Annotated in this window: 59 protein-coding genes, 1 pseudogene and 1 riboswitch (2 of these 61 cut by a window edge); of the genes and pseudogenes, 46 read left to right on the top strand and 14 right to left on the bottom strand. The window is 37.9% G+C overall.

The window, feature by feature from the left end:
* From ACIQX2_RS16935 to scpC, 3 genes are all read left to right on the top strand, one after another.
* Positions 1-702: the 3' portion of a TRM11 family SAM-dependent methyltransferase gene (locus tag ACIQX2_RS16935; RefSeq protein ID WP_402853299.1), read on the top strand. It extends 249 nt beyond the left edge of the window; 702 of the gene's 951 nt are visible here — the last part of the coding sequence; the start codon falls outside the window, past its left edge; its stop codon occupies positions 700-702.
* A 25-nt stretch (positions 703-727) separates the two neighbouring features.
* Positions 728-1,372 carry a LytTR family DNA-binding domain-containing protein gene (locus ACIQX2_RS16930; protein ID WP_402853034.1) on the top strand — a complete coding sequence of 215 codons (645 nt, stop codon included), beginning with the start codon at positions 728-730 and terminating at the stop codon, positions 1,370-1,372.
* A 210-nt stretch (positions 1,373-1,582) separates the two neighbouring features.
* Positions 1,583-3,097, top strand: a complete 1,515-nt coding sequence (scpC, locus tag ACIQX2_RS16925) for a succinyl-CoA:acetate CoA-transferase ScpC (protein WP_402853031.1) — start codon at positions 1,583-1,585, stop codon at positions 3,095-3,097.
* A gap of 284 nt (positions 3,098-3,381) precedes the next feature.
* On the opposite strand, the gene ACIQX2_RS16920 is transcribed toward scpC, so the two are convergent.
* Complete coding sequence (locus tag ACIQX2_RS16920; protein WP_483880203.1) at positions 3,382-4,194, bottom strand: YitT family protein; 813 nt, start codon at positions 4,192-4,194, stop codon at positions 3,382-3,384.
* Positions 4,195-4,434: 240 nt separating this feature from the next.
* Between ACIQX2_RS16920 and ACIQX2_RS16915 the strand changes: the two genes are divergently transcribed.
* From ACIQX2_RS16915 to ACIQX2_RS16885, 7 genes are all read left to right on the top strand, one after another.
* Entirely contained in the window at positions 4,435-4,863 is a 429-nt protein-coding gene (locus tag ACIQX2_RS16915) for an Rrf2 family transcriptional regulator (protein ID WP_402853028.1), read from the top strand.
* A gap of 73 nt (positions 4,864-4,936) precedes the next feature.
* On the top strand, positions 4,937-5,578 hold the full coding sequence (locus ACIQX2_RS16910; protein WP_402853025.1) for an NAD(P)-dependent oxidoreductase: 642 nt from the start codon (positions 4,937-4,939) through the stop codon (positions 5,576-5,578).
* A 1-nt stretch (position 5,579) separates the two neighbouring features.
* Positions 5,580-6,617 (top strand): LLM class flavin-dependent oxidoreductase, encoded by a 1,038-nt coding sequence (locus tag ACIQX2_RS16905; RefSeq protein ID WP_402853022.1) that lies wholly within the window; start codon positions 5,580-5,582, stop codon positions 6,615-6,617.
* Positions 6,618-6,833: 216 nt separating this feature from the next.
* Positions 6,834-8,354, top strand: a complete 1,521-nt coding sequence (gene adh, locus ACIQX2_RS16900) for an aldehyde dehydrogenase (protein ID WP_402853020.1) — start codon at positions 6,834-6,836, stop codon at positions 8,352-8,354.
* Positions 8,355-8,382: 28 nt separating this feature from the next.
* Positions 8,383-8,739: a DUF779 domain-containing protein gene (locus ACIQX2_RS16895; RefSeq protein WP_402853018.1), complete on the top strand. Its 357-nt coding sequence runs from the start codon at positions 8,383-8,385 to the stop codon at positions 8,737-8,739.
* A gap of 87 nt (positions 8,740-8,826) precedes the next feature.
* Complete coding sequence (locus ACIQX2_RS16890; protein ID WP_402853014.1) at positions 8,827-9,558, top strand: NADPH-dependent oxidoreductase; 732 nt, start codon at positions 8,827-8,829, stop codon at positions 9,556-9,558.
* Positions 9,555-10,229 carry a DNA alkylation repair protein gene (locus ACIQX2_RS16885; protein WP_402853011.1) on the top strand — a complete coding sequence of 225 codons (675 nt, stop codon included), beginning with the start codon at positions 9,555-9,557 and terminating at the stop codon, positions 10,227-10,229. Before ACIQX2_RS16890 ends, ACIQX2_RS16885 begins: the two co-directional genes overlap by 4 nt.
* Positions 10,230-10,286: 57 nt before the next feature.
* Here the strand turns inward: ACIQX2_RS16885 and ACIQX2_RS16880 are convergent, their stop codons facing one another.
* From ACIQX2_RS16880 to ACIQX2_RS16845, 8 genes are all read right to left on the bottom strand, one after another.
* The gene (locus tag ACIQX2_RS16880) at positions 10,287-11,369 is read right to left on the bottom strand and encodes a CAP domain-containing protein (protein WP_402853009.1); all 1,083 of its coding nucleotides are present in this window, start codon (positions 11,367-11,369) and stop codon (positions 10,287-10,289) included.
* Positions 11,370-11,383: 14 nt separating this feature from the next.
* A complete protein-coding gene (locus ACIQX2_RS16875; protein ID WP_402853006.1) occupies positions 11,384-11,920 on the bottom strand; it encodes a superoxide dismutase family protein in 537 nt (178 codons plus the stop codon).
* Positions 11,921-12,349: 429 nt separating this feature from the next.
* Positions 12,350-13,522, bottom strand: coding sequence for an MFS transporter (locus tag ACIQX2_RS16870; RefSeq protein ID WP_402853004.1), 1,173 nt, complete (start codon positions 13,520-13,522; stop codon positions 12,350-12,352).
* A gap of 17 nt (positions 13,523-13,539) precedes the next feature.
* Positions 13,540-13,935, bottom strand: coding sequence for a MarR family winged helix-turn-helix transcriptional regulator (locus ACIQX2_RS16865; RefSeq protein ID WP_402853002.1), 396 nt, complete (start codon positions 13,933-13,935; stop codon positions 13,540-13,542).
* 151 nt (positions 13,936-14,086) lie between these two features.
* Complete coding sequence (locus tag ACIQX2_RS16860) at positions 14,087-14,581, bottom strand: hypothetical protein (RefSeq protein ID WP_402853000.1); 495 nt, start codon at positions 14,579-14,581, stop codon at positions 14,087-14,089.
* Between the two features lie 67 nt (positions 14,582-14,648).
* Positions 14,649-15,821, bottom strand: coding sequence for an alanyl-tRNA editing protein (locus ACIQX2_RS16855; RefSeq protein ID WP_402852998.1), 1,173 nt, complete (start codon positions 15,819-15,821; stop codon positions 14,649-14,651).
* Positions 15,799-17,550 (bottom strand): SulP family inorganic anion transporter, encoded by a 1,752-nt coding sequence (locus ACIQX2_RS16850; RefSeq protein ID WP_402852996.1) that lies wholly within the window; start codon positions 17,548-17,550, stop codon positions 15,799-15,801. Before ACIQX2_RS16850 ends, ACIQX2_RS16855 begins: the two co-directional genes overlap by 23 nt.
* Positions 17,551-17,569: 19 nt before the next feature.
* Positions 17,570-17,899: an ArsR/SmtB family transcription factor gene (locus ACIQX2_RS16845; protein ID WP_402852994.1), complete on the bottom strand. Its 330-nt coding sequence runs from the start codon at positions 17,897-17,899 to the stop codon at positions 17,570-17,572.
* A gap of 150 nt (positions 17,900-18,049) precedes the next feature.
* Here ACIQX2_RS16845 and ACIQX2_RS16840 point away from each other — a divergent pair, with 150 nt between their 5' ends.
* Together ACIQX2_RS16840 and ACIQX2_RS16835 are read left to right on the top strand one after the other, a co-directional pair.
* A complete protein-coding gene (locus ACIQX2_RS16840; RefSeq protein ID WP_402852992.1) occupies positions 18,050-18,493 on the top strand; it encodes an ASCH domain-containing protein in 444 nt (147 codons plus the stop codon).
* 13 nt (positions 18,494-18,506) lie between these two features.
* On the top strand, positions 18,507-19,160 hold the full coding sequence (locus ACIQX2_RS16835) for a glyoxalase (protein ID WP_402852990.1): 654 nt from the start codon (positions 18,507-18,509) through the stop codon (positions 19,158-19,160).
* A gap of 128 nt (positions 19,161-19,288) precedes the next feature.
* Here ACIQX2_RS16835 and ACIQX2_RS16830 read toward each other — a convergent pair whose 3' ends face one another.
* The gene (locus ACIQX2_RS16830) at positions 19,289-20,113 is read right to left on the bottom strand and encodes an STAS domain-containing protein (protein WP_402852988.1); all 825 of its coding nucleotides are present in this window, start codon (positions 20,111-20,113) and stop codon (positions 19,289-19,291) included.
* 129 nt (positions 20,114-20,242) lie between these two features.
* On the opposite strand from ACIQX2_RS16830, the pseudogene ACIQX2_RS16825 reads away from it, so the two are divergent.
* The 5 genes and pseudogenes from ACIQX2_RS16825 (at position 20,243) to ACIQX2_RS16805 (ending at position 24,381) form a co-directional block, all read left to right on the top strand.
* Positions 20,243-20,589, top strand: a pseudogene (locus ACIQX2_RS16825) (cation-transporting P-type ATPase).
* Positions 20,590-21,108, top strand: coding sequence for a DUF4825 domain-containing protein (locus ACIQX2_RS16820; RefSeq protein WP_402852986.1), 519 nt, complete (start codon positions 20,590-20,592; stop codon positions 21,106-21,108).
* A gap of 2 nt (positions 21,109-21,110) precedes the next feature.
* Complete coding sequence (locus ACIQX2_RS16815; protein ID WP_402852984.1) at positions 21,111-22,124, top strand: serine hydrolase domain-containing protein; 1,014 nt, start codon at positions 21,111-21,113, stop codon at positions 22,122-22,124.
* Between the two features lie 304 nt (positions 22,125-22,428).
* Entirely contained in the window at positions 22,429-22,731 is a 303-nt protein-coding gene (locus tag ACIQX2_RS16810; RefSeq protein ID WP_402852982.1) for a DUF6509 family protein, read from the top strand.
* Positions 22,732-22,839: 108 nt separating this feature from the next.
* Entirely contained in the window at positions 22,840-24,381 is a 1,542-nt protein-coding gene (locus ACIQX2_RS16805; RefSeq protein ID WP_402852980.1) for a Mur ligase family protein, read from the top strand.
* A 282-nt stretch (positions 24,382-24,663) separates the two neighbouring features.
* On the opposite strand, the gene ACIQX2_RS16800 is transcribed toward ACIQX2_RS16805, so the two are convergent.
* Both ACIQX2_RS16800 and rluF read right to left on the bottom strand, forming a co-directional pair.
* Positions 24,664-25,383 (bottom strand): DUF6904 family protein, encoded by a 720-nt coding sequence (locus ACIQX2_RS16800; protein WP_402852978.1) that lies wholly within the window; start codon positions 25,381-25,383, stop codon positions 24,664-24,666.
* A 22-nt stretch (positions 25,384-25,405) separates the two neighbouring features.
* Positions 25,406-26,110, bottom strand: coding sequence for a 23S rRNA pseudouridine(2604) synthase RluF (gene rluF, locus ACIQX2_RS16795; protein ID WP_402852976.1), 705 nt, complete (start codon positions 26,108-26,110; stop codon positions 25,406-25,408).
* A 91-nt stretch (positions 26,111-26,201) separates the two neighbouring features.
* On the opposite strand from rluF, the gene ACIQX2_RS16790 reads away from it, so the two are divergent.
* The 4 genes from ACIQX2_RS16790 to ACIQX2_RS16775 all read left to right on the top strand — a co-directional run bounded on the left by ACIQX2_RS16790 (position 26,202) and on the right by ACIQX2_RS16775 (position 28,779).
* On the top strand, positions 26,202-27,170 hold the full coding sequence (locus ACIQX2_RS16790; protein ID WP_402852974.1) for a DUF4003 family protein: 969 nt from the start codon (positions 26,202-26,204) through the stop codon (positions 27,168-27,170).
* A gap of 50 nt (positions 27,171-27,220) precedes the next feature.
* The gene (locus tag ACIQX2_RS16785) at positions 27,221-27,694 is read left to right on the top strand and encodes an acyl-CoA thioesterase (RefSeq protein WP_093062425.1); all 474 of its coding nucleotides are present in this window, start codon (positions 27,221-27,223) and stop codon (positions 27,692-27,694) included.
* Positions 27,695-27,713: 19 nt separating this feature from the next.
* Entirely contained in the window at positions 27,714-28,091 is a 378-nt protein-coding gene (locus ACIQX2_RS16780; RefSeq protein ID WP_402852971.1) for a hypothetical protein, read from the top strand.
* A 286-nt stretch (positions 28,092-28,377) separates the two neighbouring features.
* Positions 28,378-28,779: a hypothetical protein gene (locus ACIQX2_RS16775; protein WP_402852969.1), complete on the top strand. Its 402-nt coding sequence runs from the start codon at positions 28,378-28,380 to the stop codon at positions 28,777-28,779.
* Positions 28,780-28,817: 38 nt separating this feature from the next.
* Here the strand turns inward: ACIQX2_RS16775 and corA are convergent, their stop codons facing one another.
* Positions 28,818-29,780, bottom strand: a complete 963-nt coding sequence (corA, locus tag ACIQX2_RS16770; protein ID WP_402852967.1) for a magnesium/cobalt transporter CorA — start codon at positions 29,778-29,780, stop codon at positions 28,818-28,820.
* A 175-nt stretch (positions 29,781-29,955) separates the two neighbouring features.
* A riboswitch (SAM riboswitch) is annotated at positions 29,956-30,056 on the top strand.
* A gap of 265 nt (positions 30,057-30,321) precedes the next feature.
* On the bottom strand, positions 30,322-31,815 hold the full coding sequence (locus ACIQX2_RS16765; protein ID WP_402852965.1) for a BCCT family transporter: 1,494 nt from the start codon (positions 31,813-31,815) through the stop codon (positions 30,322-30,324).
* 396 nt (positions 31,816-32,211) lie between these two features.
* Here ACIQX2_RS16765 and ACIQX2_RS16760 point away from each other — a divergent pair, with 396 nt between their 5' ends.
* The 25 genes from ACIQX2_RS16760 to ACIQX2_RS16640 form a co-directional block, all read left to right on the top strand.
* Positions 32,212-32,874 carry a GntR family transcriptional regulator gene (locus ACIQX2_RS16760; protein WP_402852963.1) on the top strand — a complete coding sequence of 221 codons (663 nt, stop codon included), beginning with the start codon at positions 32,212-32,214 and terminating at the stop codon, positions 32,872-32,874.
* Between the two features lie 2 nt (positions 32,875-32,876).
* The gene (locus ACIQX2_RS16755) at positions 32,877-33,782 is read left to right on the top strand and encodes an acetaldehyde dehydrogenase (acetylating) (RefSeq protein ID WP_402852960.1); all 906 of its coding nucleotides are present in this window, start codon (positions 32,877-32,879) and stop codon (positions 33,780-33,782) included.
* Positions 33,775-34,803, top strand: a complete 1,029-nt coding sequence (gene dmpG, locus ACIQX2_RS16750; RefSeq protein WP_402852957.1) for a 4-hydroxy-2-oxovalerate aldolase — start codon at positions 33,775-33,777, stop codon at positions 34,801-34,803. The genes ACIQX2_RS16755 and dmpG overlap by 8 nt, the downstream gene beginning before the upstream one ends.
* Complete coding sequence (locus tag ACIQX2_RS16745; protein ID WP_402852955.1) at positions 34,800-35,828, top strand: DctP family TRAP transporter solute-binding subunit; 1,029 nt, start codon at positions 34,800-34,802, stop codon at positions 35,826-35,828. Before dmpG ends, ACIQX2_RS16745 begins: the two co-directional genes overlap by 4 nt.
* A gap of 62 nt (positions 35,829-35,890) precedes the next feature.
* Complete coding sequence (locus tag ACIQX2_RS16740; RefSeq protein ID WP_402852953.1) at positions 35,891-36,394, top strand: TRAP transporter small permease; 504 nt, start codon at positions 35,891-35,893, stop codon at positions 36,392-36,394.
* Entirely contained in the window at positions 36,391-37,662 is a 1,272-nt protein-coding gene (locus tag ACIQX2_RS16735) for a TRAP transporter large permease (RefSeq protein WP_402852950.1), read from the top strand. Before ACIQX2_RS16740 ends, ACIQX2_RS16735 begins: the two co-directional genes overlap by 4 nt.
* 15 nt (positions 37,663-37,677) lie before the next feature.
* Positions 37,678-38,628, top strand: a complete 951-nt coding sequence (locus ACIQX2_RS16730) for a C-terminal binding protein (protein ID WP_402852947.1) — start codon at positions 37,678-37,680, stop codon at positions 38,626-38,628.
* 331 nt (positions 38,629-38,959) lie between these two features.
* The gene (locus tag ACIQX2_RS16725; protein ID WP_402852944.1) at positions 38,960-39,316 is read left to right on the top strand and encodes a hypothetical protein; all 357 of its coding nucleotides are present in this window, start codon (positions 38,960-38,962) and stop codon (positions 39,314-39,316) included.
* A 210-nt stretch (positions 39,317-39,526) separates the two neighbouring features.
* Positions 39,527-40,351, top strand: coding sequence for a M55 family metallopeptidase (locus ACIQX2_RS16720; protein ID WP_402852941.1), 825 nt, complete (start codon positions 39,527-39,529; stop codon positions 40,349-40,351).
* Positions 40,352-40,363: 12 nt separating this feature from the next.
* Positions 40,364-41,299: an ABC transporter permease gene (locus tag ACIQX2_RS16715; RefSeq protein WP_402852938.1), complete on the top strand. Its 936-nt coding sequence runs from the start codon at positions 40,364-40,366 to the stop codon at positions 41,297-41,299.
* Positions 41,299-42,246 carry an ABC transporter permease gene (locus ACIQX2_RS16710; RefSeq protein ID WP_402852935.1) on the top strand — a complete coding sequence of 316 codons (948 nt, stop codon included), beginning with the start codon at positions 41,299-41,301 and terminating at the stop codon, positions 42,244-42,246. Before ACIQX2_RS16715 ends, ACIQX2_RS16710 begins: the two co-directional genes overlap by 1 nt.
* 5 nt (positions 42,247-42,251) lie before the next feature.
* The gene (locus tag ACIQX2_RS16705) at positions 42,252-43,280 is read left to right on the top strand and encodes an ABC transporter ATP-binding protein (RefSeq protein WP_402852932.1); all 1,029 of its coding nucleotides are present in this window, start codon (positions 42,252-42,254) and stop codon (positions 43,278-43,280) included.
* A gap of 55 nt (positions 43,281-43,335) precedes the next feature.
* Positions 43,336-44,988 (top strand): peptide ABC transporter substrate-binding protein, encoded by a 1,653-nt coding sequence (locus ACIQX2_RS16700; protein WP_402852927.1) that lies wholly within the window; start codon positions 43,336-43,338, stop codon positions 44,986-44,988.
* A 95-nt stretch (positions 44,989-45,083) separates the two neighbouring features.
* Entirely contained in the window at positions 45,084-46,007 is a 924-nt protein-coding gene (locus tag ACIQX2_RS16695; RefSeq protein ID WP_402852925.1) for a S66 peptidase family protein, read from the top strand.
* Positions 46,008-46,019: 12 nt separating this feature from the next.
* Positions 46,020-47,102 carry a dipeptide epimerase gene (locus tag ACIQX2_RS16690; protein ID WP_402852923.1) on the top strand — a complete coding sequence of 361 codons (1,083 nt, stop codon included), beginning with the start codon at positions 46,020-46,022 and terminating at the stop codon, positions 47,100-47,102.
* Between the two features lie 11 nt (positions 47,103-47,113).
* Positions 47,114-48,040, top strand: coding sequence for a C40 family peptidase (locus ACIQX2_RS16685; RefSeq protein ID WP_402852920.1), 927 nt, complete (start codon positions 47,114-47,116; stop codon positions 48,038-48,040).
* A gap of 13 nt (positions 48,041-48,053) precedes the next feature.
* Entirely contained in the window at positions 48,054-49,013 is a 960-nt protein-coding gene (locus tag ACIQX2_RS16680; protein WP_402852918.1) for an ABC transporter ATP-binding protein, read from the top strand.
* Between the two features lie 310 nt (positions 49,014-49,323).
* Entirely contained in the window at positions 49,324-50,331 is a 1,008-nt protein-coding gene (gene rsgA, locus ACIQX2_RS16675; protein ID WP_402853293.1) for a ribosome small subunit-dependent GTPase A, read from the top strand.
* A 20-nt stretch (positions 50,332-50,351) separates the two neighbouring features.
* Positions 50,352-50,816, top strand: a complete 465-nt coding sequence (locus ACIQX2_RS16670; RefSeq protein ID WP_402852916.1) for a GNAT family N-acetyltransferase — start codon at positions 50,352-50,354, stop codon at positions 50,814-50,816.
* Between the two features lie 157 nt (positions 50,817-50,973).
* Positions 50,974-51,447 (top strand): CtsR family transcriptional regulator, encoded by a 474-nt coding sequence (locus tag ACIQX2_RS16665; RefSeq protein ID WP_090567701.1) that lies wholly within the window; start codon positions 50,974-50,976, stop codon positions 51,445-51,447.
* Positions 51,448-51,464: 17 nt separating this feature from the next.
* Entirely contained in the window at positions 51,465-52,010 is a 546-nt protein-coding gene (locus ACIQX2_RS16660; protein ID WP_402852912.1) for a UvrB/UvrC motif-containing protein, read from the top strand.
* Positions 52,000-53,094, top strand: a complete 1,095-nt coding sequence (gene mcsB / locus ACIQX2_RS16655; RefSeq protein ID WP_402852909.1) for a protein-arginine kinase McsB — start codon at positions 52,000-52,002, stop codon at positions 53,092-53,094. The genes ACIQX2_RS16660 and mcsB overlap by 11 nt, the downstream gene beginning before the upstream one ends.
* Positions 53,091-55,538 (top strand): ATP-dependent Clp protease ATP-binding subunit, encoded by a 2,448-nt coding sequence (locus ACIQX2_RS16650; protein WP_402852906.1) that lies wholly within the window; start codon positions 53,091-53,093, stop codon positions 55,536-55,538. The genes mcsB and ACIQX2_RS16650 overlap by 4 nt, the downstream gene beginning before the upstream one ends.
* 58 nt (positions 55,539-55,596) lie before the next feature.
* Complete coding sequence (radA, locus tag ACIQX2_RS16645) at positions 55,597-56,967, top strand: DNA repair protein RadA (RefSeq protein ID WP_402852904.1); 1,371 nt, start codon at positions 55,597-55,599, stop codon at positions 56,965-56,967.
* 253 nt (positions 56,968-57,220) lie between these two features.
* A protein-coding gene (locus ACIQX2_RS16640) for a PIN/TRAM domain-containing protein (protein WP_402852901.1) crosses the window boundary here: on the top strand, positions 57,221-57,671 show its start. It continues 638 nt past the right edge of the window; only the first 451 of its 1,089 coding nucleotides appear in the window; the start codon lies at positions 57,221-57,223; its stop codon lies beyond the right edge, outside the window.

The following is a 57,671-nucleotide window of genomic DNA, read 5'->3' as shown; positions in this document are numbered from 1 at the left end:
AACAAAGTAATATTCTTAAAAATAAATGACCGACAAGGGACCGATAAAATCGAAAATGCAGAAAGACTTCAAATAGAAAGGGCTATTGGAAGTGACATGCAAGGGGATTTCGATTTACATCATCCGGATCAGTTATTTGCAGTAGTTCCTTTTGGAGGGCGTTGGTATTTCGGATTATATACTAAAAGCGAACCTATTTGGTTTAAGCATATAAAGAAACCACGGGAGTATTCTACAGCCCTTAGTACAAGAGTAGCCAGAGCAGTAGCTAATATTGCTGTTCCGCACCCAAAAGGTGTTCGAGCTATAGATCCTTGCTGCGGAATCGGCACTGTACTTGTAGAAGCATTATCCATGGGCATAGATATTGTGGGTAGGGATATAAACCCTCTAGTATGTCAGGGATCCAGAGAAAATATTGCCTACTTTGGCTTAACTGGAGATGTTCGAAAGAGTGCCATTGAAGATATCGATGAGATGTATGATGTAGCGATAATAGACTTACCTTATAATCTGTATACACATGCATCCTGGGATGAACAATTTACTATTCTGAAGCATGCTCGTAGAATAGCGAAAAAAGTAGTGATTGTTACGATAGAATCCATGGATGACCGACTAGAAACGGTAGGTCTCCATATTAAAGACCGGTGCATAACGAAAAAACAGCAATTTACACGCGAAATACTAGTTTGTGAGTAGGGTAACGGGAAAAGGAGATGGAAGGATGAAGGATTTATCCATAGTGGCATTATTAGATGTTGTTGGAGAACTATTTTCTGATGAAGTGTCTATCGCTGTCTCCGATACGGAAAAGTATATATATTATCGACCAAGTAAGCGAATTGACTTAAAAATTACTCCTGGAGATCTACTGAAAGAGGAGACTTTAGCTTATAAAGCACTGCAAAGTAGACAAAAGGTATCTGAATTTATCAATCGAGAGGTTTTTGGCGTCCCATATCATGGGATGGCGGTGCCTTTTATGCATCATGGTGAAATAGAAGGCTGTGTGCTAGCAATCTATCCAGCATTTACAGACGGCAAATCTGTCATAACGATAAAGACACAGGACGGTTGGATTCCAATTCCTTTTTCTGACGTGATTTATCTGGAGGCAAAAGATCGCAAAACCCATATTGTTACTAAGTCTTTTGCTGGAACTCACACTAGCTCTCTTCAAGATTTTGAGTATAGACTACCTCGGGAAATGTTCATACGATGTCATCGTTCTTTTATCGTCAATGTGCATCATATTAAAGAGATTTTCCCCGACACACATTCAACTTTTTTATTAGCCATGGTGAATGGAGAGAGAATATCTGTCAGTCAGTCCTATGCTAGTTATTTTCGTAAATTATTAGGATTCTAATACAAAACGCTTGAATAAGGGGAATTTACTCCGAAATTCAAGCGTTTTTTATTAAAAATAAAGATATAAATAGTAGTTAAATAATTATTTTCTGTTCTATCACGAAAAATTTCTGTTTCAGTCAAATATAAGGTGTCTTCGACAAGTTTCAACAAAATTGTGACAAAAGGGGGTAAAATAATTTAAATGCACTTTGAGGGGGATACTAATATGTTAAATAATTTAGATCGTATTAAGGATACTAGTTTACATAGTTTAGTAGTTGGAGCAGAAGAAGCTGCTTCATGGATTCAACACGGTATGACACTTGGATTAAGTGGGTTTACACGTTCGGGTGACGCGAAAGCGGTTCCATTAGCATTGGTTGAAAGAGCAGCAACTGAATCTTTTAAAGTAAATATATTTACAGGCGCTTCCGTAGGTTCTGATATAGATAAGTTACTATCTGAAGCAGGAATTGTGCACAAACGTTTACCATTCCAAGCGGATGCAACGATGCGCAAACATATTAATGCCGGAGATCATTTGTTTGTTGATCAGCATTTGTCCCATACATCAGAGTTAATCCGTTCCGGGGTATTACCAACTATTGATTTCGCAGTAGTGGAAGCGGTTTCAATTACTGCAGATGGAATGATTATTCCTACAACATCTGTCGGTAATTCCACAACCTTCGTCTCGCAAGCAAAAAATATAATTATAGAAATTAACGTAGAGCAATCTGAAATGTTAGAAGGACTTCATGATATATATGAACCAGCTGCTCAAGGAAGTAGACAACCGATTCCTTTAATGAGTGCAGAAGATCGAATTGGCCAAATTGGAATTCCTTTTGATGCATCCAAAGTAAAAGGAATCGTATTTACTAATTACACAGATTCACCATCACCAATTGTTCCACCAGATGAGGAAACAGAAGAAATGGCACAGCACTTGATCTCTTTTCTTCGTCAAGAAGTAAGCGCTGGTAGATTAACTAATAAGCTAGCACCAATTCAAGCGGGTATAGGGTCAGTTGCCAATGCAGTGCTAGGTGGCATGATTAACTCAGAATTTGAAGATTTACAAGTATACTCCGAAGTTCTTCAAGACTCTGTATTTGAACTAATAGATGCCGGCAAAGTAAATTTTGCTTCTGCATGCTCTATAACACTCTCACAAGAAATGATGGATAAAGTATATGGTAACTTGGAAAAGTACCGAGATAAATTAGTGCTAAGACCACAAGAAATTACAAATCATCCTGAAATTATTCGCCGTTTAGGTCTTATCTCTATTAATACAGCATTAGAATTTGATATTTATGGAAACGTTAACTCGACCCATGTATCAGGTACTAAAATGATGAACGGAATTGGCGGTTCAGGAGATTTTGCTCGCAATAGTAGAATAGCTATTTTTGTAACAAAATCTATTGCCAAAGGCGGGAACATCTCTAGTATCGTACCTTTCGTAGCTCACGTGGATCACACTGAGCACGATGTAGATGTAGTGGTAACCGAACAGGGCTATGCAGATTTGCGTGGTTTAGCACCTAGAGAGCGTGCAGAGCTAATCATTGAAAACTGTGTACATCCAATGTACAAAAAGCAATTACGTGATTACTATGAAGAAGCATTAACGAGAGGTGGACAAACTCCACATGTCCTAGAAAAAGCATTTTCATTCCATGCGAACCTAGCAAAAAATGGAACAATGTTCGATAAAGAAACGGCATTAGTATAATAAAAGAACCGATTCCATATATTTGGAGTCGGTTTTTTCGCAAGAAAGAAATCCTTCCAGCTGTTGCTCCTGCGCAAAGCTCGTCGCAGTAAACATGTGCTCCTGCGCAAAGCTCGTCACAAAAGAACGTTGTTGAGGTTACATAGGCGCTTGCGAGCACACGGGAGAGACTATATGCTCTGCCGTGCCCACGGAAAGCGTTCTACCTTCGCTACAATCATACAATCAACGGAATACCTAGGTTTTTATTCTTAAAGTACCGGGCGTTTTTTGCTCGGTTTTTCTTAGTGGATATCTTTCTTTTTAAAGCGACCTCCACGCACCTCTGCAATATTGCCTACTGCTAAAAAGGCGTGGTCGTCTATTTCTTCAACAATCGATTTTAGTTTTGCTTCTTCTAGTCGAGTGATCACCGTGAAAATGACCTTTTTATTATCTCCTGTATATGCGCCTTCACCGTGTAAATAAGTCACGCCACGTCCCAACCGGTCCATAATTGCGTCACCGATATCTTCTATATTTTCACTAATGATATAGACCGATTTTGACTCATCTAATCCTTGAATCACAATATCAATCGTTTTAAAGGCGATAAAATATGCTAAAAATGAATACATGGCTTGTTCCCAAGTGAATACAAAGCCAGCAACTGCGAAGATGACCAGATTAATAAGCATAATGATTTCTCCTACAGAAAACGGAGTAGCCTTGTTAAACAAAATGGCAAGTATTTCTGAACCGTCTAGCGATCCGCCATACCGAATAACTATGCCCACACCAGTACCTAGAACGATACCGCCAAATACAGTCGCAAGTAAGAGATCAGGAGTAATAGCATCTATATTGTGTAGATAAGAAGTACAAATGGACAGGATAGTAATGCCGAATAATGTGGATAATGCAAAGGTTTTTCCTATTTGCTTATAGCCGAGGAAAAAGAATGGGATGTTCAGGATAAATATAAAGATCCCTAAACGCACTCCTGTTAAGTGGGATATGATGATGGATACGCCTACAACACCGCCATCTAATATTTGATTAGGAACTAAAAATAGTTCTAATCCAATAGCCATTAATATAGCTCCTATGGCAATCATGAGTAAACGGACAAACACGACTTTCTTGGGGGTGCTTCGGTGGGGAGTTTTGACAGGTTTTAATTCACTCGCTAAGTCACTCAAGGTTAATCGCCTCTTTCTTCAAAGTAATCATACATTTAGTTTATAGAAAAATTCATCTTATAGGAAGAAGGAATTACATTCATTTTTCAAAAAGATTGTTTCGTTGACAGAGTGAAATGGTTGTAATTATAATAGTTACATCGGAGGTAGGATAATATGAAAATAAGTAGTCGATTTACTGTAGCCATACATGTACTATCACTAATTTCATTAAACCAAAATATTGTTTCTACATCCGAATGGATTGCAGAGAGCGTAAATACCAATCCAGTTGTTATCCGTAGAGTTATGGGGAAATTGAAAAAAGCTGGTCTAATAGATATCCGTCGTGGTCTTGGAGGAGCAACTCTTCAAAAAAATCTAGAGGATATTACCTTATTAGACGTATATAATGCCCTCGAGGTTGTGGAGGATGGAGAACTCTTTCAAATCCATGAAAACCCTAATCCTAATTGTCCGGTTGGAGCTAATATACAAGATGTACTAGAGTTAATATTAGTAAAAGCTCAGGATGCAATGGAAACGATATTAAAAGAAATAACTATGGAAGAACTGGTCAAAGTATTAACTAAAAAAATAGGATGAAGTTAAATCCTTTTTTTTGAAATAGTTGTAACTACTACAGTTACGACAATATGAATCTATTGGAGGAATGAAGATGAAAATCGGTATAATTGGAGCAACAGGAAAAGCAGGTAGTTTAATTTATAAAGAGGCTGCTGACAGAGGTCACGAAGTAACGGCTATCGTAAGAAACGCCACTAAGTTAGAAAATGCAAATGGAGCAGTACTAGAGAAGGATGTTTTCGATTTGACTGGATCAGATTTACAAGCATTTGATGTAGTGGTAAATGCTATAAGTGCACCTCCGGGTCAAGAACATCTTCATGTGGAAGCAGGAAAGTCCTTAATAGAAGCAGCTAAAAAAGCAGCTAACACGAAGCTAGTAGTTGTTGGTGGAGCGGGAAGCTTATTTGTAGATGAAGCAAAAACAATCAAAGTAATGGATACACCAGATTTTCCAAAAGAATATTTGCCAACAGCATCTAATCAAGGCAGAAATCTAGAAGATTTACAACAAAGTGAAGGATTCGAATGGACATTTGTAAGTCCTGCCGCATTCTTTAACCCAGAAGGTAAACGAACTGGTTCTTATCAAACAGGAAAAGATAATTTTATTGTGAATGCAAAAGGTGAAAGCTATGTGAGTTATGCAGACTATGCTATTGCGATTGTAGATGAATTGGAAAATCCCGTGCATGTAAACGAACGCTTCACGGTAGTAGCAGAGGCAGAATAAGATGGAAATAGGTGTTTATACTTTTGGAGACCTTGGTCCAAATCCACATACAGGAGAAACAATAAGTGCTTCTCAACGTTTAAAAGAGGTAATAGAACTGGCGAAGATAGCAGACGAGGCAGGTTTAGATATTTTCGGAGTCGGTGAACATCATCGATTAGATTATACTATTTCCTCACCGGCAGTAGTCCTTTCTGCAATTGCTCAGGCAACTAAACGTATTAAATTAACTAGTGCTACTTCTGTATTGAGCACATTAGATCCGGTTAGATTATTTGAAGACTTTGCTACATTGGACCAAATCTCAGATGGAAGAGCAGAGATTATTGCTGGTAGAGGAGCTTTCGTTGAATCCTTTCCTCTTTTTGGATATGAGTTGAATGACTATGATGCTTTGTTTGAAGAAAAAGTTAATTTACTTCAACAACTAAATCGGGAAGAGATTGTCACATGGCAAGGTCAATTTCGATCGGCTCTTTCCAGTGCAATGATAGCACCTAGACCAGTTCAAGAGGAGATACCTATTTGGATAGGTGTGGGAGGTACTCCAGAGAGTGCAGTTAGAGCAGGAAGACTGGGAACTGGTATGGCTCTTGCAATTTTGGGGGGAGATCCGATAAGATTTAAACCCCTAGTGGATCTGTATCGTCAAGCTGGAGCAGATGCAGGGCATTCTCCTGAGAAGTTGTCTGTTGGAGTTACTGGTCATACTTACATTGCAAACGATAGTCAGCGGGCAAAGGATGAATTTTATCCATATTACTCGAATTACTGGTCTTATGTAAATAGACAAAGAGGAATGGGTACTAGAATGTCTCGCTCTGATTTTGAACATATGGCAAGTCCTGAAACTTCCCTGTTTGTAGGAAGTCCGCAACAAGTCATTGAAAAAATACTAAAACAATACGAACTATATGGTCACCAACGATTCGTTGCTCAATTAGATATCGGGGGTCAACCGTTTAGCACTGTTGTTAAAGGGTTGGAACTTTTCGCGACAGAAGTGGCGCCCGTTATAAGAAGAGAGACAAGTAAATAACTTATATGAAAAAGGCTTGAGTACATAAAATATGTATTCAGGTCATTTTTTATTATTCTTCATTATCCAAGCGTTGTTATTGAAATATTGTGTATAGTCTGTCAATATAGAGTTAAGACTATTTTTTATTTTAATAGTTTTGAAAGCGCATACATAATTCGAATCTAGCATACAATATGGAATGTGCTATAAAGATATGAAGGGGAGGAAATAAAGATGGTTTATGCATTTCCGAATACAGAAGGCTCGAAGGTTTCATTTAAGGACAAGTATGAAAACTATATTAATGGCGAGTGGACACCCCCGGTTAAAGGACAATATTTTGAAAACGTTACACCTGTTACAGGTAAAGTATTTACACAAGTTGCACGTTCGACTTCAGAGGATATTGAGTTAGCATTAGATGCAGCTCATGCAGCAAAAGATGCTTGGGGCTCCACTTCTGTTGCAGAACGAGCAAATATATTAAATAAGATTGCAAATAGAATAGAAGGAAACTTAGAACTATTAGCAGTAGCAGAAACATGGGATAACGGAAAAGCTGTGCGAGAAACATTAAATGCCGATATTCCTTTAGCGATTGACCATTTCCGCTATTTTGCAGGTGCCATTCGTGCACAAGAAGGCGGCTTAAGTCAAATTGACAACGATACAGTTGCTTATCATTTCCATGAACCACTAGGCGTTGTGGGACAAATCATTCCTTGGAATTTCCCTATTTTAATGGCAGTTTGGAAGCTAGCACCAGCACTTGCCGCAGGGAACTGTGTGGTCTTGAAACCTGCAGAACAAACACCCGCATCAATCATGGTACTGATTGAACTAATTGGGGATTTATTGCCTCCAGGGGTTGTGAATATTGTCAATGGTTTTGGGTTAGAGGCTGGAAAACCTTTAGCATCTAGTCCTCGAATTAGTAAAATCGCATTTACTGGTGAAACAACAACTGGTCGTTTAATCATGCAATATGCTTCTCAAAATCTAATACCTGTAACATTAGAGCTTGGAGGAAAATCACCTAATATTTTCTTTGAAGATATTATGGACGAAGATGATGCATTTTTAGATAAAGCAGTAGAAGGTTTCGTTATGTTCGCCTTGAACCAAGGAGAGGTATGTACTTGTCCTTCCCGTGTTCTAATTCAGGAATCTATCTACGATAAATTCATTGAGCGTGTACTAGCGCGTGTAGAAGCGATTAATATAGGGAATCCACTAGACCCATCTGTCATGATGGGAGCACAGGCTTCAACTGAACAAATGGAAAAAATTCTTTCTTACTTAGATATCGGAAAGCAAGAAGGAGCAGAGTGTTTAATCGGTGGAGAACAAAACAAATTAGACGGAGACTTAGCGGAAGGTTACTACATTAAACCAACTGTCTTCAAAGGAAATAACCAAATGCGTATTTTCCAAGAAGAAATTTTTGGACCAGTCGTTTCGGTAACGACATTTAAAACAAAAGAAGAAGCATTGGAAATTGCCAATGATACTTTATACGGTTTAGGGTCCGGTATTTGGACTCGTGACATGAATACTGCATATCGTTTCGGACGTAAAATTCAAGCTGGTCGTGTATGGACAAATTGTTATCACCAATATCCAGCACACGCTGCCTTTGGTGGATACAAAATGTCTGGTATTGGTCGTGAAAATCATCTAATGATGCTTAATCACTACCAACAAACGAAAAACCTTCTTGTCAGCTACAGTGAAAACAAACAAGGCTTCTTCTGATTCTGAAAAATTGAAAGGGTGAGTGTAGATGGTTGAACGCGTAATTGCCACAGACGCTGCACTAGAACTCATTGAATTATTAAAAAGTAAACACGGAACCCTAATGTTTCATCAGTCGGGAGGCTGCTGTGATGGTTCTTCTCCTATGTGTTATCCAGATGGCGATTTAATCATTGGAGACCAAGATGTACTTCTTGGGAGAATAGGCGATGTTCCATTTTATATGCACAAAAGTCAGTTTGACTATTGGAAGCATACGCAGCTCATCATAGATGTAGTGGCTGGTCGTGGTGGAATGTTTTCTTTAGAGGGTGTGGAGGGAAAACGGTTTTTAACGAGATCTCGAGCATTTACATCAGAAGAAAACAACCAATTACAAGCATAAATGAAGCGAAGTAAAGAGTTCAAAGCTCTTTACTTCGTTTTTTTCGGGTATACTAGTTGTAATATTATATGAAAGAGGGTTCTTAAATTGGTTCAAGATTTACTAAGAAAGCATTCGTCTGTCAGAAAATATAAAGATTATACATTAACAAAAGAGGAAGTTTCCGGGCTTGTGGAAACTGCACAACACGCTGCTAGCTCTCATTTTGTTCAAGCATATAGTGTTATATGGGTAAACGATGAACAGAAAAAAGAAGAATTAGGGAGATTATCTAAAAATCCAAAGCAATTTGAAACAGCTGGAGCTGCATTATTATTATGTGCTGATTTTCATCGTTTACAGGTGGCAGGTAAAATTCAGGACACGGAGATTGACATAGATTCAACTGAAAACGTGTTGGTAGGAGCAGTGGATGTAGCTCTTTTTGCACAAAATTTAGTCATTGCAGCAGAAGCTAAAGGTTTTGGTATTTGTTATATAGGTGGAGTTCGTAACGAACCGGCTGCAATTAGCGATTTGTTTGATTTGCCAACAGGAGTATTCCCTCTATTTGCAATTACTCTTGGTATCCCAGATCAGCAAAATGAAGTGAAACCTCGTTTACCGGTAGCTGCTATACTACATGAAAATAGCTATAATAGCGCCAAGTATGAAGTATTATTACCCGAGTACGATCAAACAATGGAAGCCTACTATACAAATCGTGGATCCAATCAAAAAACGGCAAATTGGACCAAAACAATGGCTGATTATCTGGAGAAACCGAGAAGAACTCATATGGCTGACTTTTTAGCGAGTAAAGGATTTCATCTCAAATGAAATCAGAATGGACAGTAGAGCAAGTTAAAAGCTATATGGAGCCTCATCGAAACGAAGAAAATGCAATTCCAATGGTTAAATATATGAAAAATCATTTTCCTTTTCTAGGGATTAAAACTCCTGAACGTCGATTACTTTTTAAAAAGATGATGACTGAAATGGAACTTCCAGCATATGAAGATATGCAAAAAGAAGTCTGGGCTTTATTCCAGTTAGAGGAAAGAGAATATCATTACATAGCAATAGAGTTGTTGGGCAAATATAAAAAGCAGTTAACGGTAGAGGATTTATCCTTTTGCCGCCGCCTGATAGAAACAAAGTCCTGGTGGGATAGTGTGGATTCTATTGCTCCTAAGATAGTAGGAGATATTGTTTTAGCTAACAGACTAGAAGGGGAGGCCGCGATGGTCGAATGGGCAAGGTCCTCTAATATGTGGAGGAATAGAGCCTCTATTTTACATCAATTAAAATATAAGGAAAAAACAAATGAAGAACTATTATTTGCGACTATTGAACGTCATGCAGGCTCAAAAGAATTCTTTCTTCAAAAGTCAATTGGCTGGGTGCTGAGAGAATACGCTAAAACACGTCCTCAAGTAGTACAAGCATATGTTGGTAGTCACACTCTCGCTCCTTTAAGTAAGAGAGAGGCTTTAAAACATTTTAAATGATAACTAAAAAAGAGGCTGCCACAGAAATCAGTAAGCACTGATTCTTGGACATGCCTCTTATTTTGTGAAGAAATTTTCTGTGTAGTAGGGAGTTGATTTATCATCGAAAGCTGTACCGACACCAAGATTTTCATAGTGAACACTTAAAATATTTTTTCGATGACCCAACGAATTCATCAGTCCCTCATGTGCAAAGATGCTACTTGTCTGCCCATATGCTAAATTTTCTCCAGCATAGGAAAAGCGCAAGCCGTCTTCCTCCAAACGATTAAAAGGAGATTTACCTTCTAGGTTTTCATGACTAAAATAGTTGTGAATAGCCATATCCTCACTATGCTTTCTTGCGGTGTTGCTGACACTCTCATCATAGGAGAGAACAGAAAGACCATGCGCAACTCGGGCGGCATTTGTTAGATCGAAGAGTTGAAATTCAAATCCCTTTTTTAGTTCTTCGGATGGTTGTCCAAAAGTCGATTCATGATTTTTCTCAACCGATTTTTCAACTACTTGAATAGCCGTGATTGTATTATTTTCATGCAAATCATAGAAAAAGGTTACATAGTTATTATCGATTAAAAACAAATCATATTCACCACCATCAGGGAGGAGATAGATAATATTACCCTTTTTCAGTTTCGTAATCGGCTCATCAAACTTAGCAAGAACTTCTTCTCTCGTGCTATCCATTTGTAAACCTAGAAAGGAAGATTCAGAGGGCTGATTAGTGAACATGGCGTTTACTCGATTATTACTATCATAGGATATCATCATGAAATTTTGATAGTTTTCATGGTATGTATGCCACACCAAATTATATTCATTTAGACTAACTCGTTTAGCATTGCCATGAATATGCTCAATCTCACTCTTTTTCATACCTATTTTAATTTGTTCTAACTCAATGCCTGTCCCTGGTGGTATTTCTTGATCAGATGCAATATGAGAGGCTGGTTCATCTTTTATCTGCATCCAGTACGCTTTTGCTTCATCCAAATATTGTTCTATTTCCAGTGAATCAATCCATTCATCCACTGGCTCTAAAAAAGAAAGATCCACGTACTCCACGGTATACTCTTCCCATAACGGTCTAGTAAAGAAAAGTGCTAAAACTAAAAGAAGTAACCAGCCTATTTTTCTCATATCATCCCTCCAACCTACTTGCTAATTGCCCCACAAACAATTCTTGCTCCAGAATTTCCTGAAGGATCCGTTTTATAGTCATCCGCTTTTTCATGAATGATAATTGCACTTCCATCAGCATCTAATAAGGAGTTACTTTTTCCGCCAGCTAAAACTACAGCTGGAGACACTGTTTCTAACTCTACTTTACCATCTTCTCCAACCTCAATGTTTGGTAAATCACCTAAATGATAGCCTTTTGGATTTTCAAAGCCATGCTCTTTGTGAGTTGGGTTAAAATGAGCACCGGCCGATTCAAAGGTAGGTTTTTCACAGCTTGCCTTTTCGTGAAAGTGTATCGCTTTAACTCCAGGTGTTAGACCCTCCGCCTTTAAAAATATATGCACTCCTTTTGAATGCTCTGACAAAGTTGCCTGTCCTACTTCTTTACCTTCTGTGTTTAATAATGAAACCTGCACTGAATCCTTTAAGTTGGCATCTGCAGAAGGGAAGTTACAGCCCCCGAGTGCCGTGGCAGCTATTAATAATGGAATAATAATTTGCTTTTTCATTTAATTGTCCTCCTTAATCTACTTTAATATTTCAAGTATTACCAAATTAAGGACATATATATACGTGATAAATGAAAAAGTATTAGTTATGGAATAACAGGCAAAAAAACACCTAATCCTTTAAGTATAAAAATCTAGTTATGCAGTTGATTGTAACGAAGGTCGGACGTTTTCCGTGGGCACGGCTCGAGCCTGTAGTCTCTCCCTCGTGCTTTCCTACTGAGTCCTACCTGAGCTACAACCAATAAGACCCTCTTTATATAAGGAAAGTTCCATACAATATCTCATTAAATTTAAGTCTGCCTTCTACATCTATCATTGGACTACAATCCAAGTCTTTGTACCCCACCTGTAACGAAATCAGTTTTAATATTTATTCTAAAAAGTAACTTGAACCTATTGTTCACGGGAAATTTTAAAAACAACACCTCAACTATAGGAGACGTTGTTTTTTTTTACTCGTAATATAAACAAAACAAGCGCAATGACAAGGAAAATAATAGAGAATAAATATAAGTTTTGATAGCCGAGCTGAGTAGCAACAATACCAAGGATATAAGAACCTATTGCTAACCCCGTATCGAATAATGTAAAGAATGTAGCAGTAGCATAGCCACTACGTTCATGTTTGGTTGATTGGATTGCAAGAGTCTGGAAACTAGGAACGACTGCCCCATATCCCAGTCCGATAAACGCACCGGATAGAAGGAAAAGGAACGGTGAATTCATAAACGCTAACAACAAAAGACCAATCATAAAAGAGGCAAGACCGGGAATTACGATATATTTAGGACCTTTTTCATCGAAAATACGACCAGTAAATGGACGTGTAGCGAGCATCACGATAGCAAACACGGCGAAAAAGCTACTCGTTAAGTGAAGTACACCCTTTTCTTGGGAGTAAATGGATAAGTATGACAGTACACTCGCATAAGAAAAAGCAACTAAACTAGCGATTAATGCAACAGGCAATGCTTTTTTCTCAAATAAATCGTTCCATGTTAATTTCGATCTTGATACAGTTGTTTCAGCTTTTCTATCTGAAGGTATCATCAGCGCGGAAGCTGCACCTACGATAAGTAAAACAGTTAAGGAAATAAACATGACATCGTAAGAGAAGCTTTGCAATAACGTTAATGCGACTAATGGACCGACAACTACAGCTAAATTTGTAGACATTGTAAAATAACCAAGTCCTGCACCACGTCTAGACAGTGGAATATTATCCGCTGCCATGGAGCCACTTGCAGTGGTTGCAATGCTAAAGAATATACCTTGTACAAATCGCAGTACTAATAACGCTTCAAAAGGTTCGATAAAATAATATAGTCCTGTACATACTAAGTACAAAAACAAAGTAAGCCATAATACCTTTCGTTTTCCAAATAAATCTAGAATTTTACCGGAAAAAGGTCGCGTCACAATTGCAGAAACTAAAAAGATAGTCATTAATAAACCCGCATCTTCATCTGAACGCGACAATATATCTGTGGCGTAAAGGGGAAGTGCGGATACGAGGCCGTAAAAAATAATAAAAATAGAAAAGTTTGTAGTGAACAAACTTATAAAAGCTTTTGTCCATATAGGCTCCTTGTTTTTCAAACTAATAATCCTCCTGTTTATCTAATTTTTTGTAAAAGTTCAAGCAGTTGAGTTTCCTCTTCATCGGTTAAGCCAACGACCATTCGATCTTCAAATTCCATCATCGCAGCTTTGATAACTGGAAACTGTTGTAAAGCCTGTTCGGAAAGCTTCACAATTTTCTCTCGTCTATCTTTTCCAGAACATATTTCAATCCAGCCAAGTTCAGCTAATCTATTTACAGTTCTTGTAATAGTGGGAGCCTCCACATTTAGGTATTTCCAAATTTGTGTCAATGTCATTTCTTTATGTCGCTGTATACAGTAGAGAACGGACCACTGTGAAGCGAATAAATTATGTTTCTTTAATGTATTATTAGCTTCCTGAGATAAAAAACGGGATTTTTGGAATAGCTCATGAATAGTTGGATTCATAAATGAAACACCTCTTTAAAGTAGCAATTTTATTATTTACCTAGTTAATTATATATATTACTTTTCAACATAGCTTTTGTAAAGAATATAGTTTTGCCACAGGCAGACAACAACAAAAAAACCGAGCAAGTTGCTCGGTAGATTCAATTTATTAAAAACATTGAAAAGAAGAAATTCGCTCTAAATCAGTTCCGTAATAAGTCCAACGGAATCCGTTCCATCTAAAACCAGAAACGGACCTTCTTCCGACATGAGTCGGGTAAAGCCAAAAAGCATTACCATTATTCAACCATACATACGTAAAGCGGAATAGGCATCCACGAATAGAGCCAGGATCTACAGCAAATACTCCGACATTCTGTCTTTGTGGAACGAAGGATGGTGGGGGAGTAGTTGGAGCTCCTCCTTGTTGTTGTCCACCGGACGGAAAACTTGGAGGGGATGATGGACCCTGTTGACCGAATGGAGGAAACCCTGGGAATTGTGAATTTCCAAATGGAGGGAACATATTACCAGGAAACTGTTGTTGACCAAATGGGGGCATCATACCTCCCGGAAACTGTTGTCCTCCAAATTGTTGACCTTCAATAGAGGGAAATCCTTGAGGCCCCTCTGGATTTTGTGGAAAAGGAAATTGATTGTTCATTATCAAATCCTCCTTTCATAAAGTAATCAACTTAGTATATGTCAGGAGGTTATTTGTGGAACGGTGCTTATGAGATATAGGATATTGCCTTTTCGATTAATTGCTCACTAGATAAAATTTTATCTCCACTACCTTGAGCCATTTGGTCATTGCCGCCGCCTTTTCCATTGATATGCGGCAGGACATGAGCTATTAGTTCTTTCATACTTTGTTCAACATTATTAGCTTTTGCAGCGACGACTTGTAGCCTATCATCATTAATGGAGACTAAAATACAGATGGATTTTGGGTTTTCGTGAATTACTAATTTAGCAAGTTTTTGCAGCTCCTGCATGGATCTGTTTTCAAGTGTGCAAGTAATCGTAGTTCCTACAGCGTTTTCTTTTAACTCTTTTGCTTCGTATGCTAAAAGCGAATTTGTTAAAAATGCTATTTGTTTTTCTAATGCAGAATTTTGCACTAAAATACTTTTCGTTGCCTCTATTATTTTGTTTTCAGGAGTACTTAATGTGCTGATTAAACTTCTTAGTACTTGGTGCTTTCTATCTAAATGTGTAATGATTCTTTCCCCACAAATGAACTCCACTCGCACATTCTTCTTTTGTTTTTCTGTTTGAAGAATTTTAATGGCTCTTACCTGTCCAGTAGATGCAGGATGAGTTCCGCCGCATGCATTGTAGTCGAAGTCGGGAATTATGACGAGTCTAATATTCTCTTTTAAAGATGTAGCTTTACGGAGGTCATAATCCGATAGTTCCTGCTCCTTTACCCATTTTGTTTCAATTGGCCGATTGTCCAAAATTATTTCGTTTGCAAGTTGCTCGACTTCAGCTAATTGTGTTTCAGAAACGTCGGAAATATTTAAGTCGATCGTTACTGTATCTTTTCCTAGATGAAAGCTAATCGTTTGGAACCCAAATAATTGTTCAAAGGCTGCGGATAGAATATGCTGACCTGCATGCTGCTGCATATGATCGAATCTTCTATCCCAGTCGATCTGACCATCTACTTCCGTCGTATTTTCAGGAAGAGGATTAGCAAGGAAGTGTCTTATTTGTCCATCGATTACCTCTACATTTGTCACTTCTATATCGTTTATTAGTCCAAGATCATGCGGCTGACCACCTCCAGAAGGGTAGAAGGCAGTCTCAGAAAGTACAACATAATCTGGTTGCTGTTCTATTACTTTTGCTTGAAAGGTTTGGATGGTCGGCTGTTCATAATAGAGTTTGTTCGTCATAGGATTGGTCTCCTTTAGGATTTGATAGTTTCGAGCATTCTTTAAAGGAAAGATGGTTACAATCGATACAGGAATCATGATTAATTAGCTGCAGTGCGAAGTCGATTGCTTCACGGGTTCTTGGAAAAAAGTGATGCTCACCGATGCAATTATAAATATCAGTCTTTTGGAGAGAATTTAGTAAAATAGGCGAAGCCTCAGATACTAAAATAATTCCATTCTTGCTTTGGAAGTGTTTCATCACATGATGTAAATTTTCCTCCGCGGTTGTATCGATGAAAGGAACATCTCCCATTCTAAGTATTAGTACAGACGCTTCGGAATGGATGGTTTCCATGATGCGAGTTTCAAACAACTCGGCAGTCCCAAAAAATAGTGGACCATTAATCGTAAACATATCAATTTGTGGGCAATTTTGTCCCGAGTAAACTCCGCCTTGGTGGACAGTATGTCCTGGACTAGAATGGTCAGGTAAAACCTTCGACACAATTTCTGTATTAACCATTCTTTGTAAGAATAAAATAATGGATAGTGCTAGACCAACTACAACAGCTATAGTGATACTTGTAAATACAGTAAACACAAAGGTTAACAATAAAACAAGAGATTCGCCGTTTTTGCGCTTCAAAATTTTATAAAAAGGTTTTCGTTCACTCATATTAACCGCAACCATCATCAGTACTGGTGCCATACTTGCAAGTGGAATTTGAGAAGCAGACGGCGCAAACAGAAGAAGCGTAAGCAAGACAAAAAGACCGTGAATAACTCCTGACATTCTAGAAGTCGCACCGGATCGAATATTTGTTGCAGTACGAGCAATTGCTCCTGTAGCCGGTATCCCTCCAAACATAGGTGTTATGATGTTAGCAAGCCCCTGCCCAACCAATTCCTTATTACTATTATGTTTAGTGCCTGTCATTGAATCTGCAACAACAGCGGATAGTAAAGATTCAATTCCCCCTAAAACGGCAATGGCAAATGCGGGAGCGATGAGCCGTTCTACACGTTCCCAAGTTATTTCTGGAAATTGTAGTATGGGAAGGGAACTAGTAATTCCGCCATACGCAGAGCCTATAGTTGCTACTTCTCCGTTAAAAAGCAAGCTTGCAGCGATAGTGGAAGTAACTAGACCGATAATCGGTCCTGGAACTTTTGGCAATACTTTAGGTGTCGCAATTATAAAGAACAAACAAATAATGCCGACAATTAAGCTATATATATTGAATGTATCTAAGTGAATGCCAATCTCCGACATATTATCTATAAACCTCTCGTGTTTTTCAATATTTGCTAGACCGAGTAAATTGGCAATTTGACCAGTAAAAATGATAACAGCTATCCCAGAAGTAAAACCAATTGTAACCGGTCGCGGGATAAACTTTATGAACGTTCCAATTTTGAATATACCCATTATTACTAGCATGATTCCTGCAAGCAAGCCTGCTAATAGTAAATCCTCATAGCCATAGGTAATCACAATTCCCAGTAAAATAGGCACAAAAGCTCCTGTAGGACCGCCTATTTGAAACTTAGATCCTCCAAAAATCGATATAATGATTCCCGCGATAATGGTCGTATAAATACCATATTCGGGTTTAACTCCCGAAGCAATTGCAAAAGCCATTGCTAAAGGAATAGCAATGACTCCAACGATTAACCCAGAAAGTAAGTCCTTTTGAAAATGCTGCATAGAATAATTTAATTTATTCCATAGAAATGGAATTTTCACTAAAATCCCTTCTTCTTCCTTATTTTTGTTCTTCTAATTCCTCGTACATCGAAATTGTATCGATAAGATGATTATTGAAAAGATCACGGGCTGCTTTTAATAACTCGACAATAGCTGGATCTCTAAGAGAATATAAAACTTTTTTTCCATCCTTACGACCAACTACAATATTTTTAGCTCTAAGTACACTTAATTGTTGAGAAACTGTAGACCCTTCACTGCTAAGGATCTGTTGGATATCATTAACACTTTTCTCTCCCTCTGTGAGTACTTCAAGTATTCGAATACGTAGTGGGTGTGCTAATGCTTTAAAAAAGTCTGCTTTGAATTGCTGTAAATCACTCCACATTACTATCACTCCATTTATATACATATTCAAATATTTGAATATGTTAGTATATGTATTGTAGGAGCATATCCACCAAATTGCAATAGTAATTAAAGAAATTGTTTAATATACTGAATTTAACGAAAAAATAAAATGAATGAGGTTTTACCGATGAATGAATTAGCACAAAAGTATTGGGATACTTACTGGGAAGGAAAAGAAAAACCACTATCAGTTACCTCATGGCAGTTTGGTGGAAATCCTGACGAACTGGCTCAGTTAGTTGCAGAGGGAGTAAAATCTGCTACATGTTCGTTACATCTATTATATGAACTAGAGAAAGAGCCACTTCCAAAGGTGGATGATTATAGTATTGTACTTAATAGTAAAGATGATCCGGTTTGTATGATTCGTACCTCGGATGTGAAAATAATGCCTATGAACGAAGTGTCTGCCGAATTTGCTTATGCAGAAGGTGAGGGAGATCGCTCCTATGATCATTGGCGCAAGGTACATATCGAATTTTTCACAAACGAGTTAAAGGGAGTGGGGAGGGAGTTTTCAGAAGAAATGCTACTTGTTTGTGAGCACTTTGAACTGATAGACGTTAAGTAATGGAGGAGAGAATATGTTTAACCGAGTAACTCTATATACGAATAAATTAAAACAGTTGCGAGGCTTCTATGGAAATGTCTTAGAAATTCCCATTGAGGAATCAACAGATGAATATTTTCAAATATCTATTGGAACTTCGACGCTTATTTTTCGACTTTCCGAATTACAGACTTCCTATCACTTTGCCATTAATATACCAGGCAATCAATTTACACTTGCTAAGCATTGGGCAAAAGAAAGAGTATTACTTAATAGAGAAGCTTCTGTAGATGAAATCTATTATGCTCGATTTGATGCAGATGCATTTTACTTTGAAGATCCAGCGGGTAATGTGATTGAACTAATTGCGAGGAGAAATGTAGATAAATGGAGTGACTTCAGCATCGAGTCATTTTTAAATCTAAGTGAAGTAAGTATTACAACCCCATTTGTAGAAGAAACAGGAGAGAAGTTACAAGAGAATGGTATTCCTATTTCCGGCCATGTCCAAATTGAACCTGATGAGTTAAACTTTCTAGGAAAAAAAGATACGTTTATTTTATTAGTTCCTCCTAAGCGACGTTGGTATTTTTCGAAAAAATTGAGTGAGACCTCTCCACTAGAAATAGTGCTAGAAGATGGAAAAGTAATTCTAGTGAACAGAGAAGGAAAGATAACGATTCAATAAAAGAAAAGCAACAAATTATATCCACAGGGAGTAATTGTCGTTTTTACTTTCAAGGAGTTATCCACATGTGAATAACTCCTTGAAAACATTTCTGAATGTATTAATGCTGTGGATGCACTGTGAGTAACTTAAGAATTAGCTTTTAGTGCGTTCATTAATGTGGAATAGGATTGCATATCTGCAAAATTTATACCAAGAGCAACGGCCGTTTGAGCAAGTTCAGGACGAATTCCTGAGAAAATGGCATTTACACCAATGAGTTTTAAAGCAGAATGCAGTTGATATAATTTTTGAGCAACCATCGTGTCTAGCACTGGTACTGCAGATAAATCTATAAAAATAGTATTCAGCTTTTTAGCTGAACTCTGCTCCAATGCGGATTCTAAAATAATTGTTGCACGTTCTGTATCAATATTTCCGACTAAAGGTAAAACTCCTATCCCTTCTTTAATAGGAATAACTGAACTACTTAACTCCGTAATAAGAGCTTTTTGGGTAGCAAGCAGATTTTCAGTATATTGGTGATGGTATTTCGCAAAGTTCTCGATAATGTAGTCAAATGCAGTATTCATCAGATTTGACCATTCAGCTACGAGATTTCCAGCTATAGGAGTTGTAGACTGCTTGATGAATTTTTGAACAAATGTCCAATAGGCGATCCGGACATTGCGGAAACTGCGGATGCTTTCATATAAAGGAAATTTTTCTTTTGCTCGTTTCTCTGCCACTTCAGCTGAACGGGTGTTGATATATTCTATATATTCAAATTTATCCTTAATATAAACAGATGAGATGGCTTCAATTAGAGCTCCATTTTCTTCCCTTAAATATGTATTGTTTTGTGGTAAAGAGTAGGTTGGGTTATCTTTTGACTGTTGAGCTAACCAGGCATCTGTTATTGCCGATTTATTCAGCATAATAAAATCAAATAATTCTTTGTTTAGATGACTCATTTCGTCTGTCTCCTTCAATCGTTCTATTATTATTATTATTATTGTAAGGGTACAGACCAAATTATTCCACTTGGGTGGAATAAAAGTTATTAAGATTATCTTAAAAAATCAAAAACCTGGGTGAAACAGATGAGTTGGTATAAAAAGTCTACAGAAGAAGTGTTCCAGGAGCTTCATGTTAAAAGTGAAAAAGGGATTACCGAGGCAGAAGCACAAAAAGATTGCAACAATACGGTCCAAACCGGTTGGGTAATAATCGCAAGAAAACCTGGGTAGAGAAAATATTTGCCCAGGTTAATAATGTCCTCATTTATGTACTAATAATTGCAGCTGTCATTTCAGCTTTTGTCGGGGAGATTGCGGATGCGGTTATTATCGGACTAGTAGTAATAATTAACGCAGTTGTGGGACTTAGCTTGCTGCCTTTAATGATCAATGAGTTGGTTAAGCTGGTTAAAATGTCAGGGGGGAAATAATTGCAGAAAACAATCGGACTAGTAGTTGGAATATCTTTAGTATTATTACTTGGAGTAGTTTATGTACTAAGTAACAATCAAAAACAAGTAGCTCAAGAAGATGTGAAACAACTGACTGTAGAGACACATGACTTTCAAAAAGTATTAGCATACGAAAATGACTATATGGGAAATAACTCTAACATCACGAATCTATTTAATAATCTACCTTTTTCTAATTATAGAGATTTAGTCGAGTTGGATTCCGATACACGTACATTCGTTGTAAATTACAATACGAGTGGTGATGAAAAAACTGTCATTTATAATGCGACAGCGGCCTTTGTTTTGATAAAAAATTTAGAAGTAATTAATATGCGTTTCTCACACCAATCCTATGTGATAACAAGAGAGAATGTAGAGCAATGGTTTGAAGATGATTATGCTAGTTTAATAGATCCAAAGGTATTTAAAGAGAAAGTTCAAAATCCACTATTAGAAAGTACAATGACTGATTGGATTAATCAATATACAAAATAGGGGTGTTAGTTCTGAATAACTTAACGAATCAAATAGAAAAGATTCAAACAGAAAATCACTTTTCAGGGTCTATTTTTGTAAAACAGAGTGATTCAGTAAAACTTCAAGCTAGTTTTGGATATGCTAATCGTGCTGACGCGGTACTCAATGAGAAGCAAACACGCTTTGGTATTGCTTCGGGTTGTAAATTATTTACTGCAGTTGCAATTGCGCAGCTTGTAGAAGCGAAGAAACTAAGTTTTGATAGCCTTTTAAGAGATGTCTTAGACATTTCTTTTCCACATTTTCACGAAGGTGTAACGATCCATCATCTTTTAACGCATACTTCGGGAATTCCAGATTATTTTGATGAGGAAATAATGGATGACTTTGAAGAGTTATGGATAAAGATTCCGATGTACCATATCCGCCGACTGCATGATTTTTTACCATTATTTCAAAAGGAGCAGCAGAAATATATTGCCGGTGAGAAGTTTTATTATAATAATGCAGGATATATAGTGCTTGGTTTGATTGTAGAAAAAGTGACTGGCATGGCATTCATAGACTATGTTCAACAGAATATTATGGACAAAGCAGGGATGAAAAACTCCGGTTATTTTGCATTAGATGCATTACCTTCTAATACAGCGATTGGTTATATAGACAAAGAAGACGGCACATGGAAAACAAATATGTATTCTCTTCCTATACAAGGAGGGTCAGATGGTGGAGCATTTGTCACTGCTGATGATATGGTGTTATTTTGGGAAGCACTTATACAAGACAAATTATTGAATGATAAAACAATACTAATGACTCCATATGTTCATGAGGAAGATGAAAGTTATTACGGGTATGGGGTTTGGATTGAGAAAAAAGAAAACGAAATCTATAAATATCATGTAATGGGATACGATCCTGGAGTGAGTTTTCACTCAGCCTATTATCCACATAATACAGTTATCCTATCTATATGCTCTAACAAATCTAAAGGAGCATATGCAATGATGCTAGAATTGGAAAATTCTTTCTAAATGAGTCAATTTCATTATTGCTTATTTAATTTCTAAAAAAAGTTGATCCTATGGATTGGAGCGGCGGGCGACGCCTCCAGTGTGGTAACAGTACGAGCGACAGTCTACAGGCTAGAGCCGTGCTCGCGGAAAGCGCCTACCTAGAGAGAAAATCAGCGTTTGTCGGGTTTCACTATGTAATATGCTTTTATGCATTTGAAAAGCATTCTTTCATTTCTTAATTTTAAGGATGATAACCATATTATACCAATAATAATGTAAATGGATTATTTTCTATAAAAAATGATAAACTGTAGGTACGGAGGTGGACATTTTGAAAATAACATCCTACGAGGTTGATAAGTTAAACGATCCAACAGGAATAATAACAGGCGATCGCTATGAATTTTTACTTGGAATAGAAGTTCCTGAAGACGATGAACTTTTTGATGAAACGAATTCGTTAGATTTACGAGTGATTCTGGTTATTGAAGAATCAGAAGCGCGCATTGTACAGTACCATTTTATAAACCGAAGCAATGGTAAAGTGCTGGATTTTGGTTTAGAAGAGGAAGAGGAAGCAATCGTTCTTGCTTTTTGTAAAGAACATTATAATGACATTATATAAAGTGAAAACCGAGAAGACATCTGCTTCTTGGTTTTTGTTATTGTTTAATTCTTATCATAATTAAGGTAAACTGATGGAGAAGATTTACAACAAAAGGTGGCTTGTTTGATGGACATTACAAATTTAACGAAGCATATATCTGTTTTAGAAACTAAAAATGCAGGACCGCTAGAAATAACGGGACTTGCTTATAATTCACGTAAAGTGGAAAAAGGGCAGATATTTGTATGTATAAAAGGATTTAAAGTAGATGGGCATCAATTTGCAGGACAAGCAGTTGAAAATGGTGCAGTTGCTTTAGTAGTAGAAGACTTTATCGATGGAATTGAGGTACCGCAATATAAAGTAGAAAATGGAAGAATTGCGCTTGCAACACTTGCAGATGCTTTCTATAATCATCCAACTCGGAAGTTGAAAACGATTGGAATCACCGCGACGAATGGTAAGACTTCTACCTCATTTATGACAAATGCTATATTAGAAAACCATGGCTTGAAAACGGGGCTTATGGGAACGGTCGTAGTGAAAATAGGAGATTATGCAGAGCCTTCAGAACTAACAACACCAGAATCTCTAGATTTACAACGTTTTTACGCGCAAATGGTCGATGAACATGTAAGCCATGCAACGATGGAAGTATCCTCCTCGGCTTTAGAGTTAAATCGCGTAGGCTGTGTGGACTTTGATATTGTCACGTTAAATAATATTAGTCGTGAGCATATTGACTTGCATTCTTCTTTTGAAAATTATTTTTATCATAAATCTAGCCTTATTCGCAATGCTGGAGCGGACAAGGTTGCTATTTTAAACTTAGATGATTCTTATTCAGCCTCACTTGTAGATAAAACAAAAGCAAAGGTTATCACCATAGGTGTTGAAGAGCAATCTGCAGATGTTATTTGTACGAATTTAGACCTTTCGACTGGTCGAGCTAAATTCACAGTGGAAATTCAACAAGATTTAGTAACGCAGGATCTTGTTATCCCTCAGCAAAGTTTTACAGTGGAACTTTCTACACCAGGTTTTCACTCGGTATACAATTCAATGGTCAGCATAGTGATTGGATTATTATGTGAAGTGCCGGTAGTTACAATTCAAAAGAGTTTGGCGGAGTTTGTAGGGGTAGAACGTCGTTTTGAAATTATCTTTGAAGATGACTTTAAAATTATTGATGACCACTTTGCTAACAGTGGGAATATAGATATTACCCTCGGTACCTTACAAAAGATGGACTTTAACCGTATCAAGCTTGTTTATGCTATTCGTGGAGATCGTGGCGTGACGGTTAACAGAGAAAATGCAGAGACCATTGCTAAGTGGGCTCCAAAACTTGGTATACATGAAGTTATTGCTACTTTAAGTCGCTCTCATGTCACGCAAAAAGATGTAGTTTCCGAAAGTGAGCTTGCAGTGTTCCAGGAAGTTATGGAAAGTTCAGGTATTGATGTACAACTGTACGAGGAATTGCCTGAAGCTATTAAATGTAGTCTTAATGATGTTGCAGAAGGTGATTTACTATTGTTAGCCGGTTGCCAAGGAATGGACTATGGTGCAAAGCTAGCGCTAGAGCAGCTAGAAACGATTCGACCAAATGTCGATAAAAAGAAATTATTCCAACCACTTGAAAAACGGGTAGCTGGAAACTCATAAAAGATGAAAAAGCAGTTCCATGTCTAGTGGAGCTGCTTTTTTCAATGCAATTTATGTTCTGTGAAAACTGGGATCAAGATAATTTAGAATAAATAATTGAGAGGCAAATGCCATAAGATTACCAAAAAAAGGGATGCTGTTTGGTGCCGGACCGACGTCACCAAACAGCATCCCTAAAAATTCACTCGGTATTCATATAGTAAAATGTCTGTCCAAAGCACTTCGAAAACGATAGAAACAGGTTTTGATCTTAAAGGGTCTGGCATGTCTTTTGCCCGTAATTTACCACTCGATATCCTCTGGGTATTCTATATTCATTTGGAAATCATGGATAGTACTTTTAGTTTTGTTTAACTCTGTTAGAATTTTACTTTTAAAATTATTATAGTCTTTCGATTGGATGACAATTTTGTGTGCGATTGAGTCAAAAGTTTTAATACGTTGGTCCCTAGACATTTCGATATAAGACAGATTAAGCAAGTCGATGTATTGAACAGCATACTCTTCTACATATGCCTTGGATGTTAGCACATAATGTATGACAGAGGTATACGTTTCTTCTGACATATTCTCTTTCATACCTTCTGCAATAAGTGATTGAAATTTACGGACATTCACTATATGAATATCTAAATCTGTAGCATGTTCATATTTTTTGTGAAGGTGTATAAAATCATTGATGGCAACTAATGCAAAGATAAGATCTGGCCATAAGATTTCTGTAGAATAGTAAATATTATGCTGTGAAGCAATAAAATCGTGATTTTTCATCGTATCTTTCTTCAAGCCATTGCCAACGCTTTCAACATTCTTGGTTCCTTGGTATGCCATTCTTAAGTCATGAATAATACGCAATAAACGCATACGAGCACCCTGCCAATCAAGATAGCGTGATTCGTTTCCAGTTAACCGATGAAGTGCCGTGCAAAGCTCGTCTAAATCCCAATAATCTCCGCTTATAAGTGCTCCAGTTAAGTTCTCGGTATTTTTGAGAGCTAACATATTTTCACCTCCTGATGTACTATTACCGTTTTGGTGAATAGTTAAGCGTCTTAAATAACTCTGCTTTTTCAGTAGGTGTAAGTTCTCTCCATTCCCCAATAGAAAGACCTTCAATAGATACGTTCATGATTCGGATTCGTTGTAGTCTTTTCACTGTAAATCCTAATGCTGAACACATTCTTCGTATCTGACGATTTAATCCTTGTGTTAAAATAATGTTGAATGTTTTTGGTCCTATTTTTTTCACTTTACAAGGCAGTGTTTTAGTACCAAGGATGTTAACACCAGCACCCATTTTCTCAATAAACGAATCGGTAATTTTCTCATTCACTGTTACAATATACTCTTTCTCATGACTGTTTTCTGCACGAAGTATTTCATTTACAATATCGCCGTCATTCGTCAAAAGTATTAAACCATCAGAGTCTTTATCTAAACGCCCAATATGGAAGATACGCTGTGGATGATTAACAAAATCAACGATATTTCCTTTAATATGAGATTCTGTGGTACTAGTAATACCAACAGGCTTATTTAATACTAAATAAACGAGTGGTTGTTCAACAACAATTTGCTCGCCATCCACGCGAACATCGTCCCCAGCTTCTACTTTACTGCCGAGTTCTGCAGTTTTTCCGTTTATCATTACTCTTCCATCCGTGATCCATTTGTCTGCACCGCGTCTCGAGATGATCCCAGCTTCACTTAAAAATTTATTTATCCGCATTATAGACACCTACTTTTTTTGTTAATTTAATTATAACAAAAGTTGAAACTAAATTAGAGTAATAGCGTAAATTAGCAAAGGAGTGATTTACTTGAGCGTTGAACAAAATTTAGAACAAACATTTAATGCACTGAAAAAAACATTAGGTTGGAGTGTGGATAAACGAATAACTTTGTCACTTGCAGGTTATTATGTAACTTTAGAGCAGGAATTTGATGAAACTAGATATCAAGAAGTAGCTAGCCATTTGAAAAAAAGAGCAGGCATCTTCTCTGCATTACGCTCCCACTTAAATCCATTATTTGTTGCAACTTTAGACGTTTCCGGAGCAGAACCAGAACAAGCAGTAAATCTGTTAATGGAAAAAGCTGATGCTTTAAAACAGTTTGGTTTTAAAATGAATAGCTATACGTATTTGGCTGCCCTTATGATGTCCGATCAAAAAAATCAATGGCCATATGAAATGAAAATGGCACAAAAATTGATGGATGATATGAAGGCACATCATCGCTTTTTAACCTCTACTGACGATTATCCATATGCAATGTTTCTTGGCAAATTGGAAGGTGATACAGCTGTTCGAGCTGAAACGATGAATCGCTATTATAAAGAACTAAAGCAACATAAATTCTATTCCGGGAATGAACTACAATGGATGTCTCAGGTTCTTACGTATTCTAATCCAGCATATGAAGAAAATATGGTGAGTAGAGCAGTAATTATTCGCAATGGATTAAAAAGCGTCAAAATAAAAACATCTCAAGCACAATATCCCATTATAGGATTTATGGCGGCTTTAAACTTAGATGAAGAACAATTAAACGAGATTGTAACATCCTATGAATCCATTGCAAGTATGAAGTTATTTTCGTGGTACAAAGACTCAGCCCTCCCTATTGCTTTTGGATTGTCCTTAAGATCTTCTAAAGAAGCTTATGCAACTGCAGCGATTTCCATGGCAACTTCGCTAGAGCTTATATTACAAGCACAACAAGCGATTATGATTTCTACTATTGCAGCAACTAGTGTAGCAACAACATCAAATTCTGGCTCGTATTAATGAACGTGCTATACTAAACATAGATTATTTATATAAGAGGGGTAAGAATAATGAACACTAATCCAATGAGTCAATCCAGAACGATCCAAACACATTTAATATTGCCACCGGATACTAATCATCATGAAACAATCTTTGGTGGAAGAGTGCTTGCATTTATTGATGAGATTGCAGCTATTTCCTCCATGAAACATGCACAAGGTGCTGTTGTTACAGCTTCAATAGACTCAGTAGACTTTCTATCTTCTGCAAAGGTGGGTGACGTACTGGAGCTAGAGGCAGTCGTTTCTAATGCAGGTCGTTCTTCCATGGAGGTTTATGTTCGAGTAACATCAACAAACCTACTTACTGGGGAAGAAAAACTTACGACCGAATCATATGTCACGATGGTTGCGGTAGATGAAAATGGAAAACCAGTACCTGTACCTGGGATACATCCTGAAACGGAGCAAGAAAAACGCCTTTATGAAACAGGACCAGCTAGACGTGCTCATCGGAAGCAACGCTTAGAAATGAAATACTAAAAGGGTAGGAAGTGGCTAAGTGCTAAAACAAATTGATGAACTATACAAATATCTGATGATTACGCTGCTCGTCCTTTATTTGATCAATTCGATTTATCTTCAAGAAGTTACCATCACTTTCACAGCAATAGTGCTCGTCATTCTTTTAGAAATAACGAAGCACCGTCACCATATTAAACAACTAACCTATTCGCAGCTATCCATTATCGGCATCGTGTTACTGGCAGGTATTGCAGCTATCATTTATCTATTAGTAACAATTCAAATATTCTTAGAACCTATAAATTTACCGGAAAAAATGGAAAGTGCCCTGTTCTTTGTATGTATCGTAGTAGGTATATATATTCTGTGGTATTTTATCGGTAAGTTATTTGGAAAAGCTTTAGAGAAACAATGAAAAACTGTAAATACATTGCTTAAAGCAGTGCATTTACAGCTCTTCTTTTTTCTTTCAACATGCTGCGGAAAAATTACCCGAAGAGAAAAAAGTAGATAGTAACTATTACTCAGCTGAGTTTCCGATTCAGGAACTGAATTTCCAACGAGATGTCTCATTAATCCCTCAAACTTATTTAGTATCCGGCTCAGGTGAACGTTTATATAAAATCAATCCCACTACAGAACAGCCTTTACGACGAAAATTATCCGTATTGAATATTTTCAGATTGGGAATGTTCTTTCCTATGACCTATCAATTAAAAACGATGGAAGAGAAATTAGTTTCTACATTTAGCATTGAGAATAAGCTTAAATTTATGCAAATAAAGGTGTATGATCATAATCATCTTCATTTAACTACTGTTGTTATGCCTCCAATGTCTTTAAAAAATAGGGCTATTATATTTGATGCCAATAACGAAAAACTGCTTCAAATGGAAGCTAAAAGTATGTATGGGGACATTGACGTCAATAACTTGGATGGTCATAGATTAGCAACGTATCGGTTTGGTATTTTTCCCTATGCTGCGCACCCAGCCTTTGAAGTGCAATATATGAATGTCCATGTATCTCTTGCACACCATCTAACGCATACAGAAAAACTTACTTTTACCGCATTGTTTTACTATTGGACAGCCCATCAATAAAAAACGAGCAGATTCATATAGAATTTGCTCGTTTATTGTTAATTTTTAAACAGATTAAACCAACCTTTGTATTTGAACCATCCAAGCATCGAAAAAGCAATGAGAACCATAGCACCGAGTACGATAAAATAACTATACTTCCACTCAAGCTCTGGCATATTCTTGAAGTTCATCCCGTATACTCCAACAATGAACGTTAAAGGGATGAACACGGTCGATACAATCGTTAAAATCATCATAATACGGTTCATCCTACTGGAGTTTATAGACATATGACTATCTCGTATATCAGCCGTAAGCTCCCGGTTCGATTCAATCATTTCAGTCAGTCGGATTAAATGATCGTAAATATCGGCAAAGTAGGTGTGCTCAGTCTGCTGTAAGTTCATCCGTTCTGAATTTAAAATTCGATAAAGTAAATCTCTCATTGGAATAACGGTACGCCTTAAACGCAACAAATCTCCTCGAAGATCGAACACTAAATCTATAGAAAAATGACGCATATCATAAGTGAGCTTATCTTCTACAGCATTTAAATAATCTTCAATTTTGTAGACAATCGGAAAATAGGCATCCACCACTTTATCGATAATATTATAAGTTGCATGGATAGCACCTCTACCCCAACCCTGTGGATTTTGTCTAATACGCTCTCGTGCCTGTTCCATCTCATGCATAGGGTGGAAATGAAAGGACACTACATAGTCCTGACCAACGAATATATCTAACTCTTCCGCCTCTAAGGTCTCCTCATTAAACGTATGCAAAACAAAGAAGTTGTATCCGTCATAATAGTCTACCTTAGGACGCTGCAATCTTTGTAAACAGTCCTCGATTGCGAGTGGATGAAAATGAAAAAACGAACTAAGTATTAGCTCCTCTTGCTTCGTTGGCTCCCCGATATCAATCCAATACCATTCAAAATTTTTTTGCTTTATATCCTCTAAAGGAAAGTCGCTTACTATTTCATGATCGGTCGTTATACCAATCGTACGAATCATAGGAATCCCTCGCTTTCACGACAACCACTATTCTATTATCTCATAGTCTCCTTATTTTGATGATCTAAAACAAAGGAGACACTGTATAAAAATAATATATTCTAAATAAATTGATAAATCCAGTTGACTTCTACCATTTCTATATGTATACTAGGTATTAATCAAATAAACAACTTTCTTATCAAGAGAGGTGGAGGGACTGGCCCTACGATACCTCAGCAACAGGCAATTTTTGTACTGTGCTAATTCCAGAAGCGTTAAGCTTGAAGATAAGAAGAGCATAATCACTAATGATGTGTAAACCTCTTCTTGTTTCTAAGAAGGGGTTTTATTTGATTTATTTCTCAAGAAACTTAGTGTTGTGTTTAAACTGTGTAACATGTCGTCTACCTTCCATACTCATTTGTAGAAGACGGTATACGAGTAAAAATAAAACTTTCTTTCTCGCCTCTCATTTGACAATGAGAAAGAAAGTATCTAATTGTATAAAACATACACCATATGAAAATGCCAAGGGTTTAACAAATCCTTGGCATTTTCATTATTTTTTTATTTTCATTATTTTTGCTTCTGCTTTTAATGCCTTAATAAGCGAAAAAATCATAAGCAGCATAACAAACGAAAATGGTAAGGCGGCAATAATAATTGTATTTTGTAAGGCATCTAACCCATTAACCGACAACAAAATAATAGCGATAACAGATAATGTTATTCCCCAAGCGAGCTTCACCTTGTTCGGTGGTGTCAGTGAACCATTTGTCGACTGCATGCCAAGAACGAAAGTGGCAGAATCTGCTGAAGTAATGAAAAAGGATGCAATCAATAGGACAGCAAAAACGGAAACAACCGCAGGGAAAGGCATCACGTTGAACATTTCAAAAATAGTTAATTCAGTAGAGGCTTGGGCTAAGTCGGCAACGCCTCTTTTTTGAAAATCAATTGCTGTAGTACCGAAGGCCGAAAACCAGAATGCCCCTAGTAAAGTAGGTGCTACAAGAACGCCAGAAACAAACTCCCGAATCGTGCGACCTTTAGAGACCCGAGCTATGAACATGCTTACAAACGGTGCCCAAGAAATCCACCATGCCCAATAGAAAATAGTCCAGTTATCAAGCCATTCGCGGTTGCTGGAATTTAACGGAGATGTACGGAAACTCATCTGTACAATATTTCCTAAATAGCCTCCAAAAGAGTCAGTTAACATATCAAAAATAAGTAAGGTAGGTCCAAAAATAATAACAAACCCAAGTAAAGCAAGAGCTAATATCAAATTTGTGTTCGATAAATATTTTATCCCTTTACTTAATCCAGACCAAGCGGATGCCACGAAAAGGACAGTGACTATCACTATAATTATTATTTGAGTCATAATACCAATTTTAAAACCGAATAGGTAATTTAAGCCTGCGTTAATTTGAACAGCCCCAAAGCCGAGAGAAGTTGCAACTCCGAATGCTGTAGCAAAAACAGCGAGTACATCCACAAGAGTGCCCCATGGACCTACCATCTTTTTGCCGAAAATAGGCTTCAATGTAGAAGAGATTAAGCCTGCTTCTCCCTTACGGAACTGGAAGAATGCAAGGGACAGGGCCACAACCCCATACATAGCCCAAACATGGAACCCCCAGTGGAAGAAGGTTTGACGGAGTGATTCCTTAAAAGCTGCACTAGTATTAGGTTCCGCTGTTGCAGGAGCGATCGCATAATGTGATAAAGGTTCAGCCGCCCCATAAAAGACAAGCCCGATTCCCATACCAGCAGAAAATAGCATAGCAATCCAAGTAATCGTTGAAAACTGTGGACGATCTGTATCTTTTCCAAGGCGGATTTTTCCGTACCGACTAAAGATAAAAAAGATGCTTAATACTAACATAAATGTCATAAGTATCATGTAGTACCAACCAAATGACGAAGCAACAAAAGTTTTAATATTTGTAGTAATAGCTTCAAAACTTTTCGGTGCCAAAGCCCCGTATCCGACAGCTAGAACTATCAAACCCATTGTAATATAAAATACCTTAGATAATTTTCTCATGTTTCCCCCCATATATTTAAAGTTAAACCGTTAACTATACTAATAAAATATTATCGAATCAACCAATACACTTATACATAGTTCATTTAAGTATTTCCATTTTAGATGATATTGAAACTTCCTAATGGTTAAACCGACTAAAAATAAGAAATTTTATATAGCTGCCATTCCCAACTCGTATAAACAGTCGACTTCGTTTATTGGCGAAATCATCCCAGTTGGGGTTTCTTTAATTATGAGAATTGATTCTAATTGATTTACTAGTATGCCAAAAGTAAATATTCTGAAAAACATATTGACAAGCAGTGTTGGAAACGTTTACATTATATTTAGTTAACTGTTTACGGTTAACTGTTAACAAAATAGAATTTTCAGAAAATTGAAGGTGGTTCTTTGTTGAAGTTTGAAAAACGACATATTAGTGAGCAAGTACTAATTTATTTACGAAAGAAAATAATGCTCCAGGAGTTAAAAGAAGGAGATCACTTAAAAGAATCTGAGTTATCTCAAGAACTTTCAATTAGTAGAGGTCCGATTCGTGAAGCTATTTCTAAGTTGGAAACAGAAGGACTAGTAATAACACCCTCAAATGGGCGAACTATAGTACAAAAATTCGGAGAAAGAGATATAAGAAATTTATATGAGAGTAGAATTCTACTAGAAACTTATGCATTAACAATTCAAGATGGTGAACTGTTGGAAAGTGAAGGGAAGTTACTCTATCAATATATTCAGGAGATGGAAGAATCTTTGACTGGGGGCATACAAAATGTAGAAGCTGATTTAAAATTCCACCATCAGCTATTAAAAATGACGGATAATCGTACTCTTATACGTCTTTGGAATTCATTGAATGAAATTATTAAAACACTTATAGAAGTTACATCTGAATTTACAGCAGAAAGGCAAAATGAAATTGTTTTAGAGCATAAGGTCATTGCAGATGCACTACATGCAAATAATATTGAACTAGCTCAATCACTTTTAAGAACTCATTTAGAAGGGGCTTCAGATTATTATAGCAAGGCAGTATTTGAATTACAGGGAGAAGGAGAATGAAAATGACACAAAGAAAAGTGAAATGCGCAATTATCGGTTCTGGAAATATCGGAACAGATTTAATGTATAAATTGCTTCGTAGCGATTTATTAGAACCAACCGTAATGGTAGGAATCGATCAAGAGTCCAAAGGATTAGCTTTAGCTAAAGAATATGGCTTGATTCCTGTATACAACGGGATTGAAGGATTTAAAGAAATTCATGAAGAAGCAGATATCGTGTTTGAAGCAACTTCTGCTAAAGCTCATCTTACGAATGCAAAAATACTGAAAGAACTTGGTAAAAAAGCGATTGACTTAACTCCTGCGGCTGTTGGACCATTTATTATTCCATCTGTAAATCTAGAAACCTCTGATGTTACTAATTTAGATAACGTGAATATGGTTACTTGCGGCGGACAGGCAACAGTACCGATTGTTAAAGCCATCTCGAATGTTGTGAATGTATCATATGCAGAAGTTGTTGCAGCTATCTCTAGTAAGAGTGCAGGGCCAGGAACTAGACAAAATATAGATGAGTTTACGGTAACGACGGCCAAAGCCTTAAAAGAAGTAGGCGGAGCCAAAGAATCTAAAACGTTAATTATATTGAATCCTGCGGAACCACCCGTTCTTATGAGAAATACTATTTTCGTAAAAATTGATGAACATTCAGAAGAACTCTATATAAAAATAAGAGAGTCAATAGATCAGATGGTGAAAGTGTTACAGGAATACGTTCCGGGATATCGCTATAAATCCGAACCAGTTTTCAAAGGAGATTTAGTCACTGTCCAAGTTGAAGTAGAAGGTATGGGTGACTTCTTACCTAAATACTCTGGAAATTTGGATATAATTACATCTGCCGCAGTTCGAACTGCTGAAATAATAGCAGAAGCTATGAATAAAGAGGTGAGTATAAATGGGTAAGCAACTAGTTATAAATGATGTGACTCTTAGAGATGGCATGCACGCTATTAGTCATCAATACTCCAAAGTGCAAATTGCAGAGTTAACTAGATTACTAGATGATTCAGGCGTAGATATTATTGAAGCAACACATGGTGATGGTTTGGGAGGTAGCTCCATTCAGTATGGCTTCTCTAAAGAAACAGAAGATGACATCATACGTACAGCAGTTGAAAATGCTAAGAATGCTAAAGTAGGTGTTCTATTATTACCAGGTGTTGGTACGATTGAACACTTAGAAAATGCTCACCAGTTGGGTGCTCAAGTTGTACGTGTGGCAACTCATTGTACGGAGGCAGATGTCTCAGAACAACATATTAAAGCGGGAGTAAGACTAGGGTTGGATACAGTAGGATTCTTGATGATGTCCCATCGAACATCACCAGAAAACTTACTCGAAGAAGCTAAAAAAATGGAATCATATGGAGCGCAAACAATTTATGTTGTTGATTCAGCAGGTGCTTTAACGATGGATGATGTTAGGAGCCGAGTATCATTATTTAAACAACACCTCTCAACAAAAATTGGATTCCATGCACATAATAACCTTTCGCTAGGAGTTGCTAACTCAATAGTCGCTATTCAAGAAGGTGTAGATAGAATTGACGCAAGTCTGGCAGGCATGGGTGCTGGTGCAGGAAATGCTGCACTAGAGCAGTTAGTAGCAGTAATGAATAGAATGGGGATTTCACATAATGTTGATTTATACAAAGTGATGGATGCAGCAGAAAATGTGATGAAACCAATGATGGTTCGTCCTGTACAAATCGATCGCTTGAGCCTAATGCTTGGTTATACCGGAGTTTACTCTAGCTTCTTATTATTTGCTGAACGCGCAGGTAAAGAGTATGGGGTAGATGCACGAGATATTTTAGTCAAAATTGCGGAAATGAATGCAGTTGGTGGACAAGAGGATTGGATTATTGGGGTAGCTCAAGATTTAGCAAAGGAAAAACAAATTAAAAGGGGTATCGAGATATGAAAAAATGGGGTTTATTTAGTCTAATATTTGCACTTCTTTTACTACTCGCGGCGTGTGGAGATGAATCAGGAAACTCAGAGGCAGAAGCAAATTCGAATGGTGAAGGTAGCACATATGTAATTAAAGCTGGCCATGCAGCATCGGAAGATCATTTTGCACAAGGATCCTTTGAAAAATTTAAAGAATTAGTAGAAAAAAACTCAGATGGAAAAATTAAAGTAGAAATTTATCCAAATGGTCAACTTGGTGGAGAGCGTGAGATGGTAGAAGCTATTCAATTAGGTAACTTAACTATGGCTGCTCCATCTAGTGCTGTTTTAACATCATTTGCTTCAGGTATGTATTTATGGGATCTTCCATTTTTATTTAAAGATGCAGCGATGGCGCATGAAGTATTAGATGGTGAAGTAGGAACAGAAGTGTTAGACAGTCTATCAGACGTAGGAATTAAAGGATTAGGTTATTGGGAAAATGGTTTCCGTCACTTAATGAATAATAAACATGAAGTTTCTTCTATTGAGGAAATGAAAGGACTAAAAATTCGTACACTAGAAAGCCAACAACAAATTCAAATGTGGAATGCAACAGGTGCTAATGCTACTCCGATAGCATTTACAGAGCTTTATTCTGCATTACAGCAAGGTACAGTGGATGCTGCAGAATCACCACTTGCTTTAATGTACGCTCAAAAATTTCAGGAAGTCCAAAAATACTTAACATTGTCTGGTCATCTATATTCACCTTGGCCAGTAGTCATTAGCCAAAAATTCTTTGATGATTTACCAGCTGATTTGCAACAAGTTGTGCAAGATGCTGTTGATGAAACACGTACTTTCAATCGTCAATTATCAGCAGAAGATGAAGCAAAATCACTTGAATTACTTCAAGAAGGCGGTATGGAATACGTAGAACTTTCTCCAGAAGAAAAAGCTAAATTTAAAAAAGCGATGGAAGTTGTCTATCCTGAAATTGAAAAGTTGGTTGGAGAAGATTTATATACAAAATTAATGAGTGCGGTCGAATAACAAAAGCGATGATAGGACAGTCAATAGACTGTCCTACATTAGTACATAGGGAGTGTTTTCTAATGAAGTCATTTGTAAAAGTTTTAAATAACTTTGAAAAAACTCTCGTAACATTATCGATGTTCTTGATGGTGATTTTAATCTTCTTACAAGTATTTTCTCGTTATGTTATGGGTGATGCGATAGGTTGGACAGAAGAAGCTTCTCGTTATTTATTCATATGGTTAATTTTCTTATCCATTGGAATTTCATTTATTGAAAAAAAGCATATAAGTATAGATATTGTTTTAGATCGTCTTCCTTTAGGTTTTCAAAAGGTAATTCAACAGTTTGTTTACTTACTTTTGTTGGTTTTGTCGATATTTTTGTTAGTCCAAGGTCTGGATTTAATTCAAAACATGAAGACTTTTAATCAAAAATCAGCAACTTTACAAATTCCAATGTGGATTGTATATTCTGCTCTACCTATTGGATTTCTATTTTCTATCATTAGAATAATACAAGCTTCTGTCCTACTTTATACTGGTAAAGCTTCCACTAATAAAGAGGAGGATATTATTATATGAGTTCAGCATTAGTATTATTTGGTCTTTTAATACTGTTTCTACTCTTATCTGTTCCGGTAGGATTTTCATTGCTATTAGCGAGTTTAGGAACAATACTTTTAACAGATATAACATTACCTTTTAGTTTATTGACCCAAGTAATGATAACAGCAAATGACTCCTTCCCGTTAATGGCGATTCCATTTTTCATTCTAGCGGGTGTATTGATGGGACGCGGTGGAGTTTCCGAGCGCTTATTGAATATAGCTAATTCATTTGTAGGACATTATCGAGGGGGCTTTGCTATTGCAGCGGTCTTAACTGCGATGTTCTTCTCCGCAATATCTGGATCAGGGCCTGCTACTGTTGCGGCAATTGGGACTATTATGATTCCTGAAATGGTGAAAAGAGGGTATAACAAAATATTTGCTACTGCTCTTATTGCTTCAGCAGGAACTATTGGGATTGTTATTCCACCAAGTATTCCCCTAGTTATTTATGGGGTTTCATCAGGAACTTCTATTGGGAACTTATTCAAAGCTGGTATTATTCCTGGAATCTTAATGGGCTTTGCGCTGATGCTATGGGCCTATTTACATGCTCGTAAGGAAAACTATAAACCCGATCCAAAAGCAACATGGAAAGAAAGATTTCAAGCTATTAATAAAGGAAAAGGCGCTATATTAATGCCGGTGGTAATTCTTGGAGGTATTTATGGTGGGATATTTACACCAACTGAAGCAGCGGTCGTAGCGGTTGTTTACGGATTAATATTAAGTTTCTTAGTATACCGTGAGCTGAACTGGAAGCAAACAGTTGCTATATTCTATGATTCAGCAATCTCTACAGGATCGATCATGGTAATTGTAGCTGCAGCAGCAGTTTTTGGACGTATATTAGCACTCGAACAAATACCCAACACAGTGGCTGCAAGTATTATGCAAATTACCGATAATCCAATTATTTTCTTATTATTGGTGAATTTATTACTATTAGTCGTTGGGACATTCATGGAAACTATTGCGGCAGTTATTATATTGACTCCAATCTTACTTCCTCTAAGTGCTCAAATGGGTGTTGACCCAATTCACTTTGGAATTATTATGATTGTCAATCTAAGTCTAGGGTTTATCACTCCGCCTCTTGGTTTAAATCTATTCGTAGCTTCCAGTATATCGAATATTAAAATTGAGCCATTATCAAAAGCTATAATGCCAGGTTTTTTGGCTTTAGTTATTACATTATTAATTATTACGTATATTTCTTGGATTTCTTTAGTCCTAGTATAAAAGGGGAAGTTTAGTATGTTTAGAGTAACTTTAATAGATCATGAGTGGGAAGACTTGTTTATTGAAGAAAGTATGCTGAGTGAAGCGGATATTCAATTTACGGTGCTACAGTCTCGGGAAAAAGCAGAGATTATAAAAGCTGCGCAACAGTCAGATGCCATTATAATACTGTATGCAAATATTGATAGAGAAATCATGGAAGCTGCACCGAATCTAAAACTGATTTCACGATTTGGGATAGGTATCAATATGGTCGATGTTGAAGCTGCAACAGAGCTAGGAATTCAAGTGGCAAATGTAAATGACTATTGCGTAGATGAAGTCTCGGATCATGCACTTGCTTCCATTATGGCTGCTGCTCGAAATTTATTTGTCTATTATGAAGACACAAATGCCGGTGGATGGGATTTTAAAAAAGCACAGATACCTTTGCGGGCAAGTGAAGCTGTTGTAGGATTGCTTGGGTATGGGAAAATTCCTCGTCGTTTGGGACAAAAATTAAAAGCTATTGGATACCAAGTGCAGGCATATGACCCTTTTGTTTCTGCAGAGAAAATGGAGGAAGATGGAGTAGTTAAGGCAACGATTGACGATATAATGATAAGCAGTGATTTTGTTTCTATTCACGTACCTCTCATAAAAGCTACACATCATTTAATCGGAGAACGCGAACTAAAAATGATGAAGAAATCAGCATTTATCATAAATACTGCTAGGGGGCCGATAATAGATGAAAAGGCCCTTGTAGCGGCATTGGAAAACGAAGAAATAGCTGGAGCATTTTTAGATGTCACGGAAGAGGAACCTCTTCCAGTGGTGCACCCCCTTCGTAATCTAAAACAAGTTGTTATGACCCCGCATGCTGCATGGTATTCTGTTGATGCTTTTAGAGAAATTCGCGAGAAAGCAGTAAGAAATGTAATTGAAAAATCTCATGGTAAAAACCCTACTTATTTATTGAATTAAGCTAGATTTCTTCCTTTTGGAGGAGGGCGAGGGGACAGAAAAACCATCGAGAAAAGAGAGGTTGGTCGGGATGTCACGACCAACCTCTCAAAGATCAATCGGTAAAAATATAGCAAAGCTTCTTCCAAAGCCTTTTGAAAACATTCGTAACAGCTTTTGAGCTTAAAGAAACGAATGTTTTATTACCGGATTTTTCTTTTTTAAAGAATTTTTATTTACTTTAAGGGATTATTTTTCTGTTTTTATTTTTATCCAATGGTGATGTTTGTCTAGTTTGTATACAGTCCTTTTGCATTTATTAATAGTAGTGCAAGAAGGAGGTGAATTAACCATGAATCCACATCATCATCAACCTAGTTCCTGTCATTCCTGTCAAAAAACGCAGTGGCATCAACCAGCTGCTCAACCAATTGTTTGTCCCCCGCAATACCGAGTGCGTGATTCATTCCTACCAAGAATGCAGCCTGTTATCCATCCAATTGTAAACGTGAATAGAGAACATATCGTAAACGTCCCTCAGCACTTTTACACGGTGACAAACCAAAACGTAATGGCACCCGGAAGTCAGCAGGCATTTCCTATGCAGCAAGGAATGTATCCACAACAATCATTTGGTCAACCATATGGACAACAATTCGGGCAACAACAATACGGACAGCAACAGTTCTTTCCAGGTCAGAACAGATAATTCATCGATATTGTAGATTTTCGTAATATAGAAAACATGAGCAAATGCCTTTTACATAAAAAGGGCATTTGCTTTTTTTTACTATAATTTAATTTGGAAATATCAAGTTATCTAAGTAATTATACATATTGTAATTTTCAGTATATTTTGATAAAATTTAATTTATTTCGATATTCAAAATATAATGATAGATGAACATGGGGGAGTAAGATGAAACTATTTTTATCGGTCGATATGGAAGGTATTACCGGGTTACCAGATTATACGTTTGTAGAGTCCAACAAGCATAATTATGAACGGGCGAGACGTATAATGACGCAAGAAGCTAATGCTATTGTAGAAGGTGCTTTATCAAAAGGAGTAAAGGAAGTATTGGTTAACGACAGCCATTCTAAGATGAATAATCTACTAGTAGAAGAATTGCATCCAGATGCTTCTTTAATCACAGGGGATTTTAAACCCTATTCTATGGTGCATGCATTAGATGAAACCTATTTAGGAGCAGTATTTGCTGGGTATCATTCCCGCGCTGGACAACCGGGTGTGATGAGTCACTCGATGATTTTTGGGGTTCGTAATATGTACATAAACGATGTGGAGATAGGAGAACTCGGGTTAAATGCTTTTGTAGCTGGACATTATGGCGTGCCCGTAATTATGGTGGCAGGAGATGACGGTGCTTGTAGAGAAGCAGAAGCTCTGCTTCCGGGCGTGGTTACTGCAGTGGTGAAAGAATCTATTTCTCGTTCAGCTGTAAAAACGTTACATCCTTTAAAATCACAGGCTTTGCTTAAAGAGAAAGTAGTCGAGGCAATCGAAAAAAGAGATCAAATTAAGCCACTAACACCACCTGATAAGCCGGTATTACGAATTGAGTTTGTGAACTATGGTCAAGCGGAGTGGGCAGCTTTAATGCCAGGTTGTGAAATTATCGAAGGAACTACAATGGTTGAATTTAAAGCGAAAGATATATTAGAGGCGTATCGAGCGATGCTTGTTATGGTGGAATTAGCGTTACAAGCTAAATTCTGTTGAGGGGGCTTTTGAGTGGGGAAATATATTGTAAAGCGTTTTATCATGATGATTGCAACAATTCTAATCATCGCTACTTTAACTTTCGTGTTGATGCACTTAATACCAGGCTCTCCATTTGAAGGTGAACGAACTACTAATCCTACTATTCAGGCAAACTTAGAAAAGTTTTATAAATTAGACCAACCCCTTCATATTCAGTACTTAAGTTATTTAAAATCTATCGTGACATTCGATTTTGGACCATCCATTAAGAAGCCGAATGAATCTGTAAATGAACTGTTGGCAAGGGGATTCCCGATTTCGTTTGAACTTGGGATGCTTACTATTTTAGTAGCTTTGCTCTCAGGAATTATTTTAGGAACGATTGCTGCACTTAGGCATAATGGTCTAGTCGATTATTTTGCGATGACATTTGCGGTTATTGGTATATCTGTTCCAAACTTTGTGTTGGCGACATTACTTATTCAACAACTTGCTGTGACCTGGGACTTGCTTCCGGCGGCAACCTGGTCTAGTCCGTTACATATGATATTGCCGATAATAGCTCTTGCGACGGGACCTACCGCTATAATTGCTCGTTTAACTAGATCTAGTATGTTAGAAGTTCTAACCCAGGATTATATTAAAATGGCTCGAGCAAAAGGATTATCCCCTGTAAGAATAATTGTTCGCCACGCATTAAGAAATGCGCTTATGCCAGTAGTGACAATTCTAGGGACAATGCTTGCTGGAATTCTAACAGGAACATTTGTGATCGAGCGTATTTTCGCTATTCCAGGCATGGGGAAATATTTCGTAGAGAGTATTAACAATCGAGATTATCCAGTAATTATGGGGACAACTGTGTTTTATAGTTCATTTCTAGTGTTCATGCTTTTCATTGTAGATATCGTCTACGGACTACTGGATCCACGTATAAAATTACACCGTAAAGAGGGGGATGCATAATGACAAATTCACAAGAAGTAATATCCCCGCAGCATGTAAAAGATGAATGGTTTAGAACTCTTCCGAAAGAACAGGGAAAGGCAGAATCTGTTGTAAGACCTTCTTTGTCTTATTGGAAAGACGCTTGGCGTCGTTTACGAAAAAATAAATTGGCGATGGGCGGATTGATCTTTCTTATTTTATTGATGCTCTTCGCTATATTTGGACCAATTTTTTCTCCTTATTCTGTTACGGCTACCGATTACCCTAGTCAAAACCAGCCACCATCCGCTGCTCATTGGTTTGGTACAGATGAGGCAGGAAGAGACGTATTTACAAGAACCTGGTATGGTGCCCGTATTTCCATATTTGTTGGAGTAATGGCAGCGCTCATTGATTTCTTTATTGGGATTATTTACGGCGGTATAAGTGGTTACAAAGGGGGGCGCACAGATTCCATCATGATGCGTATAGTAGAAGTACTTTACGGATTACCCCACTTGTTAGTAGTGATTTTGTTAATGGTAATTATGGGAGCAAGTTTAACGACCATCATCGTAGCACTTACAGTGACTGGATGGGTAGGGATGGCTCGAATTGTTCGGGGACAGGTATTACAGATTAAAAACTATGAATTCGTAACAGCCTCCAAGTCGTTTGGTGCCAAAAGCTCTAGAATTATTCGAAAGAATTTATTACCCAATACGATGGGTCCTATTATAGTACAAATGACGCTAACAGTTCCAAGTGCTATTTTTGCTGAAGCATTTCTAAGCTTTTTAGGATTAGGGATAGCAGCTCCATTTGCAAGCTGGGGTGTAATGGCAAATGATGCGCTTCCTGTTATTTTATCCGGTCATTGGTGGCGCTTATTCTTCCCTGCGTTGTTTATATCTTTAACGATGTTTGCGTTTAATGTGCTAGGGGATGGACTGCAGGATGCGCTAGATCCGAAGCTTAGGAGGTAGATTGGATGAATGGCAAGAAAACAAAGAAGGTCAGTTCACCTGTAAAAGTGCTCCAGGTAGATAATCTTCAAGTTTCTTTTCGGACGTATGGTGGAGAGGTTGAAGCTGTTAGAGGTGTAAGTTTCGATTTATATCAAGGAGAAACTCTTGCGATAGTAGGTGAATCAGGCTGTGGAAAAAGCGTTACTTCTAATGCCATTATGGGTTTAATACCACAGCCTGCCGGCATTATTAAGAATGGTAGTGTTGTTTTTAAAGGGAAAGAATTGACGGGTATGACGAAACCGCAACTGCGGAAAATCCAAGGTGTCGACATATCAATGATTTTCCAAGATCCGATGACCGCTCTAAACCCTACGCTCACGATTGGGGAGCAATTAACGGAAGGACTAAGAACACATAAAAAAGTAAGCAAACAGGAAGCGAAGCAAAAAGCGATAGAGATGTTAGCGCTTGTAGGAATACCAAACCCTACAGAGCGTTTAAAGCAATTTCCGCACCAATTTTCTGGAGGAATGCGACAACGGATTGTGATTGCTATTGCGCTAATTTGTGAACCTGAACTATTGATCGCAGATGAACCGACAACGGCACTCGATGTAACGATTCAAGCGCAAATTTTAGAGCTCTTTGAGGAGATTCAGGAGAAAACAGATATATCGATAATATTGATCACGCATGATTTGGGAGTCGTTGCTAAAATCGCCGATCGAATAGCCGTTATGTATGCAGGGAAAATTGTAGAAATCGGAGATAAGCGTGCCATTTTTTACACACCAGAGCATCCCTATACAAAAGGGCTGTTAAATTCAGTTCCTCGTCTAGATTTAGTAGAGGAAGAGTTACAACCAATTGATGGAACACCACCCGATTTATTTTCTCCTCCGAAAGGATGTCCTTTCACAGCGAGATGTCCGTATGCGATGGAAGTATGTGATCATGTATATCCTTTCACGACTACAATATCTGAATCACATGCGGTTGACTGTTGGCTACAAGATGAACGTGCAAAGGTATTACAAGAACAATCTTGAATAGGATGAGCGCGCGTAAGTGCATTCACATATATATTACAAAGGGGGAACTAAGATGAAGAAATGGTTATCATTATTTGTAGTAGCGTTATTTGTCCTTGTGTTAAGTGCTTGTACAGCCACGAAGGATGCTGGTGAAAAACCAGTAACTAATACAGGTAACGAAGGGGAAGAAAAGGAAACAGCAGCAGAACCGGAAACAGAAAAAGTACTAAAACTAAACAATGGAAATGAACCAACATCATTTGATCCATCTGTTGGCTTCGATGCGGTTTCTTGGAATGCCTTGAACAACCTAATGGAAGGACTAGTGAGACTTTCAAAGGATCATGTGGCAGAACCTGCAACAGCTGAAAAAATTGATGTATCAGAAGACGGTCTAACGTATACGTTTACCATTCGCGACGATGCGAAATGGTCTAATGGGGAACCAGTATTAGCAAGTGATTTTGTTTATGGATGGTTGCATATGTTAAATCCAGAAACAGCTTCTCCTGCCGCATTTTTAGCGTACTTCATTGATGGAGCAGAAGCCTATAACAGTGGAGAAGGCGCAGCTGAGGATGTTGCTATTAAGGCATTGGAGGAAAAAGTATTCGAAGTGAAATTGAATACTCCCACAGAAGCATTCTTGAATATCATTACAAATCCAAGTTTCTTCCCAGTCAATGAGAAAGTAGCAACAGAGAATGCAACTTGGTATACAGAAGCAGATACATTTGTAGGGAATGGTCCATTTAAGTTAGCTGCATGGGAACATGATGTAAGCTTTACATTTGAGAAAAATGAAAATTATTGGGATGCAGACACTGTAGAGCTGGATAAAGTAGAATGGGCTATGGTAGACGATTCTAATACAGAATACCAAATGTACGAAACAGGGGAGCTAGATGTATCGGGAGTACCATCGGAGTTGGCTGATCAGTTAATGGACTCTCCCGAACTAAAAAATGAAGACCAAGCAGGATTATATTTCTACCGTTTCAATGTTTCACAAGAGCCTTTCACGAATAAAAAAATACGCCAAGCCTTTGGAATAGCGGTTGATCAACAAGAAATAGTAGAATTTGTAACGAAGAATGGTGAAAAACCAGCAGAAGGCTTCGTGCCATACGGATTTGTAGGGCCAGATGGAAAAGAATTTAGAGAAACTGCAGGCAAACTTGTAGAGTTCGATGCAGAAAAAGCAAAAACACTTTTGGCGGAAGGTATGGCAGAAGAGGGTTATACGGAGTTACCTGAAGTAACATTAACTTATTCAACAAGTGATACGCATAAGAAAATAGCAGAAGCACTGCAAAGCAAATTCAAAGAAGTATTAGGAGTAGACGTAACACTACAAAATGTGGAAGCAAGTGTGTTTGCGACCGAGCAAAAAGAGTTTAAATATCAATTGTCTCGTTCTTCCTTCTTATTTGACTATGCAGATCCAGTGAATGCATTAGAAAGCTTCATCACAGGTTCTTCCATGAACCGTACAACATGGTCTAATGCAGAATTTGATAAGCTAATTGCCGATATTAAAAAGGAAACGGACGAAGTGAAACGTTGGCAAATGCTTATCCAAGCAGACGCATTATTAATGGATGAAATGCCAATTTTCCCAGTTCACTATTACAACCAAGTAACACTTGAAAAACCAACAGTGTCAGGAATCGTAAGACATCCAGTTGGCTACATGGACTTAAAATGGGCTAAGATCGAATAAAAGCGTAAGAGCCTAATTAAGTGATTATAGAAAGGTCGCGGTGCCTCCTTTGGTGCCGCCCTTTTCTTACATAGAGTATAAAGGAGAAATAACAGATGAAAATTCGCCCGAAACGATTGCAAAAAGGAGATACTATTGGAATTATTGCTCCCTCCAGTCCACCCAATTTAGATAACTTAAAGCGTTCGTTTTCCTTTTTAGAGGAGTTGGGCTTATCTTATCAGCTTGGAAAAAGTGTAGAAAATGTACATGGTTATTTAGCTGGTACTGATGAGGAACGTTTAAAAGATTTACACGAGATGTTCGCTAATCCCAATATCGCAGGAATTATTTGTGCAGGTGGTGGTTATGGTTCTGCGCGTTATACAGATCAAATCGATTTTCAATTAATGCATGAAAATCCAAAAGTATTTTGGGGCTACTCGGATATAACCTTTCTGCATACAGGGATGAACTTATACTCGGATATCGTTACCTTCCATGGACCAATGTTAGCATCGGATGTGGGTAAAGATACTTTCTCCGAGCTATCTAAAAAAATGTTTCAACAGTTGTTTAATCCGATGGAGTTGTTTTATACCGAAGCAATCTCTCCATTGACACAAGTTTCTCCTGGTATTGTTAGAGGAGAACTAACAGGAGGCAATTTATCATTACTGGCTAATGGTGTAGGTACAAAATATGAAGTAAATACAAAAGGAAAACTTCTTTTTATAGAAGATGTGGGAGAAGAGCCTTACAAAGTCGATGGTATGTTAAACCAACTTCGTCAGGCCGGTATTTTAGATGCAGCTGCTGGCTTTGTGATTGGAGATTTTAGTGATGCCGAGCCTAAAAAAAGAAAGATTACTTTGTCTTTAGATGAAGTGTTTGATCACTATATTGGTAAACTAGGAAAACCTGCGGTGAAAGGATTTAAAATCGGGCATTGCGAGCCTCATTTTGCAGTACCACTTGGGATAGAAGCAGAACTAGATGCGAATAACATGTCTTTAACCATATTACCTGGAGTGGAATAGGGGGAGCGAAGCTTGTATATAAAATCGATTGAAACTGTTGATGTGGCGATTCCGCTGACTAAACCATTTAAAACTGCTTTACGAACGGTGACAACGGCTTACTCGGTGTATGTGACTATTACGACAAGTGATGGAATAGTTGGTTATGGAGAAGCGCCACCAACCCATGTAATTACTGGAGAGTCGATGGATAGTATCCGCTACGCTATTAACGAAATAATTGCTCCTCAGTTAATCGGTATGAATATTTTACAAAGTGAGCAGGTGTTTCAGAAACTAAACACGGTCTTAGTAAGAAATACGAGTGCTAAAGCAGCTGTAGACATGGCTATTCATGACATACTTGCTAAGTATGCTGGTGTTCCTTTATATCAATTTCTCGGAGGTTACCGGGATACACTAGAAACCGATTTCACAGTTAGCGTGAATGACCCTACCGAGATGGCGGATGATGCCGAACGGTACATAAAGGATGGATTTAATGTTTTAAAGGTCAAGGTAGGGATTGGTGCTATAAAGGATGATATCGAACGTATTCGTGCTATTCGAGAACGTGTGGGAATGACACCAAAGCTCAGACTCGATGCTAACCAGGGGTGGAATGCAAAAGAGGCGGTAAAAGCAATTGGTTTAATGGAGGATGCAGGTCTATCCATCGAATTTGTAGAGCAGCCAGTGTCTGCTTGGGATCTAGAAGGATTAAAGTATGTTACTGATCGTACATATACTCCAATTATGGCAGATGAAAGTGTTTTTTCTGTGCAGGATGCAAAACAAGTTCTAGAAACACGAGCTGCTGATTTGATTAATATAAAGCTGATGAAGTCCGGAGGTATTTATAACGCGCAAAAGATTAATACGTTTGCAGAGGCAAACGGCGTGAAATGTATGGTTGGGAGTATGATTGAAACAAAATTAGGTATCACAGCAGCTGCACATTTTGCCGCAAGTAAGGCAAATATTCGCTATTTCGACTTTGATGCACCATTAATGCTAGCAAATGATTTAATAGTCGGTGGAGTAATCTATAAAAAAAGTAATATGACATTTTCCAACGAACCAGGTTTAGGGATTGCACATGTGAATTTGGATTAGGAGGCAAAAAGATGCCATTTGATGAAACGAAAGAATGGGTTTGCGCTGTAAAGGTAGGAACTATTTGGACTGAACCTAATTCTGCTAGAGATATAGATAGTCCAGGAATCTCAAATCCTGTGTTATTAGGGGAATGGCTTGAGGCATTGCCATACAAAGAAAGACTAGCTTTATGTAATGAAAATCGTGTGCAAACACAGCTTCTTTACGGAGAGCCAGTGCTTGTGGAAGAGATAGAAGGGGAATGGGCAAAAGTTGTTGCTCTTTGGCAGCCATCTAAAAAAGATAGTAGGGGTTATCCAGGGTGGATTCCACTAGCACAAATACAGCCTGCTGAACAAGCAGATTCTAAAGGTATCGCAAGAGTTTCGTCTGGAAAAGCTCAACTATGGGATTTACAAAATAAGCCGCTACTAGTTTTACCATTTAATACTATTCTACCAATAGTGTCAGAGGATGAAGTATTTTATACCGTCCATACACCACACGGCAAAGCTTTACTATCCAAAGCACATGCTCAATTTGCACCTTCTGTGGAGCAGATTCCAAAAAGGACCGTAGAAGAGGCAGTAGTTTTAGGGGAAAATTATTTAGACTTGCCTTACCTTTGGGGTGGCATGTCTCCATATGGCTATGATTGTTCAGGTTTTACGTATAATATGCTGAAGGCTTGTGGGTTTATAATACCTCGAGATGCAAGTGACCAAGCTAAAATGGGAGAAGAAATATCTATACTTGACTCTTCTCTTTGGAAAGTTGGGGACTTACTGTTTTTTGCAAATGATGAAGGGACTGGACCAGTTAGGCATGTTGGGTTTTATTATGGGAATGGACAGCTTTTGCACTCGCATTCAACTGGGAAAACAGTAGAAATTTTAGTGTTAGCGGGATCTAAGTTAGAAAAGGAAATTTGTGCAGTTAGAAGATATGCCGTTTGAGGGGGGGATTTACATGACGGGAAAAGTTCTGTTATCTGTTCAAGATCTGAAACGCCATTTTGACATTGGACACGGGGAGACCTTAAAGGCTGTTGATGGGATAAGCTTTGATATCGTCAAAGGAGAAACATTTGGTCTAGTAGGAGAATCGGGTTGTGGTAAATCGACAGCGGGCCGAACTATTTTGGGATTGTACAATAGAACAGAGGGAAAAGTACTGTTTGAAGATAAAAATGTGCATGAGATGAGTGACAAAGAAAGAACAGGGTATTTGAAAAAGGTGCAAATGATCTTTCAGGATCCGTATGCATCCTTAAATCCACGTTCCACTGTATTTGAAATTATTGCCGAACCGATGGAAATACATAAACTATATAAAAAAGAAGAGTTAAAATCTAGAGTGTATGAATTACTAGAAGATGTTGGGCTTAACAAAGACCATGCAAATCGATATCCTCATGAATTTTCGGGAGGTCAACGTCAACGAATCGGCATTGCACGGGCTTTGGCGTTAGATCCTGAGTTTATCATTGCAGATGAGCCCATTTCTGCATTGGATGTATCTGTTCAAGCGCAAGTAGTAAAGCTGCTCCAGCGGCTGCAAAAAGAAAAAAATCTTACTTATTTGTTTATCGCGCATGATTTATCGATGGTCAAGTATATCTCGGATCGAATAGGGGTCATGTACTTGGGGCATATGGTGGAACTGACCACGAGTCGTCAATTATATGAAAATCCGCTTCATCCGTATACACAGGCTTTGTTATCTGCGATTCCTATTCCAGACCCTGATATAGAGGAAGCACGGGAACGTATTCTATTGCATGGAGAACTTCCGAGCCCGATAAATCCACCTTCGGGTTGTGTGTTCCGCACAAGATGTGCACATGCGATGTCCATATGTGCGGAAAAAAGACCTGCTTGGAAGGAACAAGAGCCTGGTCATTTCGTGGCCTGTCATCTATATAATTAATACAGTGTCCATATTACAAATATTATTTTGCATAATTTAGATTGACGAAGTATTAATACTTGTAGTATTCTGAAAATAACTTAAAGGAAGGAGTGAGGAATTATGGCAAATGTATATACGTATCCGCGAATCAGTAAGTTCATGATGTCCCACTCCGTATTTCTCTAAACAGATATACGCTTCTTTACTAATGATCGGGGAACCATGGCTGCTGATTCGTGCAGTCATGGTTTTTTTATATGAAAATTAGGAGGAAGTTAAATTGAATTTAATCGAACAATATGGTTGGAATAGTAATTGGAAAGAAAAAATGACAGGCAGTGGAATTGCTGGTCGCGTGCTGCTAGAGCATAAAAATTTATATAGAGTGATCACCAATGAAGGGGAGCTACTCTGCTCACTTTCTGGTAAATTTAAGTTCGAGCATGGAAGAGAAGCATTTCCGGCAGTTGGAGACTGGGTTGTCCTTGAACAAATGCCAGGCGAAGAAAAAGGAATTATTCATGAAGTACTTCCTCGTAGCTCACAGTTTTCGAGGAAAATGGCAGGATTGACGACCGAAATACAATTAATTGCGGTTAACGTTGATTTTGTATTTCTAGTGATGTCGCTCAATCATGATTTCAATGTCCGTAGATTAGAGAGATACTTATTGGCGGCATGGGATTCAGGAGCAACACCCGTTGTAGTGTTAACGAAAAAAGATGCCTGCGATGACATAGGGTATTATATAAAAGAAGTAGAAGCTATTGCATTTGGTGTTGACATATTTGCAGTGAGTAGTGTTACAGGAGAGGGTATTGAACAACTAGGAAATCTGTTGGCTGCTCATAAAACAGGTGCATTACTCGGATCCTCTGGTGTAGGGAAATCCTCTTTAATAAACGCATTGTCAGGTGTTGAAGTAATGACTGTGAATGATATTAGAGAAGATGATAGTAAAGGACGTCATACGACAACGCATAGGGAATTGACGTTATTACCAGAAGGTGGTTTACTGATCGATACGCCTGGTATGAGAGAATTTCAGCTTTGGGATACGAGCGATGGGGTTAGCGCTAGCTTCCAGGATGTCGAAGAGCTCGCGTTAACATGTCGTTTTCGTGATTGTCAGCATGTAAAAGAGCCAGGCTGTGCGATTCAGAAGGCTATTTACACCGGTGTGCTTAAACAAGAACGCTATAAAAGCTATGTAAAACTAATGAGAGAACTTGCGCATATCGATCGAAAAAACGATGCAGTAGCTAAAAAAGCAGAAACGAATAAATGGAAGCAAATTACGAAGTCTCAACGAAATAATTATAAAAAGAAAATCTAATTTTAGATGTGAGGTAACGGATGATTCAGTTAATCAATCACAAGGAAGAAAAGGTCGCTGAATGTATTTTGTCAATTCAATTACCAGCGTATAAAGTAGAAGCTGATTTAATCGGATTTGATGGGATTCCACAGCTTTTGGACACTGTAGAAGATATAAAAAATTCCAACGAACTATTTATTGGAAAATTGGATGGCTCGAAATTGGTAGGTTTTATTTCTTATGAAGATACAAATGAACTGATTGATATATGTAGACTTGTAGTAGACCCTAATCATTTTCGGAAAGGGATTGCATCGGAATTAGTAAACTATCTATTAACAGTCAAGGCTAATGATAAAAAGGTAGTTGTATCAACTGGTGCAAAAAATGTACCTGCAATCACGTTATATGAGAGATATAATTTTAAAAAATTAGCGGAAATTGAAGTAGAACCGGATTTCTATATCATACAACTGACATATGAGGAAAAAAAGATTTATTGAATATGAATATTCATTTTGATATATCCTAAACTACAAACGACTGTTTGTAGTTTTTTCTTCTTTTTAAGGGCAAATCGTATCAATTGCACATGCGAAAAAATCTCGTTATAATATAGTCAAAGTTAGTCAAAGTCAGTTTGTGAGAAGAGGTGAGAAGATGAAAAATATATCTGACATAATTGAAGGGTATTTGAAGGCAATTATAGAAGAAGGAAGTAAGGAACAAATTGAAATTAAGCGAAGTGAAATTGCAGAAAAATTTCAGTGTGTTCCATCTCAAATAAATTATGTAATCAATACAAGATTTACCCAAGACCGCGGATACTTAGTAGAAAGTAAACGAGGTGGAGGGGGATATATTCGAATCCTCCGCGTTCGAGCTCATACAAAAGCTGATTTAATAGAGCATATTATACAAACACTAGAAAATGGGGCTTCAGAATCTGTAACGGAAGATATCGTTTTTCGGTTAATCGATGAGGATGTTATTTCTAAGCGTGAAGCAAAACTCATTTTAGCAGCTTTAAATCGAACGACTCTAGCTATCCCACTACCAGCAAGAGATGAACTACGGTCACGTATTTTATGTGCCATGTTATTAACATTAAAGTATGAAAAAAGTGAAAAATGAACGGGGTGTGTTGAAAGGTGATTTGTGAAAATTGTAAGCAAAGACCAGCGAAAGTAACGGTTACGCAAGTGCATAATGGTGAACACTTTGAAAGACATTATTGTGAGGTCTGTGCAAATAGCCTCCACCCGTTTTATGTAGAGTACAAACAAGATCCATTATCTCTACATCAACTATTATCGAACTGGTTTAGTCAAACAGAACAACAACCAATGCAACAAAAACAACAAAAAAACATGATTGTTTGCGATGAATGTGGTTGGTCAATTCAACGGTTTTTAGATGAAGGAAAATTTGGTTGTGCCAATTGCTACAACAGTTTCCGTCCACAGTTACCAAATGTATTTAAAAGACTTCATAATGGCAATACGACGCATATTGGAAAGGCTCCAGGTGCGCTAGGGGAAAAAATTGCTATAAAAAAACGTATAGAAATAATTCGCTCACAAATGAAAGAAGCGATTGAAAGTGAAAGCTTTGAGGTGGCCGCAAAGCTGAGAGATGAAGCTAGGGACTTGGAAAGTCAACTTTCTACAGGAGGTGACCAAACTGATGTCAATTGATCATTTTTTAGATAACTCCATTTCTAGTTGGATGGCTGGAGAAGGAAACCATTCAGATATTGTGATGAGTACAAGAATACGTTTAGCTCGAAATCTTAATGGCTATCGTTTTCCTTTAGCATTTACAGAAGATGAGGCGCATAAAATTGACCAATCTGTTTCTGCCACCTTGCTAGATGCAAGTGACGAATTGCAGATGCAATTTTCTTCCATTCATATAAAGGATGTATCAGAACTAAGTCGTCAAGTATTAGTAGAAAAACATTTAATCAGTCCAAAGCTTGCGAACTCCCCGATGACAGGCTCGGTTTTGTTGTCGGATGATGAATCTGTTAGTGTGATGGTCAACGAAGAGGATCACATTCGGATACAATGCCTTTTTCCAGGGCTACAAATTGAAGAAGCCTACGCGCAGGCAGATGAGTTAGATCGTGTATTAGATAAGGAATTACCGTATGCGTTCGACGAGCAGTTTGGTTATTTAACAAGCTGTCCCACCAATACAGGTACTGGTTTACGTGCATCTGTCATGATGCACTTGCCGGCATTAACGATGACAAAGCAAATGAATAGGATTGTAACGATTATTTCAAGACTAGGAATGGTTGTTAGAGGAATTTACGGAGAAGGCAGTGAAGCGCTCGGTAATGTATATCAAGTGTCCAACCAAACCACACTTGGTAAGTCAGAAGAAGACATACTTGCTGATCTTCAGAGTATTACCGAACAAATTATTCAAAAAGAAAGAGAAGCACGAGATGCACTTATAAAGCATTCGGCCAATACACTAGAAGACCGACTATATCGATCTTTAGGAACTTTATCATTTGCTCGTATTATGGCAACCGATGAAGCAGCAAGATGCCTATCAGATGTGCGATTGGGGATTGATATGGGACTCATAGAAGATGTGGATGTATCTATCTTGAATGAATGTATGGTGTTTATGCAACCAGGATTCCTACAAAAATATGCAGGAACTTCATTGAATACCTCCGAGCGGGATATGTTTCGCGCGAAGCTGTTAAGGGAACGATTGCAAAAAGAAGAAAAACAGAAAACAAAAGGAGAGGAATCTGAATGATGTTTAATCGTTTTACACAAAGATCTCAAAAAGTATTACAACTAGCACAAGAAGAGGCTATTCGCTTAAAGCATGAATCTATAGGGACGGAACATATATTACTTGGTCTTATCCGTGAAGGTAGTGGAATTGCTGCTAAAGCATTAGAAGCAATTGAAGTAGACCTGAAAGTAATCGAAGCGGGAATCGAGGAGTTAGTAGGAGCAGGTAAAGAGGAAGTTGGACCCATCGTTAACTACACACCTCGTGCGAAAAAAGTGATTGAACTTTCAGTAGATGAGTCTCGAAAATTAGGGCATTCGTATATTGGAACTGAGCATCTATTGCTAGCGCTTATCCGTGAAGGAGAAGGTGTAGCGGCTCGTGTTCTAAACAATGCAGGAGTAAGCTTAAATAAAGCTCGTCAACAAGTGCTTCAATTACTAGGAAGCACAGAGCAAGCGCATGGTAATGGAAATAATGGAGCTGCTCCAGCAAGTACACCAACACTAGATGGTTTAGCTCGTGACCTAACACAAATTGCAAGAGAAGGCACACTGGACCCTGTAATTGGTCGTAGTAAAGAAATTACAAGAGTAATTGAAATCTTAGCTCGTCGTACAAAAAACAACCCAGTTCTAATTGGAGAACCAGGTGTTGGTAAAACAGCTATTGCTGAAGGGCTAGCACAGCAAATTGTACAAAACGAAGTGCCTGAAATCCTACGCGATAAACGAGTAATGACACTTGATATGGGTACGGTTGTTGCTGGTACAAAATATCGTGGGGAATTTGAAGATCGTTTGAAAAAAGTGATGGATGAAATTCGCCAAGCGGGCAATGTTATCTTATTCATTGATGAACTTCATACGTTAATTGGTGCAGGTGGAGCGGAGGGTGCTATTGATGCTTCGAATATCTTAAAACCAGCTCTTGCTCGTGGAGAAATTCAATGTATTGGTGCAACAACGTTAGATGAGTATAGAAAATATATTGAAAAAGATGCTGCACTTGAGCGTCGTTTCCAACCAATTCAAGTAGATGAGCCTTCTGTAGAGGAAGCTATCCAAATTATTTACGGTTTACGTGATCGTTATGAAGCGCATCATCGTGTGAAAATTACGGATGCGGCGGTAGAAGCCGCGGTGAAAATGTCCGATCGTTATATTTCTGATCGTTTCTTACCCGACAAAGCCATCGATTTAATAGATGAAGCAGGATCTAAAGTGCGTTTACGTTCGTATACAACACCTCCTAACTTAAAAGAGTTAGAAACTAAACTAGAAGCAATCCGTTCTGAGAAAAATGCAGCAGTACAAAGTCAGGAATTTGAAAAAGCTGCATCATTCCGTGATAAAGAACAAAAGCTTAAAGATGAACTAGAAAAAATGAAAAACAACTGGAAAGAGAAGCAAGGAAAAGAAGAGTCTGAAGTAACAATAGAGGATATTGCTGCAGTTGTTTCTATGTGGACTGGAGTACCAGTTTCTAAACTAGCACAAACAGAATCTGAAAAGTTATTAAAACTAGAAGATAAATTACATGAAAGAGTTATTGGTCAAAGTGAAGCAGTGGACGCGATTTCAAGAGCTATTCGTCGTGCACGTGCCGGTTTGAAAGATCCAAAACGTCCTATTGGCTCATTTATCTTTTTAGGTCCTACTGGCGTAGGGAAAACAGAGCTTGCTCGTGCTTTAGCTGAAGTGATGTTCGGAGACGAGGATGCGATGATTCGAGTAGATATGTCTGAATATATGGAGAAGCATTCCACTTCCCGTCTAGTTGGTTCTCCCCCAGGATATGTTGGGTTTGACGATGGTGGACAATTGACAGAAAAAGTACGTCGTAAACCATACTCTGTTATCCTATTAGATGAGATTGAAAAAGCGCACCCAGATGTCTTTAATATTCTTCTTCAAGTGTTAGAGGATGGACGATTGACTGACTCTAAGGGTCGCACAGTAGATTTCCGTAATACGGTAGTCATCATGACATCCAATGTCGGTGCAGAGGCACTAAAATTCAACAAATACGTTGGATTTAACTTAACGGAAGGCGGTAAGACAGACTATAAGGATATGAAAGGCAAAATGCTAGAAGAATTGAAAAAAGCATTCCGCCCAGAATTCTTAAACCGTCTAGATGAAATGATTGTGTTCCATTCTCTCGAAAAAGAGCATTTAAAACAAATTGTTTCACTAATGACAGAACAATTAGCAAAACGCTTGAAAGAACAAGGTATTGAGTTAGAAATTACAGAAGCGGCACAAGATAAAATTACAACAGAAGGCTATGAACCAGAATATGGTGCGCGTCCTCTACGCCGTGCGATTCAAAAACATGTTGAAGATCGACTGTCCGAAGAGCTTTTAAAAGGGGAAGTATTGAATGGACAGCATGTAATATTTGATGTAGAAGATAACGAGTTTGTGGTTCGCACGAAAGCTTTAGTCACAGAGGGTTAATATTGCGGGCATTCCGAAAAAGTTCCGGAATGCCCTTTTATACATATTAGGAGGTATTATGGCTAAAAAGAAAACGAAATTTATGTGTAACTCATGTGGTTATGAATCTGCAAAATGGATGGGGAGATGTCCCGGATGTGGTGATTGGAATACGATGGTAGAGGAAACCGAAATAGTTTCCAAAGGTCCAAAACGTTCCTTTCAGCACTCGGATGGCACAGCGCAAAAGGCTACTCCCATTATTTCAGTGATCACGCAAGAAGAACCACGGGTGACAACAGACTTTGCTGAATTGAATCGTGTGCTAGGTGGAGGGATTGTACCGGGGTCGCTCGTTTTAATAGGTGGAGATCCAGGTATTGGGAAGTCCACACTTCTTTTACAGGTTTCTGCTTTACTCGCCAATAAAGGAGAGCGAGTGCTGTATATTTCGGGTGAGGAATCCATCCGTCAAACAAAGCTTCGTGCAGAACGTTTAGGGGTGACATCCGCTGAGCTTTATATCTATTCTGAAACCAACTTGGAGTTAATCAATGAAACTATTGAGAGTGTAGAGCCTAAATTTGTCATTGTGGATTCAATTCAAACAGTTCATCATCCTGAAGTAACTAGTGCACCTGGTAGTGTATCGCAAGTTCGAGAATGTACAGCAGAGCTTATGCGAATAGCCAAGACCAAAAATGTAGCAATCTTTTTAGTGGGACATGTAACAAAAGAAGGTCAAATTGCAGGTCCGCGTATATTGGAACATATGGTAGATACCGTTTTGTACTTTGAAGGAGAACGACACCATACGTATCGTATTTTAAGATCTCAGAAGAACCGTTTTGGCTCTACAAATGAAATTGCCATTTTTGAAATGGTTCAATCTGGTTTAAAAGAAGTGCTTAATCCTTCTGAATTATTTTTGCAGGAGCGATCTCACGGGGCAGCGGGTTCCGCAATTGTTGCCTCTATGGAAGGTACCAGACCTATTTTAGTAGAAATTCAAGCGCTAGTGACTCAGTCTAGCTTTAATTATCCGAAACGTATGGCTACCGGTATTGATCAAAATCGTGTTTCTCTACTAATGGCGGTCCTGGAAAAGAGAATGGGATTATTACTTCAAACGCAAGATGCTTATATAAAAGTTGCTGGAGGAGTAAAATTAGACGAACCTGCAATCGACTTAGCCGTCCTAGTAAGTATCGTCTCTAGTTTCCGAGATACAGGGGTTACACCGACAGATTGTTTTATCGGGGAAATCGGTTTAACTGGAGAAGTAAGAAGAGTGTCTAGGATTGAACAGCGTGTGCAAGAGGCGGCCAAGCTTGGCTTTAACAGAGCGATTGTTCCAGCCTCAAATCTAGGAGGTTGGGATTATCCAAAAGGCATACAAGTTATAGGGATTGAGACAGTTAACGAAGCGATGAAAATAGCATTTTCATAATTAGTACACGAGTAAATGCTGACTAGCTAGCTATAGACGCTTATCCCTGCACTTGCTACAGGGCGGCGTCTGTGTTCTCTTATTGTCTAGCTCCCCCAGCCCCTCGTGTCGTTTCAGAATGCCGGATAAAGGCAAAAGACGCCTTTATCGTCATTCTTCCAGAGCTTTTCGTTGCAGGGCGGCGTCTTACACTTTTATGATTAGACTTATTGTGAAAGTTGGAAGTATAATGAAATAAATGGAGGTGGCATACTTGTTAAAATGGATTATTCAAATTGCGTTTGTTTTAATTGGTGGAACATTGGGTTTACTATTCTTACCGCACTTATACGATCTTTTTAATTTATCTAACAACCCTTGGATTCACAATCCGTATATATCTGTTTTAGTTGGAGCAATTTTGTTATACGTGGCTGCGTTATTTATGACCGATTACTTAATTAACTTTATCAAGTGGATGGAAGAACGGTTATTAAAGGCGCCAATTGGAGATTTGTTATTCGGAACACTTGGTCTGGTAATAGGCCTAATCGTTGCGTTTTTCCTAGGTTCTGCTCTTAATAATATTGCTATACCAGGTATTGGATCGGTTGTGCCCGTACTATTGTCAATTGTTTTGGGATACTTAGGGTTTCAAGTCGGGTTTAAAAAGCGTGATGAGCTTCTTCAGGTTTTTACTCCTTCTAAACAAAATAGTAGCAAAA

Origin of the sequence: Psychrobacillus sp. NPDC096623 (assembly GCF_044762655.1) — a bacterium.
Lineage (GTDB): Bacteria > Bacillota > Bacilli > Bacillales_A > Planococcaceae > Psychrobacillus.
The sequence above is the reverse complement of the archived record's forward strand: the minus strand, read 5'-3'. Positions and strand labels throughout refer to the sequence as shown.

Coding starts and splice junctions, on each gene's coding strand:
- ACIQX2_RS16730 (WP_402852947.1), top strand. CDS start 37,678: ATGTTTAGAGTAACTTTAATAGATCATGAGTGGGAAGACTTGTTTATT.
- ACIQX2_RS16765 (WP_402852965.1), bottom strand. CDS start 31,815: ATGAGAAAATTATCTAAGGTATTTTATATTACAATGGGTTTGATAGTT.
- ACIQX2_RS16680 (WP_402852918.1), top strand. CDS start 48,054: ATGACGGGAAAAGTTCTGTTATCTGTTCAAGATCTGAAACGCCATTTT.
- ACIQX2_RS16800 (WP_402852978.1), bottom strand. CDS start 25,383: ATGTTAGCTCTCAAAAATACCGAGAACTTAACTGGAGCACTTATAAGC.
- ACIQX2_RS16725 (WP_402852944.1), top strand. CDS start 38,960: ATGAATCCACATCATCATCAACCTAGTTCCTGTCATTCCTGTCAAAAA.
- scpC (WP_402853031.1), top strand. CDS start 1,583: ATGTTAAATAATTTAGATCGTATTAAGGATACTAGTTTACATAGTTTA.
- corA (WP_402852967.1), bottom strand. CDS start 29,780: ATGATTCGTACGATTGGTATAACGACCGATCATGAAATAGTAAGCGAC.
- ACIQX2_RS16695 (WP_402852925.1), top strand. CDS start 45,084: ATGAAAATTCGCCCGAAACGATTGCAAAAAGGAGATACTATTGGAATT.
- ACIQX2_RS16915 (WP_402853028.1), top strand. CDS start 4,435: ATGAAAATAAGTAGTCGATTTACTGTAGCCATACATGTACTATCACTA.
- ACIQX2_RS16830 (WP_402852988.1), bottom strand. CDS start 20,113: ATGAGTCATCTAAACAAAGAATTATTTGATTTTATTATGCTGAATAAA.
- ACIQX2_RS16710 (WP_402852935.1), top strand. CDS start 41,299: ATGACAAATTCACAAGAAGTAATATCCCCGCAGCATGTAAAAGATGAA.
- ACIQX2_RS16860 (WP_402853000.1), bottom strand. CDS start 14,581: ATGAACAATCAATTTCCTTTTCCACAAAATCCAGAGGGGCCTCAAGGA.
- mcsB (WP_402852909.1), top strand. CDS start 52,000: ATGTCAATTGATCATTTTTTAGATAACTCCATTTCTAGTTGGATGGCT.
- ACIQX2_RS16805 (WP_402852980.1), top strand. CDS start 22,840: ATGGACATTACAAATTTAACGAAGCATATATCTGTTTTAGAAACTAAA.
- ACIQX2_RS16685 (WP_402852920.1), top strand. CDS start 47,114: ATGCCATTTGATGAAACGAAAGAATGGGTTTGCGCTGTAAAGGTAGGA.
- ACIQX2_RS16670 (WP_402852916.1), top strand. CDS start 50,352: ATGATTCAGTTAATCAATCACAAGGAAGAAAAGGTCGCTGAATGTATT.
- ACIQX2_RS16740 (WP_402852953.1), top strand. CDS start 35,891: ATGAAGTCATTTGTAAAAGTTTTAAATAACTTTGAAAAAACTCTCGTA.
- ACIQX2_RS16775 (WP_402852969.1), top strand. CDS start 28,378: ATGACCTATCAATTAAAAACGATGGAAGAGAAATTAGTTTCTACATTT.
- ACIQX2_RS16845 (WP_402852994.1), bottom strand. CDS start 17,899: ATGTGGAGTGATTTACAGCAATTCAAAGCAGACTTTTTTAAAGCATTA.
- ACIQX2_RS16840 (WP_402852992.1), top strand. CDS start 18,050: ATGAATGAATTAGCACAAAAGTATTGGGATACTTACTGGGAAGGAAAA.
- ACIQX2_RS16735 (WP_402852950.1), top strand. CDS start 36,391: ATGAGTTCAGCATTAGTATTATTTGGTCTTTTAATACTGTTTCTACTC.
- rluF (WP_402852976.1), bottom strand. CDS start 26,110: ATGCGGATAAATAAATTTTTAAGTGAAGCTGGGATCATCTCGAGACGC.
- ACIQX2_RS16920 (WP_483880203.1), bottom strand. CDS start 4,194: ATGATTGCCATAGGAGCTATATTAATGGCTATTGGATTAGAACTATTT.
- ACIQX2_RS16745 (WP_402852955.1), top strand. CDS start 34,800: ATGAAAAAATGGGGTTTATTTAGTCTAATATTTGCACTTCTTTTACTA.
- ACIQX2_RS16720 (WP_402852941.1), top strand. CDS start 39,527: ATGAAACTATTTTTATCGGTCGATATGGAAGGTATTACCGGGTTACCA.
- ACIQX2_RS16865 (WP_402853002.1), bottom strand. CDS start 13,935: ATGAATCCAACTATTCATGAGCTATTCCAAAAATCCCGTTTTTTATCT.
- ACIQX2_RS16700 (WP_402852927.1), top strand. CDS start 43,336: ATGAAGAAATGGTTATCATTATTTGTAGTAGCGTTATTTGTCCTTGTG.
- ACIQX2_RS16755 (WP_402852960.1), top strand. CDS start 32,877: ATGACACAAAGAAAAGTGAAATGCGCAATTATCGGTTCTGGAAATATC.
- ACIQX2_RS16905 (WP_402853022.1), top strand. CDS start 5,580: ATGGAAATAGGTGTTTATACTTTTGGAGACCTTGGTCCAAATCCACAT.
- ACIQX2_RS16930 (WP_402853034.1), top strand. CDS start 728: ATGAAGGATTTATCCATAGTGGCATTATTAGATGTTGTTGGAGAACTA.
- ACIQX2_RS16895 (WP_402853018.1), top strand. CDS start 8,383: ATGGTTGAACGCGTAATTGCCACAGACGCTGCACTAGAACTCATTGAA.
- dmpG (WP_402852957.1), top strand. CDS start 33,775: ATGGGTAAGCAACTAGTTATAAATGATGTGACTCTTAGAGATGGCATG.
- ACIQX2_RS16910 (WP_402853025.1), top strand. CDS start 4,937: ATGAAAATCGGTATAATTGGAGCAACAGGAAAAGCAGGTAGTTTAATT.
- ACIQX2_RS16665 (WP_090567701.1), top strand. CDS start 50,974: ATGAAAAATATATCTGACATAATTGAAGGGTATTTGAAGGCAATTATA.
- ACIQX2_RS16650 (WP_402852906.1), top strand. CDS start 53,091: ATGATGTTTAATCGTTTTACACAAAGATCTCAAAAAGTATTACAACTA.
- ACIQX2_RS16880 (WP_402853009.1), bottom strand. CDS start 11,369: ATGAGAAAAATAGGCTGGTTACTTCTTTTAGTTTTAGCACTTTTCTTT.
- radA (WP_402852904.1), top strand. CDS start 55,597: ATGGCTAAAAAGAAAACGAAATTTATGTGTAACTCATGTGGTTATGAA.
- adh (WP_402853020.1), top strand. CDS start 6,834: ATGGTTTATGCATTTCCGAATACAGAAGGCTCGAAGGTTTCATTTAAG.
- ACIQX2_RS16705 (WP_402852932.1), top strand. CDS start 42,252: ATGAATGGCAAGAAAACAAAGAAGGTCAGTTCACCTGTAAAAGTGCTC.
- ACIQX2_RS16885 (WP_402853011.1), top strand. CDS start 9,555: ATGAAATCAGAATGGACAGTAGAGCAAGTTAAAAGCTATATGGAGCCT.
- rsgA (WP_402853293.1), top strand. CDS start 49,324: ATGACAGGCAGTGGAATTGCTGGTCGCGTGCTGCTAGAGCATAAAAAT.
- ACIQX2_RS16855 (WP_402852998.1), bottom strand. CDS start 15,821: ATGACGAACAAACTCTATTATGAACAGCCGACCATCCAAACCTTTCAA.
- ACIQX2_RS16875 (WP_402853006.1), bottom strand. CDS start 11,920: ATGAAAAAGCAAATTATTATTCCATTATTAATAGCTGCCACGGCACTC.
- ACIQX2_RS16835 (WP_402852990.1), top strand. CDS start 18,507: ATGTTTAACCGAGTAACTCTATATACGAATAAATTAAAACAGTTGCGA.
- ACIQX2_RS16785 (WP_093062425.1), top strand. CDS start 27,221: ATGAACACTAATCCAATGAGTCAATCCAGAACGATCCAAACACATTTA.